Source organism: Nonomuraea sp. NPDC052634, assembly GCF_040678535.1.
GTDB classification, from domain to species: Bacteria; Actinomycetota; Actinomycetes; order Streptosporangiales; family Streptosporangiaceae; genus Nonomuraea; species Nonomuraea fastidiosa.
On record NZ_JBFATY010000001.1, the window covers coordinates 1848198 to 1905868 of the forward strand.

General features: G+C 71.9%; 54 protein-coding genes, 1 pseudogene and 1 riboswitch (2 of these 56 cut by a window edge). Of the genes and pseudogenes, 11 read left to right on the forward strand and 44 right to left on the reverse strand.

Annotated features, from left to right (window positions below; translation table 11 throughout):
• From nusB to AB0K67_RS08300, 6 genes are all read right to left on the reverse strand, one after another.
• Nucleotides 1–104 carry the 5' end (the start) of a transcription antitermination factor NusB gene (nusB, locus tag AB0K67_RS08275; protein ID WP_364054876.1) on the reverse strand. Its footprint begins 307 nt before the window's first position, so 104 of the gene's 411 nt are visible here — the first part of the coding sequence; the start codon lies at nt 102–104; the stop codon falls past the left edge of the window.
• A 1-nt stretch (nt 105) separates the two neighbouring features.
• Entirely contained in the window at nt 106–666 is a 561-nt protein-coding gene (gene efp / locus AB0K67_RS08280; protein WP_364054879.1) for an elongation factor P, read from the reverse strand.
• Between the two features lie 26 nt (nt 667–692).
• Nucleotides 693–1754, reverse strand: coding sequence for an aminopeptidase P family protein (locus tag AB0K67_RS08285; protein WP_364054882.1), 1062 nt, complete (start codon nt 1752–1754; stop codon nt 693–695).
• A gap of 349 nt (nt 1755–2103) precedes the next feature.
• Nucleotides 2104–3765 carry a serine/threonine-protein kinase gene (locus tag AB0K67_RS08290; RefSeq protein WP_364054884.1) on the reverse strand — a complete coding sequence of 554 codons (1662 nt, stop codon included), beginning with the start codon at nt 3763–3765 and terminating at the stop codon, nt 2104–2106.
• Between the two features lie 169 nt (nt 3766–3934).
• Nucleotides 3935–5215: a dicarboxylate/amino acid:cation symporter gene (locus AB0K67_RS08295; protein ID WP_364054886.1), complete on the reverse strand. Its 1281-nt coding sequence runs from the start codon at nt 5213–5215 to the stop codon at nt 3935–3937.
• A 216-nt stretch (nt 5216–5431) separates the two neighbouring features.
• Complete coding sequence (locus AB0K67_RS08300) at nt 5432–6472, reverse strand: LLM class F420-dependent oxidoreductase (protein ID WP_364054888.1); 1041 nt, start codon at nt 6470–6472, stop codon at nt 5432–5434.
• Between the two features lie 91 nt (nt 6473–6563).
• On the opposite strand from AB0K67_RS08300, the gene AB0K67_RS08305 reads away from it, so the two are divergent.
• The gene (locus AB0K67_RS08305; protein WP_364054891.1) at nt 6564–7451 is read left to right on the forward strand and encodes an endonuclease/exonuclease/phosphatase family protein; all 888 of its coding nucleotides are present in this window, start codon (nt 6564–6566) and stop codon (nt 7449–7451) included.
• Nucleotides 7452–7507: 56 nt separating this feature from the next.
• Here AB0K67_RS08305 and AB0K67_RS08310 read toward each other — a convergent pair whose 3' ends face one another.
• The 34 genes and pseudogenes from AB0K67_RS08310 to pyrR form a co-directional block, all read right to left on the reverse strand.
• The gene (locus AB0K67_RS08310; RefSeq protein WP_364057503.1) at nt 7508–8062 is read right to left on the reverse strand and encodes a nucleotidyltransferase family protein; all 555 of its coding nucleotides are present in this window, start codon (nt 8060–8062) and stop codon (nt 7508–7510) included.
• An 11-nt stretch (nt 8063–8073) separates the two neighbouring features.
• Nucleotides 8074–9177, reverse strand: a complete 1104-nt coding sequence (locus AB0K67_RS08315) for an XdhC/CoxI family protein (RefSeq protein ID WP_364054894.1) — start codon at nt 9175–9177, stop codon at nt 8074–8076.
• The gene (locus AB0K67_RS08320; protein ID WP_364054897.1) at nt 9170–10252 is read right to left on the reverse strand and encodes a VWA domain-containing protein; all 1083 of its coding nucleotides are present in this window, start codon (nt 10250–10252) and stop codon (nt 9170–9172) included. Before AB0K67_RS08320 ends, AB0K67_RS08315 begins: the two co-directional genes overlap by 8 nt.
• Nucleotides 10245–11165 carry a MoxR family ATPase gene (locus AB0K67_RS08325; protein WP_364054900.1) on the reverse strand — a complete coding sequence of 307 codons (921 nt, stop codon included), beginning with the start codon at nt 11163–11165 and terminating at the stop codon, nt 10245–10247. The genes AB0K67_RS08320 and AB0K67_RS08325 overlap by 8 nt, the downstream gene beginning before the upstream one ends.
• A gap of 134 nt (nt 11166–11299) precedes the next feature.
• Nucleotides 11300–11755, reverse strand: coding sequence for a PH domain-containing protein (locus AB0K67_RS08330; RefSeq protein WP_364054903.1), 456 nt, complete (start codon nt 11753–11755; stop codon nt 11300–11302).
• A 9-nt stretch (nt 11756–11764) separates the two neighbouring features.
• On the reverse strand, nt 11765–12253 hold the full coding sequence (gene ribH, locus AB0K67_RS08335) for a 6,7-dimethyl-8-ribityllumazine synthase (RefSeq protein ID WP_364054906.1): 489 nt from the start codon (nt 12251–12253) through the stop codon (nt 11765–11767).
• Entirely contained in the window at nt 12250–13467 is a 1218-nt protein-coding gene (locus tag AB0K67_RS08340; RefSeq protein WP_364054910.1) for a bifunctional 3,4-dihydroxy-2-butanone-4-phosphate synthase/GTP cyclohydrolase II, read from the reverse strand. The genes ribH and AB0K67_RS08340 overlap by 4 nt, the downstream gene beginning before the upstream one ends.
• Nucleotides 13464–14150 (reverse strand): nicotinamide mononucleotide transporter family protein, encoded by a 687-nt coding sequence (locus tag AB0K67_RS08345; protein WP_364054913.1) that lies wholly within the window; start codon nt 14148–14150, stop codon nt 13464–13466. Before AB0K67_RS08345 ends, AB0K67_RS08340 begins: the two co-directional genes overlap by 4 nt.
• The gene (locus AB0K67_RS08350) at nt 14147–14737 is read right to left on the reverse strand and encodes a riboflavin synthase (RefSeq protein WP_364054916.1); all 591 of its coding nucleotides are present in this window, start codon (nt 14735–14737) and stop codon (nt 14147–14149) included. The genes AB0K67_RS08345 and AB0K67_RS08350 overlap by 4 nt, the downstream gene beginning before the upstream one ends.
• Entirely contained in the window at nt 14738–15871 is a 1134-nt protein-coding gene (ribD, locus tag AB0K67_RS08355) for a bifunctional diaminohydroxyphosphoribosylaminopyrimidine deaminase/5-amino-6-(5-phosphoribosylamino)uracil reductase RibD (protein WP_364054919.1), read from the reverse strand. It abuts the gene before it with no gap.
• A 112-nt stretch (nt 15872–15983) separates the two neighbouring features.
• A riboswitch (FMN riboswitch) is annotated at nt 15984–16114 on the reverse strand.
• A gap of 333 nt (nt 16115–16447) precedes the next feature.
• Nucleotides 16448–17257, reverse strand: coding sequence for an oxygenase MpaB family protein (locus tag AB0K67_RS08360; RefSeq protein ID WP_364054922.1), 810 nt, complete (start codon nt 17255–17257; stop codon nt 16448–16450).
• 123 nt (nt 17258–17380) lie between these two features.
• Nucleotides 17381–18043 carry a ribulose-phosphate 3-epimerase gene (gene rpe, locus AB0K67_RS08365; RefSeq protein ID WP_364054925.1) on the reverse strand — a complete coding sequence of 221 codons (663 nt, stop codon included), beginning with the start codon at nt 18041–18043 and terminating at the stop codon, nt 17381–17383.
• A gap of 12 nt (nt 18044–18055) precedes the next feature.
• A complete protein-coding gene (locus AB0K67_RS08370) occupies nt 18056–19081 on the reverse strand; it encodes a phosphatase PAP2 family protein (protein ID WP_364054928.1) in 1026 nt (341 codons plus the stop codon).
• 408 nt (nt 19082–19489) lie between these two features.
• Nucleotides 19490–21202, reverse strand: coding sequence for a transcription antitermination factor NusB (locus tag AB0K67_RS08375; protein WP_364054931.1), 1713 nt, complete (start codon nt 21200–21202; stop codon nt 19490–19492).
• 169 nt (nt 21203–21371) lie between these two features.
• Complete coding sequence (gene fmt / locus AB0K67_RS08380; RefSeq protein ID WP_364054934.1) at nt 21372–22298, reverse strand: methionyl-tRNA formyltransferase; 927 nt, start codon at nt 22296–22298, stop codon at nt 21372–21374.
• 4 nt (nt 22299–22302) lie between these two features.
• On the reverse strand, nt 22303–22851 hold the full coding sequence (def, locus tag AB0K67_RS08385) for a peptide deformylase (protein ID WP_364054937.1): 549 nt from the start codon (nt 22849–22851) through the stop codon (nt 22303–22305).
• A 55-nt stretch (nt 22852–22906) separates the two neighbouring features.
• On the reverse strand, nt 22907–24250 hold the full coding sequence (locus AB0K67_RS08390) for a hypothetical protein (RefSeq protein ID WP_364054940.1): 1344 nt from the start codon (nt 24248–24250) through the stop codon (nt 22907–22909).
• Nucleotides 24251–24287: 37 nt separating this feature from the next.
• Nucleotides 24288–25775, reverse strand: coding sequence for a hypothetical protein (locus tag AB0K67_RS08395; protein ID WP_364054943.1), 1488 nt, complete (start codon nt 25773–25775; stop codon nt 24288–24290).
• Nucleotides 25776–25824: 49 nt separating this feature from the next.
• Entirely contained in the window at nt 25825–27909 is a 2085-nt protein-coding gene (locus tag AB0K67_RS08400; RefSeq protein WP_364054946.1) for a primosomal protein N', read from the reverse strand.
• A 326-nt stretch (nt 27910–28235) separates the two neighbouring features.
• Nucleotides 28236–29423, reverse strand: a complete 1188-nt coding sequence (gene metK / locus AB0K67_RS08405) for a methionine adenosyltransferase (RefSeq protein ID WP_364054949.1) — start codon at nt 29421–29423, stop codon at nt 28236–28238.
• A 128-nt stretch (nt 29424–29551) separates the two neighbouring features.
• Nucleotides 29552–29875 (reverse strand): hypothetical protein, encoded by a 324-nt coding sequence (locus AB0K67_RS08410; RefSeq protein ID WP_364054952.1) that lies wholly within the window; start codon nt 29873–29875, stop codon nt 29552–29554.
• A gap of 358 nt (nt 29876–30233) precedes the next feature.
• Nucleotides 30234–30473: a phosphopantothenoylcysteine decarboxylase gene (locus AB0K67_RS08415; protein WP_364057506.1), complete on the reverse strand. Its 240-nt coding sequence runs from the start codon at nt 30471–30473 to the stop codon at nt 30234–30236.
• Nucleotides 30474–30803: 330 nt separating this feature from the next.
• Nucleotides 30804–31730 (reverse strand): annotated as a pseudogene (gene coaBC, locus AB0K67_RS08420) (bifunctional phosphopantothenoylcysteine decarboxylase/phosphopantothenate--cysteine ligase CoaBC); the annotation flags it as partial.
• Nucleotides 31731–31738: 8 nt separating this feature from the next.
• The gene (gene rpoZ, locus AB0K67_RS08425; RefSeq protein ID WP_364054955.1) at nt 31739–32008 is read right to left on the reverse strand and encodes a DNA-directed RNA polymerase subunit omega; all 270 of its coding nucleotides are present in this window, start codon (nt 32006–32008) and stop codon (nt 31739–31741) included.
• Nucleotides 32009–32013: 5 nt separating this feature from the next.
• Nucleotides 32014–32601, reverse strand: coding sequence for a guanylate kinase (gene gmk / locus AB0K67_RS08430; protein ID WP_364054957.1), 588 nt, complete (start codon nt 32599–32601; stop codon nt 32014–32016).
• A gap of 121 nt (nt 32602–32722) precedes the next feature.
• Nucleotides 32723–33046, reverse strand: coding sequence for an integration host factor, actinobacterial type (gene mihF / locus AB0K67_RS08435; RefSeq protein WP_055503120.1), 324 nt, complete (start codon nt 33044–33046; stop codon nt 32723–32725).
• A 1213-nt stretch (nt 33047–34259) separates the two neighbouring features.
• On the reverse strand, nt 34260–34952 hold the full coding sequence (gene pyrF / locus AB0K67_RS08440) for an orotidine-5'-phosphate decarboxylase (RefSeq protein WP_364057509.1): 693 nt from the start codon (nt 34950–34952) through the stop codon (nt 34260–34262).
• A gap of 34 nt (nt 34953–34986) precedes the next feature.
• On the reverse strand, nt 34987–35964 hold the full coding sequence (locus AB0K67_RS08445; RefSeq protein WP_364054961.1) for a dihydroorotate dehydrogenase: 978 nt from the start codon (nt 35962–35964) through the stop codon (nt 34987–34989).
• On the reverse strand, nt 35954–36820 hold the full coding sequence (locus tag AB0K67_RS08450) for a dihydroorotate dehydrogenase electron transfer subunit (protein ID WP_364057512.1): 867 nt from the start codon (nt 36818–36820) through the stop codon (nt 35954–35956). Before AB0K67_RS08450 ends, AB0K67_RS08445 begins: the two co-directional genes overlap by 11 nt.
• 23 nt (nt 36821–36843) lie before the next feature.
• Entirely contained in the window at nt 36844–40143 is a 3300-nt protein-coding gene (gene carB / locus AB0K67_RS08455; RefSeq protein WP_364054964.1) for a carbamoyl-phosphate synthase large subunit, read from the reverse strand.
• Entirely contained in the window at nt 40130–41236 is a 1107-nt protein-coding gene (carA, locus tag AB0K67_RS08460; protein ID WP_364054967.1) for a glutamine-hydrolyzing carbamoyl-phosphate synthase small subunit, read from the reverse strand. The genes carB and carA overlap by 14 nt, the downstream gene beginning before the upstream one ends.
• On the reverse strand, nt 41233–42519 hold the full coding sequence (locus tag AB0K67_RS08465) for a dihydroorotase (RefSeq protein WP_364054970.1): 1287 nt from the start codon (nt 42517–42519) through the stop codon (nt 41233–41235). Before AB0K67_RS08465 ends, carA begins: the two co-directional genes overlap by 4 nt.
• Nucleotides 42516–43433 (reverse strand): aspartate carbamoyltransferase catalytic subunit, encoded by a 918-nt coding sequence (locus AB0K67_RS08470; RefSeq protein WP_364054973.1) that lies wholly within the window; start codon nt 43431–43433, stop codon nt 42516–42518. The genes AB0K67_RS08465 and AB0K67_RS08470 overlap by 4 nt, the downstream gene beginning before the upstream one ends.
• Nucleotides 43430–44011, reverse strand: a complete 582-nt coding sequence (gene pyrR / locus AB0K67_RS08475; RefSeq protein ID WP_364054976.1) for a bifunctional pyr operon transcriptional regulator/uracil phosphoribosyltransferase PyrR — start codon at nt 44009–44011, stop codon at nt 43430–43432. Before pyrR ends, AB0K67_RS08470 begins: the two co-directional genes overlap by 4 nt.
• A 237-nt stretch (nt 44012–44248) precedes the next feature.
• On the opposite strand from pyrR, the gene AB0K67_RS08480 reads away from it, so the two are divergent.
• From AB0K67_RS08480 to AB0K67_RS08505, 6 genes are all read left to right on the forward strand, one after another.
• Entirely contained in the window at nt 44249–45493 is a 1245-nt protein-coding gene (locus tag AB0K67_RS08480) for an arginine deiminase (protein WP_364054979.1), read from the forward strand.
• Nucleotides 45494–45517: 24 nt separating this feature from the next.
• Nucleotides 45518–46525: an ornithine carbamoyltransferase gene (argF, locus tag AB0K67_RS08485; RefSeq protein WP_364054982.1), complete on the forward strand. Its 1008-nt coding sequence runs from the start codon at nt 45518–45520 to the stop codon at nt 46523–46525.
• Nucleotide 46526: 1 nt separating this feature from the next.
• Complete coding sequence (locus tag AB0K67_RS08490; protein ID WP_364054985.1) at nt 46527–47462, forward strand: carbamate kinase; 936 nt, start codon at nt 46527–46529, stop codon at nt 47460–47462.
• 9 nt (nt 47463–47471) lie between these two features.
• Nucleotides 47472–48893, forward strand: a complete 1422-nt coding sequence (locus AB0K67_RS08495) for an amino acid permease (protein WP_364054988.1) — start codon at nt 47472–47474, stop codon at nt 48891–48893.
• Complete coding sequence (locus AB0K67_RS08500; RefSeq protein ID WP_364054991.1) at nt 48894–49760, forward strand: universal stress protein; 867 nt, start codon at nt 48894–48896, stop codon at nt 49758–49760.
• Nucleotides 49761–50062: 302 nt separating this feature from the next.
• A complete protein-coding gene (locus tag AB0K67_RS08505; protein WP_026214021.1) occupies nt 50063–50557 on the forward strand; it encodes a transcriptional regulator in 495 nt (164 codons plus the stop codon).
• A gap of 1291 nt (nt 50558–51848) precedes the next feature.
• Here the strand turns inward: AB0K67_RS08505 and AB0K67_RS08510 are convergent.
• The 3 genes from AB0K67_RS08510 to AB0K67_RS08520 all read right to left on the reverse strand — a co-directional run bounded on the left by AB0K67_RS08510 (nt 51849) and on the right by AB0K67_RS08520 (nt 54732).
• Nucleotides 51849–52295 carry an SAV_6107 family HEPN domain-containing protein gene (locus AB0K67_RS08510; RefSeq protein WP_364054994.1) on the reverse strand — a complete coding sequence of 149 codons (447 nt, stop codon included), beginning with the start codon at nt 52293–52295 and terminating at the stop codon, nt 51849–51851.
• Nucleotides 52296–53334: 1039 nt separating this feature from the next.
• Complete coding sequence (locus AB0K67_RS08515; RefSeq protein WP_364054997.1) at nt 53335–53526, reverse strand: ferredoxin; 192 nt, start codon at nt 53524–53526, stop codon at nt 53335–53337.
• Between the two features lie 6 nt (nt 53527–53532).
• On the reverse strand, nt 53533–54732 hold the full coding sequence (locus tag AB0K67_RS08520; protein WP_364055000.1) for a cytochrome P450: 1200 nt from the start codon (nt 54730–54732) through the stop codon (nt 53533–53535).
• A gap of 95 nt (nt 54733–54827) precedes the next feature.
• On the opposite strand from AB0K67_RS08520, the gene AB0K67_RS08525 reads away from it, so the two are divergent.
• Both AB0K67_RS08525 and AB0K67_RS08530 read left to right on the forward strand, forming a co-directional pair.
• Nucleotides 54828–55433: a TetR family transcriptional regulator gene (locus AB0K67_RS08525; protein WP_364055003.1), complete on the forward strand. Its 606-nt coding sequence runs from the start codon at nt 54828–54830 to the stop codon at nt 55431–55433.
• 60 nt (nt 55434–55493) lie between these two features.
• Nucleotides 55494–56111, forward strand: a complete 618-nt coding sequence (locus AB0K67_RS08530) for a hypothetical protein (RefSeq protein WP_364055006.1) — start codon at nt 55494–55496, stop codon at nt 56109–56111.
• Here AB0K67_RS08530 and AB0K67_RS08535 read toward each other — a convergent pair.
• On the reverse strand, nt 56108–56929 hold the full coding sequence (locus AB0K67_RS08535) for a L,D-transpeptidase family protein (protein ID WP_364055009.1): 822 nt from the start codon (nt 56927–56929) through the stop codon (nt 56108–56110). The genes AB0K67_RS08530 and AB0K67_RS08535 overlap by 4 nt on opposite strands.
• 99 nt (nt 56930–57028) lie before the next feature.
• Here AB0K67_RS08535 and AB0K67_RS08540 point away from each other — a divergent pair, with 99 nt between their 5' ends.
• Both AB0K67_RS08540 and AB0K67_RS08545 read left to right on the forward strand, forming a co-directional pair.
• Nucleotides 57029–57511: a YbaK/EbsC family protein gene (locus AB0K67_RS08540; RefSeq protein WP_364055012.1), complete on the forward strand. Its 483-nt coding sequence runs from the start codon at nt 57029–57031 to the stop codon at nt 57509–57511.
• Nucleotides 57512–57521: 10 nt separating this feature from the next.
• Nucleotides 57522–57671: the 5' end (the start) of a GNAT family N-acetyltransferase gene (locus AB0K67_RS08545; protein ID WP_364055015.1), read on the forward strand. It continues 423 nt past the right edge of the window; the window shows 150 of its 573 coding nt (coding positions 1–150); its start codon is at nt 57522–57524; its stop codon lies beyond the right edge, outside the window.

The following is a 57671-nucleotide window of genomic DNA, read 5'->3' on the forward strand; positions in this document are numbered from 1 at the left end:
CGTTCCACGCGCTCGGCGAGGATCTTCAGCGGATCCTCGCCGCGCAGCTCGGCCTCGAAGAGGATGTCGAGCGCTCTCCTGCGTGCTTTGCCGCGTGCCGACACCTCAGGCCCGGCCGAGGTACTCGCCGCTACGGGTGTCTACCTTGACCTTTTCGCCGGTGGTGATGAAGAGCGGCACCTTGATCTCGGCGCCGGTCTCCAGCGTGGCCGGCTTGGTGCCGCCGGTGGAGCGGTCGCCCTGCAGACCAGGCTCGGTGTTGGCGATGGTCAGCTCGACGGCGGCCGGCAGCTCGACGTAGAGCGCGGAGCCCTCGTTGAACGCGACCGTGGCCAGAGTGTTCTCCAGCATGTAGTTGGCGGCGGTGCCGACGGTGGCGGCCGGCACGTTGACCATGTCGTAGGTCTCGGTGTCCATGAACACGAACTCGTCGCCGTCCTTGTACGAGAACTGCATCTCGCGCTTGTCGACGTTGGCCACCTCGACCTTCACCCCGGCGTTGAAGGTCTTGTCGACGACTTTGCCGGAGAGGACGTTCTTGAGCTTCGTGCGCACGAACGCGCCGCCCTTGCCCGGCTTGACGTGCTGGAACTCGACAACGCTCCAGAGCTCACCGCCCTCGAGCTTCAGCACCATGCCGTTCTTGAGGTCGTTGGTCGTCGCCACTCGTTCTTCTCCCGCGTGTGGCCGCTCTAAAGGACGAGCAGCTCCTTGGTCGTCTTGGTGAAGAGTTCCGGCCCGCCCTCACGTGTCACGAGGGTGTCCTCGATGCGAACCCCGCCCCGGCCTGGGAGATAGACCCCTGGCTCGACGGTGATCGGAACTCGATCCTCTAGTTTACCGGTCCGCGAAGGGCCCAGGAACGGCTCCTCGTGGATCTCCAGGCCGACGCCGTGGCCGAGACCGTGCCTGAAGTGCTCGCCGTGGCCCGCGCGTTCGACGACGGACCGCGCGGCGGCGTCCACCTCCCGGGCTCCCGCGCCGGGGGCCAGGGCGTGGCGCCCGGCCCGCTGGGCGTCGGCCACCAAATCGTACAGCTCGCGCTGCCAGCCGGCGGGCGGGCCCAGGCTGACGGTACGCGTCATGTCGGCGTGATAGCCGTGGTAGCGGGCCCCGAAGTCCATCGTGACCAGGTCCCCGGCGCGCAGCTCCCGGTCGGTGGGGCTGTGGTGCGGGATCGCGCCGTTCTCCCCCGCCGCCACGATCGTGTCGAACGCGGGCTTGTCGGCGCCCAGCTCGGCCATCCGCCGCTCCAGCAGGCGGGCCAGCTCGCGCTCGGTCATGCCGGGGACGATCCTGGGCGTGACGTCGGCGAACGCCTGATCGGTGATCGCGCAGGCGGTGCGGATGAGGTCGAGCTCCTGCTCGTCCTTGACCGCGCGCAGGCGTTCCACGGCCTGTTCGAGCGGTACGAGGCCCTCGCCCAGCCGCAGGTACGTGGCCACGCTCATGGCCGCCGCCTCGATGCCCACCTTGTCACCTGGGCCGTCACCGGGGCCGGACGCGAGCAGCGCGGCCGCGACGTCGCCGGCCTCCACGACGGGCAGGTCCAGCTCGCGGGCCGCGCCGATGTAGCGGTTGTCGGTGGCCAGCCTCGCCGTGCCGTCGGCGTTCACCAGGACGGCGGCGTTGGAGCTGGCCAGGCCGGTCAGGTAGCGGACGTTGACGGGCGAGGTGACCAGCAGGGCGCGGACCCCGTGGCCGGGCAGCGACTCGGCCAGCCGCGCCCGCCGCGCCGCGTAGTCGAAGGTCATCCCGCCAATCTACGCGCTCCGGACAGAACGCGGGCACCGCCCGATGCCGCCCACGCCGGCGACCGTCCCGCGCGGATGCCTCCCGCGCCGGCCGGCGTCCCGCGCGCCTGCGCCGCCGCACGACCGCATCACCTCCGCCGCCCCGCGACCGCATCGCCCCCGCCGCCCCGCGACCGCATCGCCCCCGCCGCCCCGCGACCGCATCGCCCCCGCCGCCGTGCGACCGCATCGCCCTCCGACGTCCCGCGACCGTGTCGCCCTTGCCGCCGGCAGCCACCCGTGCCGCCGCGATGTCCTCGCGCGAAGCGGTCAGCGCAGGCGCACGCTCCGGTCTCCTCGCGCGAAGCGGTCAGCGCAGGCGCACGCTCCAGTCGCGCATGAAGTCGGATGCCGGGCCAGACTGCTCCATGCGGCCCTTCTCCTGGGCCCGCAGCAGGTCGCGGTAGACGCCCGCGACGTGGTTGAGCGTGGAGTCCAGGTGGCCCTCGCCGAGCTTCCTCGCGGCCTTCCTGAGCTTCTCGCGGGCCTTGCCGGCGACGTGCGGGTCGATCCCGCCCATCGCCTCCTGCGCCATCAGCGCCTGGTCGAACCGCTGCAACCAGGTCTCGTACCCGCCGGCCGGGACCGACCTGCCGAGGGTCGCCTTGGGCGTGGCGATCTCCCGCAGGGCGGTCATGTCCTCTTCGTCGATCGTGGTCACGACCTCCGGCGTGGAGTCGGCGGTGGGGGTGACGGGCGGCTCGGTGGGCTCCGTCTGCGTCGTGAGGGAAGGGCTCGGGGTCGGCGTGGCCTCGGCGAGCGGCTGCTCCTCACGCTGCCCCGCGATCATGACCATGGCCACGGTCACGGCCGCGATGACCGCGACGGCGATGCCGAGCTGCAGCACCAGCTTGCGGTTGACCGATCCCGACGGCGCTTCGGGCTCGAAATCGGCCGCCTGGTAGACGGCGGTGTCACCGGCCCGCGGCGGCGGCACGGGGTAGACCTCGGTGGCGCCGCCCGGCCCCTGCCCTGGCCCCTGCGAGAACCCGGCCCCGCGCAACGACGCCCCGGTCTGCGGCACAGCACCCCCAGGCACGGCGCCCCCAGGCACGGCGCCTCCAGAAACGGCGCCTCCAGGAACGGCGTTCCCGGGTGCGCCCACTCCCCCAGCAGCCCCGGCCCCACCGGCCCCTGCGGCCCCTGCGGCCCCTGGGGCGCCGAACGCGCCCGTCTGGTTCGGCGCGGCGGGCTTGGGTCGGGCGATCGCGGCCAGCGTACGCCTGATGTACTCGCCGCTGGCAGGCCGCTTGGCCGGGTCCTCGTCGAGCATGGCGAGCACCAGGCGGTCGAGCTCGGGCGGCACCTCGGCCCTGATGGTGCTGGGCGGCGCGGCCTGGCCCCTGGGCGCGCCGTCCTCGAAGGGAGGACGGCCGCACAGCAGCTCGTAGCAGACGCAGCCGAGCGCGTAGATGTCGCCCGGCGCCTCGGCGGGCTGCCCGGGAACGCGCTCAGGCGCGGCGTAACGGCCGCTCCCGCGTACGGGCTCACGCCCGTCCATCCCGAACCCGACGACCTTGAGCACGCCGCTGGCGGCCATCCTGAAGGCGTCGGGGTCGACCTGCCCGTGCACGACGCCGGCCCGGTGCGCGGCGTCGAGCCCGGCGGCGGCCTGCCCGATGAGGTCGCACACCTCGACGATGCTCAGGCCGCCGCGCGCCGCCAGTTCCTCGCCCAGGCTGAGCCCGGTCAGGTGCTCCATGACGAGGAACGGCGCCCCGTCGTGCTCGCCGACGTCCAGGACCATGGCCACGTTGGGGTGGATGACCTTGGCGACGGCCTGGGCGTGCTGCCTGAGCACCTCACGGGTGGCGGCGCCCGCCGCTCTCGCGCCGAGCACCTTGACGGCCACGACCCAGTCGGCCCGCGTGTCGTACCCTCGCCACACTTCGCCCATCGGCCCGCTGCCGATGCGTTCGTCGAGCCGGTAGCGGCCGGCGATCAAGGAGGGTTCGCGCTCCGCGTCGGACATATCCCCGCCAAATACTCGGATTCCGGAATTTTCAGGAGTTCCGACTTACCTTAGGCCCCCACGGCCCCGGCCGCTTCGCGTACACGCGGCCGGACGGCGTACGGGCGGCGGAAACGTACGGGCACAAAAAACAGGGGGCGGGTGTGCCCCGCCCCCTTCGCGAAGAACCTCAGGCCGTCGCCGGCTCCGCCACGCGGGCCGCGCGCGGCTGGTCGAGCGGCTGCGGCGGCGCGTCGAACACGGCCGTGTCGAGGCGGCCCTCCGACCGCGCCACCAGCACCGGGACGACCATCTGGCCGGTCACGTTGGTGGCGGTGCGGATCATGTCGAGGATCGGGTCGATGGCCAGCAGCAGGCCGACGCCCTCAAGCGGAAGCCCCAGCGTGCTGAGCGTGAGCGTCAGCATGACGGTCGCGCCGGTCAGGCCCGCCGTGGCGGCCGAGCCGACCACGGAGACGAACGCGATGAGCAGGTAGTCGCCCACCCCGAGCGGGATGCCGAACACCTGGGCCACGAAGATCGCGGCGAGCGCCGGGTAGACGGAGGCGCAGCCGTCCATCTTGGTGGTCGCGCCGAACGGCACGGCGAACGAGGCGTAGTCGGCGTCCACGCCGTTGCGCTCGACGGAGACCCGCTGCGTCAGCGGCAGCGTGCCGACCGAGGAGCGGGAGACGAACGCCAGCTCGATCGCCGGCCAGGCGTTGCGGTAGAAGCGCAGGGGGTTGACCTTGCCCCAGACGGCCAGCAGCGTCGGGTAGACGGCCAGCAGCACCAGGAAGCAGCCGGCGTAGACGCCGGCACTGAACTTGGCCAGCGGCGCGAGCAGGTCCCATCCGTACGTGGCGACGGCCTTGCCGATCAGGCCCGCGGTGCCGATGGGGGCCAGGCGGATGACCCACCACAGCGCCTTCTGCACCAGCTCAAGGACGGAACGCGCGAGGTTGAGGAACGGCTCTGCCTTCTCGCCGACGGCCAGGGCGGCCGCGCCGAGCACGACGCCCAGGAAGACGATCTGGAGGACCTCCACGTCGGTGAAGGCGGTGACGATGTTCGTGGGCAGGATGCCGGTGACGAAGTCGAGCCAGGTGCCGGTGTGCTCGGGCGCCTTGGCCGAGCCGGTGTCGAGCGTGACGCCCTGGCCCGGGTTGATGATCAGACCGAGCCCGATGGCCAGCGCCACCGAGATCGCCGCGGTGATCAGGAACCAGACCAGCGTCTTGGTGGCGAGCCTGGCGGCGCCGTTGACGTTGCGCAGGTTCGCGACGCTGACCAGCACGGCGGTGAAGACCAGCGGCGGTACGGCGAGCTTCAGGAGCTGGACGAAGATCGAGCCGACCTTGGTGAGCGTCTCGGCGAGCCAGGTGACGTCCCAGATCTTGGCGACGAAGCCCAGGGCTATGCCGACGACGAGACCGAGCAGCAGTTGGAGTGAGAAGGAGAATCTCTTCACGGGGGGATGCCTTCGCGTTGCGGGCATGCTTGTGGCATGCCGGGAGTGAGGATGTTGTTCGACAGTTGACGGGAAGGGGCGTCAGCTACAGAGCGATGCGTGCAGCCGGCACAGATCGATGTGCAGCCGCTCGATGAGCCACACGATCACCACGGAAAACCTCACAGCCCGGCACAACCAACGGAGAATGCCGGAAATTCCCCCACCTAGTGTGATCTACGCAACAATTTCCTTGATCTGCTCGATGAGGCGGACCCGCTCCTCGTGCGTGGACGCGATGGGCGCCACGTTGAGCGTCGTCACGCCCGACTCCTTCAGCGCCTGGACGCGGTCGCGCACGAAGCCCTCGCTGCCGATCAGCGAGGTCTTCTCCAGCAGCTCGGCCGGCACCAGTGCGGCGGCCTCGTCCTTCTTGCCCTCCAGGTAGAGGTCCTGGATCTGCTCGGCCTCCTTCTCGTAGCCGTAGCGCCTGGCCAGGTCGTTGTAGAAGTTGCGGCCCTTGGCGCCCATGCCGCCGATGTAGAGGGCGGCCATCGGGCGGCCGAACTCGCGCAGCCCGGCCACGTCGTCGCCGATCGCCAGCGTGGCGTGCGCGACGACGTCGAGCTCGCCCAGCTCGGGGTCGCGCTCGGCCTTGCCCGCGGCCAGCGCGGCGCCCCAGACGTCGGCGGCCTTCTCGGGCATGTAGAAGATCGGCTCCCAGCCCTCGGCCAGCTCGGCGGCCAGCTGGACGTTCTTGGGGCCGATGGCGGCCACCATGATGGGGATGCGGGACCGTACGGGGTGATTGATGATCTTCAGGGGCTTGCCCAGGCCGGTGCCCTGGCCGGGCGGGAGCGGCACGGTGTAGTGGCGGCCCTCGTACTGGACGCGCTCGCGCTTCCAGACCTGGCGGCAGATCTCGATGACCTCCCGCGTACGCCCGAGCGGCGCGGTGTACGGCACCCCGTGGAAGCCCTCGATCACCTGCGGCCCCGACGCGCCGAGGCCCAGCGTGAACCGCCCGTCGGAGACGTAGTCGAGCCCGGCGGCCGTCATGGCGAGCAGCGTCGGCGTGCGCGAGTAGATCGGCAGGATGCCCGAGGCGATCTGCAGCCGCTCGGTCTTGGCCGCGATGTAGCCCATCTGGCTGACGGCGTCGAACGAGTAGGCCTCGGCCACGAAGACGATGTCCAGCCCGGCCTTCTCGTAGTCGGCCAGCTCGGCCACCGACTCCTTGAAGCCGCCCGCGTAGTTGAGTGCCATACCGATGCGCATTCAGGGCTCCCACCGACCGAATGATGTTCTGTTGAGTCGGCACCATGGTATCGCGACGGTGCCTCTCGCAGGAGCCGCTAGCCTGGTTCGGGTGCTGAAGCGGGTCGTCATCGTCGTCTCCGTCGCGGTTTCCGCGACTTTGGCGGGTCACCGGCTGATCCCCGCGCTCGGAGGGTTCACGCCGATCCTGGAGAGCCTGCTGCCGTGGACGGGCCTGGCGGTGCCGCTGCTGCTTACGGCCGCCGCGCTGGCACGCTCCACCGGCGCCGTGCTGGCCGCGCTGCTGCCCGGGGCGGTCTGGGCCGCGATGTTCGGCTCCACCCTGCTGCAGACGCCTCCCGGCGGCCCCAGCGATCTGGCCGTCGGCACCGTCAACGTGGGGGTGCGCAACAACGCCTCCGGCGAGGCCGTACGCACCATCGCCAAGGACCTCGACCTGCTGGCCGCGCAGGAGCTGACCCGCGGCGGCCCGGCGGCCAAGCAGCTCAACAAGATGTTCAAGTACCACTACCCGGTCAGCACGGTCGGGCTGTGGAGCCGCTACCCGCTGAGCGAGACCAAGCCGCTCGACGTCGGCATGGGCTGGCCGCGCGCCCTGCGCGCCGTCGTCACCACGCCCAAGGGCAAGGTCACCGTGTACGTCATGCACCTCGCATCGGCCAGGCCGGGCCACACCACCTCGCGCGACGCCTCGCTGGCCAAGGCGCGCGAGCTGATCGACGCCGACCCGAGCAAGCGCATCATCCTGCTCGGCGACCTCAACACCGCCACCACCGACCGCGGCATGCGGGGCCTCACGCCGCCGCTGATCGACGCGCAGAGCGAGGCGGGCGACGGGTTCGGGTTCACCTGGCCGGCGAGCTTCCCGGTGACCAGGCCCGACCACATCCTCTATCGCGGCATGACGGCCACCAAGGCAGGCGTGGCGCCGGCCACCGGCAGCGACCACCGGGCCGCGATCGCCTGGCTGCGCTTCTGACGACCGCTCCTCTCGAGCTTCCGTCCCGCGCCTCTCAAGCACACCGGCCGCGCCCGTCAAGCGCGGGGCAGCAGCCGGTCGAGGTCGGCGGGGGTGTCGATGTCGGCGGGGTCGCCGTGCTCGTCGCACGGCACCTCGGTGACCAGCTCGGGATGCGCCTTCAAGTACGGCCGCGCCCCCACATCGCCGACGGCCAGCTCCGCCACCCCGGCGAAGTGCGCACGGCCGATGAGCACCGGGTTGCGGCGCCGCCCGCCGTACGTGGCGACCGCCAGCTCCGCCCCCGAGCCGATCAGCGCGCGCACCGCGCCCGGCCCGATCAGCGGCTGGTCCACCAGCGCGACCACCACCGCCTCCGCCTGCTCGGGCAGGGCGGCCAGCCCGGCGCGCAGCGACGAGCCCATGCCAGAAGACCAGTCGGGGTTGCGCACGGTCACCGCGCCGCGCACCTGCACCGTGGCCGCGCCCAGCACGACGACGACGGGATGGCAGCCGCCCTCGGCCAGCAGCCGCACGCCCCGATCCACCAGCCGCTCGCCGGCGTACTCGACCAGCGCCTTGGGCCGCCCCAGCCGCGCGCCCTCGCCCGCGGCCAGCAGCAGCCCGGCCACTCTCGCGTCCTTCACGGCGTCTCGTGCCGCATGTCGTGGTGGATGCGGCCGCCGGTGGTGGACAGCGGGCGGCCTGAGCCGCCCCAGCGCATCTGGATCAGCTCGGCGGCGATGGACACGGCGGTCTCCTCCGGGGTGCGCGCGCCGAGGTCGAGCCCGATGGGCGAGCGCAGCCTGGCCAGCTCGTCCTCGGTGAGCCCCGACTCGCGCAGCCGCGCCAAGCGGTCCTCGTGGGTGCGGCGCGAGCCCATGGCGCCGACGTACCCGGCGTCGGTGCGCAGCGCCACCTCCAGCAGCGGCACGTCGAACTTGGGGTCGTGGGTCAGCACGCAGATCACCGTGCGCTCGTCGACCTCCACCGACGACAGGTAGTCGTGCGGCCACTTGACGACGACCTCGTCGGCGTCGGGGAAGCGCTTGGAGGTGGCGAAGACCGGCCGCGCGTCGCACACCGTGACGTGGTAGCCGAGGAACTTGCCGATCCTGGCCACGGCGGCGGCGAAGTCGATGGCGCCGAACACCAGCATCCGCGGCGTCGGCGCGAACGACTGCACGAACACCGCGAGGTCGTCGAGCCGCCGCTCCCCCTGCCCGCCGTAGCGGCGCAGACCGGTCAGCCCTTGGGCGAGCATGCCGCGGGCGTCGTCGTCCACGGCCGCGTCGAGCCGTTCGAGGCCGAGGCTGCCGCTCGCGCGGTCGGGCCAGATGACCCGGCGGGCGCCCACTTCGCCGGGGCCGGAGACGACGGTGGCCACCGCGACCGGGCGGCGCTCCTCCACCGCCGCGGCGATCTCGCCCAGCTCGGGGAAGGTCTCCCGCGAGACCGGCTCGACGAGGATGTCGATGATGCCGCCGCAGGTCAGCCCGACGGAGAACGCGTCGTCGTCGCTGACGCCGTACCGCTGCAGCACCGGCTCCTCGGCCTCGGAGGCCAGCTCGAAGACCGCGCCCTCCACGCAGCCGCCGGAGACGCTGCCGACCACCTCGTCACCGCGCACCGCCATGGCCGCGCCCGGCGGTCTGGGGGCGCTGCTCCAGGTGCCCACCACGGTGGCCAGCCCGAACTTCTCCCCGGACCGCCACCACTTCATGATCTCCGGCAGCACGTCACGCATGCGCGAGCCTTTCGCTGAGTCGCTCGAACGCGGCCAGGCTGTGCCCGGCCACCAGGTCGTCGAGATGGGGCAGGGCGGCCCGCATGCCGCCGGTGAGCGGCTGGTAGTCGTCGTAACCCTTGTGCGGGTTGACCCAGATCACCCGGTACGCCTGCCGGGCGAGCCGCCCCATCTGGGTGCCCAGCAGCTCGGGATCGCCGCGCTCCCACCCGTCAGAGGCGATCACCGCGATCGCACCCCTGGCGCTGTAACGGCCGAGGAACTCCTTCAGCTCCTCGCCGAGCCTGGTGCCGCCGCTCCAGTCGGGGATGGCCTTGGACACCTCGGCGAGCGCCGTGCCGGGGTCGCGGTGTCGCAGCTCGGCGGTGATCGGGGTGAGCCGGGTGCCGACCGAGAAGACCCGCGTGGCCCTGGGCTCGCTCCTGACCAGCGCGTGGGCGAAGCGCAGCAGCGTCTCGGCGTACGGGGCCATGGAGCCGCTGACGTCCACGAACAGCACGACGGGGCGCGGCCTGGTGGTGTGCCTGCGGCGGCGCAGCCTGGCCACGTCGCCCTTCCTGAGCGCGTCGCGGATGGTGCGGCGCTGGTCGAGCCTGCCCTGGTGGGCGGGCTCGAACCGGCGGGAGCGGCGCCTGGCCCGGCCGCACCTGAGCATGGCGAGCATGCGGTGCACCTCGGCGCGTTCGGCCTCGGTCAGCCTGGCGACGTCGCGGTGCCGCAGCACCTCGATCCTGCTCGCCCCGGCCGGTGCCGGGGTCTCGTCGTCCCCTTCACCTTCGCCCTCGTCGCCGCCGTCGCGCTCGGCCAGGTGGCGGGTGACGGTCGTGATCGCCGTACGGGCCGGCGTCGCCCTGTGCCCGCCGAAGTACGCGGCGAAGCAGCGGTCGTAGCGGGGCAGGTCGTCGGGCCCCGCGCAGAGCGTCAGCCGCCCGGCCCAGTAGACGGCGGCCGCGTCGGTCACGTCGAGGTGGTCGAGTGCCCTGAGCAGGTTCTGGGTGCGTTCGTGGTCGGCCGCGACGCCCGCGGCGCGCAGCGTCCGCGCGAACCCCGTCATGAGGGCGGCGGGCTCACGCACGGCCGGACCGCCCGTTCGCCTTCAGCGCCTGGTCGAGCAGGCCGTTGCCGAGCACGGCCGCGACGTCCTCCCGGTACTTCAGCGCCGCGCCGAGCGTGGCGGCGGCCCGCCCGGGGTCGAGCTCTTCGGCGCCCAGCGTCAGCAGCGCCTCCGTCCAGTCGAGCGTCTCGGCCACGCCCGGCGGTTTGACCAGGTCGGCCTGGCGCAGCCGGCCGGCCGCCGCGGCGACCTGCTCGGCCAGCTTCTCGGTGCAGGAGGGCAGGCGGCGGCGCAGGATGGCGACCTCGCGCTCGAAGCTCGGGTGTTCGAGCCAGTGGTAGAGGCAGCGCCGCTTGAGCGCGTCGTGCACCTCGCGGGTGCGGTTGGAGGTCACCACGACCACCGGCGGCGTCCCGGCCTTCACCGTGCCCAGCTCGGGGATGGAGATCGTGAAGTCGGAGAGCACCTCGAGCAGGAACGCCTCGAACTCGTCGTCGGCGCGGTCGATCTCGTCGACCAGCAGCACGCTCGGCTGCGTCTCGATGGCCTTCAGCAGCGGCCTGGCGATGAGGAAGCGCCGGTCGTAGATCTCGCCCTCCAGCCTGCCGACGTCGGTGATCCCGGCGGCCTCCGCGGCCTTGAGGTGGAGCAGCTGGCGGGCGAAGTCCCAGTCGTAGAGCGCCTGTGCGGCGTCCAGGCCCTCGTAGCACTGCAGCCTGATCAGCGGCGCGTCCAGCAGGGCGGCCAGCGTCTTGGCCAGCTCGGTCTTGCCGACCCCCGCCTCGCCTTCGAGGAACAGCGGCCGCCCCATGCGCAGGGCCAGGAAGGCGGCCGTGGCCAGCCCCTCGTCGGCCAGGTAGGCGTGCCGGTCGAGAAGCTCGATCAGCTCGTCCGGCGACTTGATGTCCGTCGCCCTGATTGTCCGCCGCAGCACGCCTTCAGGCTACGTCGCGACCGCGCCGCAGGCGATGCCCTGCCGCCTGCGGCGCGTCTCAGCGCTCCTCGCGGCGCGTCCGGGCCGGCGGCCCTCAACGGCGTCCGGGCCGCTGTCAAGGCTCCGCCCGCGTCTCAGCGCTCCTCGTGCGCCTCGCCGCGCTCTTTGATCAGCGCCGCCAGCTCGGCCGTGGCGCGGCGGGCGCGGGCCTTCTCCGAGCCCTGGATGCCCATCGCGCCGATGGTGCGGCCGTCGGAGAAGTCGATGCGCGGCCACGGCTCGCCGACCAGCAGCGTCACGTCGATGACCTCGGGCCAGGTGTAGCGGTGGGTGCGCACGGCGTTGACGATCGTGATGCCCTCCTCGTCGGCCTCGACCCTGACCCGGCCGAGCAGGTGCAGCACGTACGCCACCGCGCACCCGAACACCACGATCGCCACCCGGTCGGCGATCTGGAACGGCGGCGCGATGAGCACTGCCATCACCACCGCCCCCACCACGATCAGCGCGGCGAAGCCGTAGGCGACGACGCGGGCCCGGCGCGGACGCCAGGTGACGGGCAGGGGCGGAGGGGACACGGGCTCTGACACGAGGGAAACCTACCGCAGCTGCGCCTCGGGAACGCGCAGCCGCCGCAGCAGCAAGGCGGTCTCGAGTGCGGCGACGGCCGACTCGTACCCCTTGTCCTCCTTGCTGCCCGGCAGGCCGGAACGGTCGAGTGCCTGCTCCACCGTCTCGCAGGTGAGCACGCCGTTGCCGACCGGTGTCTCCTCGTCGAGCGAGACCCTGGTCAGGCCGGAGGTCACCGAGTCGCAGACGTAGTCGAAGTGCGCGGTCTCGCCGCGGATCACCGCGCCCAGCGCCACCACCGCGTCGTGGCGGCGCGCCAGCGCCTGCGCGACCACCGGGATCTCCAGCGACCCCGGCACCCGCACCACGGTCGCGCTCGCGCCGCTGTCGTCGCAGGCCCGCAACGCCCGCGCCAGGAGCTGGTCGGTGATCTCGGCGTGCCAGCTCGCCGCCACCACGCCCACCGTCAGCCCCGCCGCGTCGGGCGCGCTCGCGACCGGCCGTCCTTCACCGCTCATGACGCCTCCGAGATGTCGTGGCCGAGCCGCTCCCGCTTGGCCCTGAGATAGCGCTCGTTGTAAGGGTTCATGGCCACCGGCATCGGCTCCCTGCCGATGACCTTGACGCCGTAGCCGTCCAGGCCCTTGAGCTTGGCCGGGTTGTTGGTCAGCAGCCGTACGGACTTGACCCCCAGGTCGGCCAGGATCTGCCCGGCGTCGGAGAACTCCCGCGCGTCGACCGGCAGCCCCAGCTCGACGTTGGCGTCGACGGTGTCGCTGCCGGCGTCCTGCAGGCTGTACGCCTTGAGCTTGGCCAGCAGCCCGATCCCCCTGCCTTCGTGCCCGCGCAGGTAGACGATCACACCCCGGCCCTCGCGGGCGATGGCCGCCATGGCGTTGTCGAGCTGCACGCCGCAGTCGCAGCGCAGCGAGCCGAGCACGTCGCCGGTCAGGCACTCGGAGTGGGCCCTGACCAGGACGTTCTCGCCGCCGTTCAGGTCACCGTAGACGAGCGCGACGTGCTCGCCGCCGTCGAGTGCGCCGGCGTAGCCGTACGCCCGCCACATCCCGTACGCGTTCGGCAGCCGCGTCTCGGCGACCCTGGTGACCATGCTCTCGACCCGCCGCCGGTGATCGACGAGCTGCTCGATCGAGACCAGCGCGAGGTCGTGCTCGTCGGCGAAGCGGCGCAGCTCGGGCAGCCTGGCCATGGTGCCGTCGTCGTTGACCACCTCGGCCAGCGCCCCGGCGGGACGCAGCCCGGCCAGCCTGGCGAGATCGACCGCCGCCTCGGTGTGGCCGCGCCTGGCCAGCACGCCGCCCTCGCGGTAGCGCAGCGGGAAGACGTGGCCGGGGCGTACGAGCTCGTCCGGCCCGGTGGCCGGGTCGGCGAGCGTGCGGATGGTGGTGGCGCGGTCGGCCGCCGAGATGCCGGTGGTGACGCCGTCGCGGGCGTCCACCGTGATCGTGTACGCCGTGCGCATGCGCTCGGTGTTGTGCACGACCATGAGCGGCAGGCCGAGCCGGTCGAGCTCCTTGCCCTCCATGGCCACGCAGATCATGCCGCTGGTGTGCCTGATGGTGAACGTGCACAGCTCCGGCGTGGCCTTGGAGGCGGCGAAGATGAGGTCGCCCTCGTTCTCGCGGTTCTCGTCGTCCACCACGATGACCGGCTTGCCGTTGCGGATGTCCTCGATCGCGCGCTCGATCGGGTCGAGCGTGATGTCGCTCATCGGGCCACTCCCTCGGCCGCCACTTCCCCGGCCACCGGCGCACCCGGCGCGGCGGCGCGGTACTCACGCAGCCACTTGACGAACCCGATGAGCACCAGGACGAAGAAGATCCCGTAGACGGCGCCCGAGACCACCAGCCCCGAGCTGAACGCCAGCGGCACCCCGACCAGGTCCACCGCCACCCACACGATCCAGAAGTCCACCAGCGCCCGGCCCTGCGCCCAGGTCGCCATCGCACTGCCGACGAAGATGTAGGCGTCGGCGAGCACCAGGAACACACCGGCGGGCGGCGGCACGTGCGCGCCCCACGACAGGCCCGTGACCCAGAACAGCAGCCCGATCACGACGGTGCCCACCAGCATGCCGCCGATCAGCAGCACACGCTCCCACCATTGCGCCGGCCGGACCGCCAGGTCCCTGCCGTTCTGGGTGCCGCGCCGCCAGGCCCACCAGCCGTAGATCGCCAGACCGGCGAACAGCGCCTGCTTGAGCGCGTTGCCGGTGATGTGGGCGCTGATCGAGGCGATGAGCAGCAGCACCGCGCCGGTGAACTGCACCGGCCACGTCCACATCGACTTGCGTATCGCCAGCAGGACCGTGGCCAGGGCGGCGATGTTGCCCACCAGGTCGGTCCACATCACGTGCGCGCCGAATATCTCGAATCCGGCCTCGGCCCAGCTCACTTCCTGCCCACCAGCCTCTCCACATACTTGGCGATCACGTCGACCTCGATGTTCACCACGTCACCCACCTGGCGTTCGCCCATGGTCGTCAGCTTGAGCGTGGTGGGGATGAGGCTCACGCCGAAGCTTTCGTCGTCAACCGTGGTGACCGTCAGGCTGATTCCGTCGATCGCGATCGAGCCCTTCTCGGCGACGTACGGGCTGAGCGCCGGAGGCAGCGAGAAGCGCAGGTCGTCCCAGCTCTCGCCGGGCTGCCTGGACAGCAGCACGGCGGTGCCGTCCACGTGGCCCTGCACGATGTGGCCGCCGAGGCGCTGGTCGGCGCGTACGGCGCGTTCGAGGTTGACCGCCGAGCCCTCGGTGAGGCCGCCCAGGGAGCTGCGGTCGAGCGACTCCTTGATCACGTCGACGGTGAACACGTCGCCGTCGACCTCGACGACGGTCAGGCAGACGCCGTTGACCGCGATCGAGTCGCCGTGCCCCGCGTCGGAGGTGACGAGCGGGCCGCGTACCGACAGCAGGGCGCCGCCGCCCGCGCGCTCGATGGCGGTGACTTCGCCCTTTTCCTCAATGATTCCGGTGAACATTCACTGCTCCCTGCCTGGTTGCGGGCCTGCCGGCCGGGTTTCTCGCGGGGTCGAGGGGTGGACGGGTCGTGCGATGAGCCGTACGTCCGGTCCGATCACCGTGACGTCGTCGAATCTGAGGCGGTGGAGCTCGCCGATCGTGCCCACACCGGCCGCACCCAGCGCCGCCTTGCCGGAGCCGAGCAGCGCGGGCGCCACGTACGCCACCACGCGATCGACCAGCCCTTCCTTGACGAACGACCCGGCCAGCGCCGGGCCGCCCTCCAGGAACACGCTCACGAGCTGCCGGGCGGCCAGCTCCGCCAGCAGGGCGCGCAGGTCGAGCCCGGCGTCGTGGCGGGGCAGCCGCAGCAGGTCGGCCTTGAGGCCGGTGTCCACGTCGTCGGCCACCGCGATCAGCGTGGGCGCCTCGTCGTCGAGGACGCGCGCCGTCGCGGGCGTCCTCGCGTCGGGGTCCACGACCACGCGTACGGGCGCCCGCGCCGGCTTCTCACCTCCGGGGCGGGCGGTGAGGCGGGGGTCGTCGACCAGCACCGTGCCGATGCCGGCCACGATGGCGTCGGAGGCGGCCCGCATGCGGTGCACGTCGGCGCGCGCCTCGGGCGAGGTGATCCACTTGCTGGTGCCGTCCTCGGCGGCGGATCTGCCGTCGAGGGTGGCGGCGAACTTCCAGGTGACGTGGGAGCGGCCGAGGCGCATGAAGGTCAGCCACTCCTCGTTGACCCGCTCGGCGGCCTCGGTCAGCACTCCTGTGGTGACGGACACGCCGTGGGCGCGCAGCCGCGCCGCGCCTCCCGCGGCCGTGGGGTTGGGGTCGGACACCGCGATCACGACGCGGGCCACGCCCGCGTCCAGCAGCGCCCGGCTGCACGGGCCTGTGCGTCCGGTGTGGTCGCAGGGTTCGAGCGTCACGTACGCGGTGCCGCCCCGCGCCCGCTCCCCCGCCTGTGCCAGGGCGACGACCTCGGCGTGCGGCCCGCCCGCGTACGCGTGATAGCCCTCGCCCGCGACCTGCCCTGCGGCATCGAGCACGACGCAGCCGACGACGGGGTTGGGGGTGGTGCTGCCGTGTCCACGACCGGCCAGTTCGACGGCGCGCGCCATGTGCGCGACGTCCTGCTCGGGTATCTCCACCCGGGTCTCCTACTCGCCAGTAGCTCCAAGCCACGGCGGGCCCCGGGGGATCTTTTCGCCGGGACGCATGCCATACGTCCTCGGCAGGCGGCCGGTGGGGACACCGGACGCCTCGCGCGCTTCCTCCCATCCGGACTTTAACCGTCGGTCCCGGAGTTCCACCGGGTCAACCGGCCGATGGCATCGGCCGGGTCGCGGACTTTCACCGCCGGTTCGGACTTTCACCGACCCCGGAGCACGCTAGCTCTCTTTCGCTACCAGTCTGCCACGTCCTTCGCAAAGCACGCGACCACCCCTCCACTTTTGACCAAGCGCTCGTTTGTGAAGGGCGAACGAGCTGGTCAGGGCGGTGGGAGCGGAGCGCGATGCAGCGGCCATCGGACGACACGCGCGAGCCTGCGCACGCGCACCGCCGGATCCGGCAAGCCCGCATGCGCTCGCGCACCGCCGGATCAGACGAGCCCGCATGCGGTCGTGTACCGCCGGATCGGACGGCGGCGTCCGGCTCGGGCGGCCATGGGGGGTTCGGCTCGGGCAGCCATGAGGGGTTCGGCTCAGGGGCCATGGGGGTTCGGCTCAGGCGGCCATGAGCCGGCGGGCGCGGCGTGCCGCCGGGCTGTGCAGGACGTGCCCGGGGACCAGCCCGATCCCGGTGTGCAGGGTGCGCAGCGTCGCCGTGGCCCACAGGTCGCCGACCGGCGTGGCGGGCAGGCCGTACAGGCGTCTGGCCCAGCGCGGCAGCGTGGCGAAGGCGAGCAGGGTCAGCGCGGGCATCACCGGCTTGAGCGGCGTCAGCAGCAGCGGGAGCGGGGCGTTCAGCGACATGCGCAGCGGATGGGACGCCTCGGGCACGAACCGCAGATGCGGACGCTCGGCCTCGATGTAGTCGCGCAGCTCCGCCACCGACCCGGGCACCTCGTCGGCCGACAGGCCCACCACCTCGGCGGCCCGCCGCCACTCCGCGACGAACGCGTCCGCCTCGGCATCCGTCAGCCGCACCCCGGCCCTGCGGGCGACCGACAGGTACGAATCGACCTCGCCCACGTGCACCCAGCGCAGCGCGGCGGGCTCGTCGAGCCGGTACGTCTCGCCGGTGTCCGGGTCATAGGCGGTCAGGCCGGCGTGGATCTTGCGCACCCGGCGGCCGGCCCGCTCGACCTCCTCATGGGTGCCGTACGTACGCACGCGGACGAACTCGGTCGTCCGTACGAACCGGGACCATGCCTCGTGCGGGTCCATGAGCGCGGAGTTCTGCAGCACCCCGCGCATCGCCCTGGGGTGCAGCCCCTGCATGAGCAGCGCACGGAAGCCGCCGACGAGCAGGATCGGCTCCCCCATCACCCGCCATGTCACCGAGCGGGGCCCGAAGATCCCATAGTCGGTCATAAGTGAATAGTTACCCTGATGACGGATATTTCATGTCACCCGCAACTCCGGAGACCGCACGACGCTGCGGAACCCCACGTACCCGGAGGAGGACCGGAAGAGCCAGTGGCAGGCGCAACCGGATCACGAGATGGCTCGGTCGGCGGCGGCGCGGAGCTTGTCGATCGCCTCCACCGGGTCGGAGGCGCCGTAGACGGCACTGCCCGCCACGAACACGTCGGCCCCCGCCTCGGCGCACCGGCCGATCGTGTCCTCGTCGATTCCCCCGTCGACCTGCAGCCACACCCGGCCGCCGTGCCGCGAGACCATCTCGCGCGCCCTGCGCACCTTCGGCAGCACCATCTCGAGGAACTTCTGCCCGCCGAACCCCGGCTCGACGGTCATCAGCAGGAGCATGTCGACCTCCTCGAGGAGGTCTTCGTACGGCTCGACGGGCGTCGCGGGGTTGAGCGCCAGCCCGGCGCGGGCGCCCAGGGCCCGGATCTCCCGCAGCGTACGGATGGGCGCCTTGGCCGCCTCCGCGTGGATGGTCACGCTGCCCGCCCCGGCCTCCGCGTACCGCGGCGCCCAGCGGTCGGGGTCGGCGATCATCAGGTGGCAGTCGAGCGGCTTGTCGGTCGCCTTGCGCAGCGCCTCGACCACGGGCAGCCCGAGCGTCAGGTTGGGCACGAAGTGGTAGTCCATGACGTCGACGTGCAGCCAGTCGGCGTTGGGCACCGCGGCGGCCTCATCGGCGAGCCTGGCGAAGTCGGCGGCGAGGATGCTGGGCGAGATCTGTACGGCCATGATGCGCCAAGTCTAATGACCCCGCCCGTGCTCTCCGCCCGCGCCGCCCCGTGCCTCCACGGTCTCCGCGCCGCGTGCCCTGCCCGCGGGCTCCATCAGTCTCAGCCGGATGAACAGCACCGGCGCCCCCAGTTGCACCCACAACGCCAGCACCGCGTACGCCAGGTAGGTGGACACCTCGGCCTCGGGCAGCACTTCGCGCTCGGCGTACCAGATGAGCACCGCCACCCCCGTGCCGAGCACCCACCGCCCGATCCGCAGCCTGAGCGGGCCGCCCGGGTCGAACCACCCGATCCGGTACATTACCGACGTCCCCGCCAGCGTGCCGAACAGCACTCCGGACATCAGGACGACGGTGTCCATGCTCTCGGGATCGATCTCCCCGGCCGCGCTCCAGGCGGGCGGCACGACCCAGTCCCCGTACGGCAGCGCGGCCAGCACCGCCGCCACCGGCAGTACCCCGGACACCGCCAAGGAGAGGCCGAGCTGCGCCCACAGCGCCTGCCGCCGCCACCACGCCGTCGCCGGGCGTTCCAGCCGTACGACGAGCACCAGGACGGCGGCCCCGAGCGCCACGCCCGCCACCACGTCGGAGATGAAGTGCACGCCGAGATAGACCCGGCTCAGGCACACCAGCGCGACCCCGGCCCCCGCCGCCCACCACGCCCACGGCCGCGCCGCCGCCACCGCCAGCCGCCCCAGAGCGGCGGTGCCGGTCTGCGCGTGCCCCGACGGCAGCCCGAAGCTCCGCTCGGCCGCGAACGCGTGGATCTGCGGGTCGGTCCAGTACGGCCTCGGCTGGTGGAAGGCGAGCTTGCCGACCGCGTTCGTCCCGGCGGCCGCCAGCACGGTGAGCCCGAGGCGCAGCGCGAGCGCCGGGTTGACGCACCAGTACAGGATGGGGAGGACGAGCAGGAAGAACGCGTTCGTGCCGAAGAACGAGATGAGCTCCATGATCGGCCTGACGGCGTCGGGCCAGCTCTGAAGCCAGGCGATAGGCGCGAGTTCCGCCAGGTGAAGATCATCGAGGAAGTCCACGCCGCCGATCGGAGCACACCTCCGCCCCCACATGCCACCCCACTCACCACCCGGCCGCATCGCCCGACCCCCTGCCCCGCGCCGCCCCGGAAACACGCCCCGATCAGAACGGCCTCCGCGAAGAACCCCTGCCACGCACAGCGAGCCAGGGCGGCCTTCGACCCCGGACGCGTCCGCAGACGCCGAGCCTTCGGGGGCGGCCCGCCAGAACCCCGAGCATCGCCCGGCCCTGAGGAACCAGGCGCTTGCGCCCGTGAACGTGACCCCGCGGACGCACGTGCCCGAACGACCCCTCGAACAAGCAGACGCACGGACCCGGCAGGCTGGGCGCACGGATCCGGCCGAATGGCAGGCTGAGGGCACGGATCCGGCCGGGAGGTGGGCGCATCCGGCGGGCCGGCAGGTGGGTCAGGCGGGCTGGGCGGGCTTCTTGCGGAGCAGGGCCAGGAACATGGCGTCGGTGCCGTGCCGATGCGGCCAGAACTGGACGTGCGGGCCGTCGCCGAGCCCTTCGACTTCGGGCAGGTAGTCGCGGGCGTCGAGCTGCTCGACGTCATCGCGCTGTGCCAGGAGGTCGCCGACCACGACCCGGGTCTCGGCGAGGTGCGGCGAGCACGTCACATATGCGACCACGCCCCCTGGCCGCACCGCGTCGAGCGCGGTGGCGAGCAGCCGCCGCTGTAGCTTGCCCAGCTCGGCGATGCCGGCGGGGTCGCGCCGCCACCGCGCCTCGGGCCGCCGCCGCAGCGCCCCGAGCCCGGTGCAGGGGGCGTCGAGCATCACGCGGTCGAACACGCCGGGCCGCCACGCGGGCTCGGTGCCGTCGGCGGTGATCACCGAGGCGTCCTTGGTCGTCTCGCGGACGAGCCTGGCCCGATGCTGCTGCACGTCGGCGGCCAGCAACCGAGCCCCACCGGGAAAGGCCACTCCCCCGGACCGGCCCCGCGCCGCGCCAGGCGCGCCACCGGCCGCCACATCCCGCGCCCCGGACGGCTCCTCACCCGTCACAGCGCCTGAGACCGCACCAGGCGTCCCGCCAGGCGCGCCACCAGCCGCCGCGTCCCTCGCCCCGGACGGCTCCCCACCCGTCACAGCGCCCGGGACCGAGCCACGTGCCACATCAGGCTCCCCGACCGACGCGCCACCCGACGACGCGGCAGGCTTGCCGGCCGACGTCCCGGCACGAACCCGTGCCTCTTCGGCCAGACCGGCGAGGTCGCCGTGGGTGGCGATGGCGTCGAGGAGACCCGCCTTGCCGCCGGGCCCGGCGCACATGTCGAGCCACAGCTCCTCGCCGTCGCCCTCCACGGGCACCCGGGTCAGGGCGAGCGCGACGAGCTGGCTGGCCTCGTCCTGGACGGCGGCGCGCGTCTCGGCGACCGCGTCGATGCCGCCGGGGTCGCCTTCGCGCAGGTACGCCGCGTACGGCGAGTATCGCCCCGGCAGGGCGCCCGCGGCCTCCAGCTCCTCCACCGACGACCGCCCGGGACGGGCGACCAGGGTCACCAGCGGGCGGGCGTTGTCGGCCTCAAGCAGATCGGGCATCTCGCCTGGCGCGCCGAGCGCGTCGCGGAAAGCCGAGACGATCCACCGGGGATGGCCGTAGGCGATGGCGAGGTGGCCGACCGGGTCGTCGGCCGGGTCGGGGGCGACGATGGGCAGCCACTCGTCGAGCGTCCTCGAGCCGATCTTGCGCAGCACCGCGTTGACGAACTTCGCGGCTCCCGCGCCGATGCGCAGCCGTACGAGATCGACGGTGGTGCCGACGGCCGCGTGCGGCGGCACGCGCATGCGCAGGAGTTGGTGCGCGCCGATGCGCAGCGCGTCGCGCACGTCGGGGTCGGGCGCGCGGTCGCTGCACATCTCGATGATCGCGTCGTACGTGCCGAGCCCGCGCAGCGTGCCGTAGGCCAGCTCGGTGGCGAGCGCCGCGTCACGACCCTTGATGCCGCGCTCGCGCAGCAGGCGCGGCAGCAGCAGGTTGGCGTACGCGTCGCGCTCGTCGACGGCTCGTACGACGTCGTAGGCGGCGTTGCGGGCCGGATCGCGCGCCGGCCTGCGCGGCTTGCGCGTACGGTTGCCGCCGCCCGAGCCGGTCCCTTGGTGCCCCCTGGTCTTCATGCCCACGAACCCTCACTAGCGCCAGGCACGCCGGCCCGGCGAGCGCTCCACGCGCCACTCCGGTCAGTGCCCCGCGCGTCACTCCGGCGAGCGTCCCACGCGCCGTTTCGGCAGGCACCCGGCACGTCACCCGGGCGGCCCGGCCACCGCGCGGACCGCCGGCCCCGTGTCACTGAAAGGTCTCCTTGCCCTCGAGGCGCACCCCGCGGGCCCACTCCCCCGCCGTCATCAGCCGCTTGCCCTGCGGCTGCACCTCGCCCAGCTCGACCGCGTCGGTGGCGGTGCCGACGAGCACGCGGGCCTTGGTGGCGGCCAGCTCGCCGGGGGCGAGCCGTTCGCCGGGCGCCGGGCGCACCGGCCCGATCTTGATGCGCAGGCCGCGGAACTCGGTCCACGCGCCGGGGTTGGGCGTGCAGGCGCGGATCAGCCGGTCGACGTGCATGGCGGGCTTGGTCCAGTCGATGCGTGCGTCGGCCACCGTGATCTTGGGTGCGATGGTGACGCCGTCGGCGGGCTGGGGGCGCGGCTCGAGCGTGCCGTCCTCGATGCCGTCGAGGGTGGCGGCGAGCAGCCCGGCCCCGGAGACCGCGAGCCGATCGAGCAGCGCGCCGCTGGTGTCGGTGGGGCGGATCTCCTCGGTGACGACGCCGTAGACGGGCCCGGCGTCGAGCTCCTTGACGATCTGGAACGTGCTGGCCCCGCCGATCTCGTCGCCGTGGAGGATGGCGTGCTGGACGGGGGCCGCGCCGCGCCAGGCGGGCAGGATCGAAAAGTGCAGGTTGACCCAGCCGTGCCTGGGGATGTCGAGCGCGCTCTGCGGGAGCAGCGCGCCGTAGGCGACGACGGGGCAGCAGTCGGGCTCCAGCGCGCGCAGCCGGTCGAGGAACTCCGGGTCGCCGGCCTTCTGCGGGCGCAGCACCTCGATGCCCGCCTCCTCCGCGAGCTCCGCGACCGGGGAGGGGTGGACCTTGCGCCCCCGGCCCGACTGCGCGTCGGGGCGGGTGACGACCGCGACGACGTCGTGCCGGGGCGAGTCGATCAGGGTGCGCAGCGACGGGAGTGCCGTCTCGGGTGTGCCCGCGAAGACCAGACGCATGCTGTCAGAGTGCCTTTCCGCGGGTGGCGTGGGGCGAGAACTTGACCACGGGCGCGGCAAGGCCGCTCCACTCGGCCTCGCGCACGGCCTTCATGGCGAGCTTGCGCTGCTTGGGGTCCATGCGGTCGATGAACAGGATGCCGTCGAGGTGGTCGGTCTCGTGCTGGAAGCAGCGCGCCATCATGTCGGTGCCCTCGAGCACGACGGGCTCGCCGTACATGTTGAAGCCCTTGGCCACGGCGCGCACCGCCCGCGGGGTGGGGAACGACAGGCCGGGGAAGGACAGGCAGCCCTCCTCGCCCTCCTCGTCGATCTCGGACGACAGGTCGAGGTCGGGGTTGACGAGGTGGCCGAGCTGCTCGTCGACGTAGTAGGTGAACACCCGCAGCCCCACGCCGATCTGAGGGGCGGCCAGGCCCGCGCCCGGGGCGTCCATCATCGTGTCGGTCAGGTCTTTGACCAGCTTGCGCAGCTCCTTGTCGAAGTCGACGACCGGGGCCGCCGGGGTGCGCAGCACCGGATCTCCGAACAGCCTGATGGGCTGGATCGCCAAGGGGGTCACTCCGTTCTCATGCGTGGATCAGCCCAGTTTAGTGCAGCCGCCGGTGTCACCGGTGGCCGTGCTTCCTGGCGTGCTCCAGCGTGCGGGCCTTCAGCGCGGCCTTGCGCGCCGCCTTGACCACGGCCGGGTCGTCGTGGGCGGAGGCGAGCATGTCGAGCACGGCGACGGTGTCGGGGTGTCCGACACCGGGCATGTCGCCGATGAGCTTGATCAGGTCTTCGCCGGGCTCGGGCGGGTCGATGCGGCCCGCGGCAGGCCCCGACAGGTGCATGAGGGCGGCCAGGGAGTCGACGGCGAGCCAGGTGTGGTCCTCGGGGCTGAGCGCGGGGGCGGGCAGGTCGCGGATGTGCAGCCAGGAGGCGGCGTAGCGGCGCGTGAGCGGGTGTTGCAGCGCCTCCCTGACGGGCGCCTCGGCCTCGGGGCCCAGCTCCTCCAGGATGGCTCCGACGGCGCCGCGCTGGCCGGCCGTGCCGGTGGCGGCGATCTCGACGAGGTCGCGGGCGGCGGACTCGGGCGAGCGGCGCTCCAGCCACCCGGCCACCGCGCTCTGCGTGGCGCTGCCCTTGACCAGCGCCTCGACGAGCTCGGCCGCCGACAGGTCGGCGAACACCTCCACCTCCGCGGTGGTGGGCGCGTCGTGGCCCTCGCGCAGCAGGTCGCGGCGGATGGCCCATACGCCGAGCGGGGTCAGCGCGGTGCGGCCGGCGGGTGTCTGCTCGACGAGCCCGCAGTACGCCAGCAGCGACAACGCCTCCAGCAGCTCGCCGGGCAGGGAGGCGGCGATCTTGCGCATCTCCATGGGGCCGGGCGCGCAGGCGACCTCGTGCGACTGCAGGATGCCGCGGGCCAGGTTGGCGGTGGCGACGCCCGAGCGTACGGAGTAGATGGTGGCGAGCATTTCGGCGAGGTGGCCGTCGACCACGGCGGAGCCGGTCAGGCCGTCGTCGGCGCGGTCGAGCACGTCCATGACCACGCCGTCCCAGAACTCCAGCGTGGCCTCGACCGAGAGCTGCATCGACAGCGGGCCCCGGCTGGCCTTGCCGCCGAGGATGCGCAGCAGGCCGGTGTTGACGGCGACGACCCAGATCAGGGGTACGCGGGAGACGGGAACGCCGAGGTGGGCCGCGGCGGCTTCGGCGTCGGCCGGGCTCAGGTGGCCGTCGGGGCCGACCTCGCGGGTGCCCGTCCAGTTGGTGAGCCGGATGGCGTCGGCCACGAGCGGCACCGTCGGCACCGCGGCGGCCAGCTCGGCGTCCGGCGCCGTCGCGACCGGCGGGAACGTCAGGGCCTCGCGCTCCTCCGGTGTCTCCTCAGGGGGCCGTGGAGGCACGGCGGCCTGCTCATCGATCAGCTTGCGCAGCTCGGCGAGGTCGAAGACGTTGTTTGCCACCCACGAAACTTACTGCACACCGGTCACATGAGCGTACTCAACGGATCGCTCGCGACCGGGCCTTGAACGCGGCCTTGCGGGCCGCCTTGGCGACCGCGCCGTCGGGGATGGAACGTCCGAGGAGCTCGAGCACCTCGACCACGTCGGGGTGATCGACCCGCCACATCTCCTCGATGAGGTGGGCGGGCGGGCCCGATGCGGCCATGTTCTCGGCGAAGATCTCGGGGTCTTCCTCGGCGGCGGGCATGGCCAGCGCCAGCATGTCGACGCTGACCCACAGCAGCTCGTCCTGCGTCAGGGGCGGCGCGGACAGCTTCCTCGCGGCCAGCCAGTGGATGGCGTGCGGGCGCAGCTCGGGGTCGTCGAGATAGCCGCGTACGGCGGATTCGGCCTCGGGGCCGAGCCGGTCGACGATGGTGATGGCGATGCCGCGCGCCACGGCGGGCGCGCCGGAGGCGGCGGCGAGCAGCTCGGCGGCGGCCTCCGCGGGCTCGCGGCCGGCCAGCCAGCGGTCGATGTCGGCCTCGGCCACCTCCGTGGGCACGCCGTCGAGCAGCCCTTCGATGAGGCCGTGCGCGTCGGCCTCGGCGAGGTCGGGCGCCTCGGGGGCCTCGACGCCCATGGACAGGTAGTGCTCGCGCAGCGCCCAGACGCCGGCGGGGGTCAGCTCGGCGGTGTCGCCGGTGACGCGCAGCAGGCCCGTCCACTCCAGCCGGTCGAGCACGGCCCGCAGGTCGATCTCGCCGTCGGCGTCGATCTCGTCGATGTGGTCGCCGATCACCGTGACGGGCACGCGCGTCTGGAGCCGGTAGAGCATGTCGAACAGGTCGTAGAGGCTCTCGTCGAGCTCGGCGTGGCCGGTGACGGCGCCGCCGGTGTCGTGGTCGAGCAGGTCGGCGACGCGCCTCGCCCACGCCTGCAGCGGGTCGTCGCCGCCCGGCAGCGGCTGCTCGGCCAGCATGGGGATGCTCTCCAGCGCCGTACGCAGCTCGCCGGGCCCGGCCAGGCGTACGGCGGGCAGCGGCGTGCACGCCGGGCAGTCGCAGGGCGCCTCGCCCAGGTCTCCCAGGTCGGGCATGTCTGGCAGCTCGCCCGCGGGGATGGCGATCGACTGCTCGAGCGATTCGGGGCCGATGGAGCTGAACAGGCTCTTGGCCATGCCGAAGTTCGCCGGGTCGGCGAGCGCCTCGGGCATGCGAGGCTCGATGTCGTCGAGCCGGGCGCGCATGGCGTCCGCGGTCTCCGCGCTCACGTGGCCGGTCTCGCTGAGGTAGTCGACGAGCGTGCGGGCGGCGGCGATGGTCTCGGGTGCGCTCTCCGGCGGTGCGATGACCTTGCGCGGATAGATGGACAGCAGCAGCTCGTCGAAGGTCTCGGGAGTGAAGTCGCGAAGTTCGTTGACGTTGAGGTAGTCGCTGGCGTAGTCGCAGAGCAGGCGGACCTCGTCCGCGTCCACTTCGACGTCCCGCGCGCGCCCCCAAGCGCGCAGGTCGTCGATGGCCTGGTTCACCCATTCGATCGACACAGGGGCACGCTAACGGCTGGCCAACGGATGAGCGAATCGGGGAAACGGGCTAAATCAGGTCGAGGGGGTCGACACACACCCTCACGACATCCGGTGTCTTGCGTGCCGCGCGTACTCCGCCGGCGGCTTTGAGCGCGGCCGACAGTGCGGCGCCTTCCGGTCTGGGCACTCTGATCATGGCGCGCTCCTGGCCGTCGCCGGCCACCGGGACGGGGCCGAGCACCTGCGCGTCGGACGGCAGGCGGGTCTCGTCGAGCATCTGCCTGACCGCATGGGCCGGGCCCGTGAGCGTGGCCATCCGTACCGCGGGCGGGAAGCCCAGCTCGGCCCGGTCGGCCAGCTCGCGCTCGGCGAAGGTGATGGGGTCCCAGCGCAGCAGCGCCTGTACGGCCGGCAGCGCCGCGTCCGCGAGCACCACCAGCTCGGCACCGGGGCGCAGCAGCGCGGCGGCGTTCATCCAGCGGCGCACGGTCTCCTCGCCGGCTCGCAGGTCGGCCCGGCCGAGCAGGGCCCAGCCGTCGAGCAGCACCGCGGCGGCGTATCCGTCCTCGGCCACCGGCTCTGCTCCCGGGGTGGCGACGACGAGCGCGCGGGCGGCGGGCACCGTGGCCAGCACGCCGTCGCGGCCGGACGTGCGCACCGGCACGGAAGGGAACGCCCTGCCCAGTTCCTCGGCCGTACGCCTGGCGCCGGTGACCACCGCGCGCAGCCTGGGGCTGCCGCAGGACGGGCAGCGCCAGGAGGCGTCCACGCGGCCGCACCAGCGGCAGTACGGCGCCGCGTGCCCGCTTCGCAGCGCGAGCGGCCCGTGGCACAGCGGGCCCTCGCCGGTCTCCATCGTGAGGGTGTCGCCGGGTGCTTTCCTGGTGGGCGGCAGGACGCAGCGGGCCGGGGTGCGGCAGTGGCGGCAGGCCAGCGCGGGCAGGTAGCCGCGCCTGGGCACCTGCACGAGCACCGGGCCGCTGTCGAGGCCGTGGCGCAGGGCCCGCCAGGCGATGCTGGGCAGGCGGGCCTGCCTGGCGGCCTGGTCCTTGGCCAGCTCGGCGTCATCCCCCGCCGGGCGCACGCGCGGGGCGAGGCTTCTGATCGTCGTACGCGCGGCCACGATCGGCCTGGCCCAGCCGCTCGCGACGAGCTGGGTGGCCTCGGCCGTACGCGCGTAGCCGCCGATGAGCATGCCCGCGCCGGCCCTGTGGGCGCGCAGCCCGAGCACCTCGCGGGCGTGCGGGTAGGGGGCGAAGCGTTCGGCGTGCAGGTCGTCGCCGTCGTCCCAGATCGCCACCAGGCCGAGATCGGCGACCGGCGCGAACATCGCCGCCCTGGTGCCGACGACCGCCTTGACCTCGCCTCTGAGCAGCCGCAGCCACCTGCGGTAGCGCTCGGCGGGGCCCAGGTCGGCGGTGAGCGCCACGTGGGCGCCGGGGCCGAGCACCCGCAGGAACGCGGTGTCGGCCAGCGCCACGTCCTTGCCGTCGGGGACGACGACGACCGCTCCCCTGCCGCCGTCCAGCGTCGCGCGGACGGCCTCGGCGAGGGGGCCGGCCCAGCCCTTGGCGCCGGGCAGCGCCTGCCAGACGGCCCGGGGCGCGCGCCCGTCGCGGAGTGCGGCGAGGAAGGAGGGGCCTGCCGGGTAGGCGTCCCAGGCGCTCGGTGACGGCGCCGGCGGGCGCTCCTGCGGCGGGACGGGCTTGGGCGTCTCGGCTTCGGCCCTGGCGTGCCGGGGCGGGACCGCGAGGCGCAGCACGTCGGTCAGGGTGCCGGCGTACCGGTCGGCCACGGCCCTGGCCAGGCCGGCGATCTCGGGGGTGAGCACGCGTTCCGGGGACACGACGCGTTCGAGCGGGGTGAGCTTGCCCTCGTGGTCGCTCTCCTGGACGCGTTCGAGGAGGAAGCCGTCCACGAGCTTGCCCGCGAACCGCACCCGCACCCGCACGCCCGGCTCGGCCGTCTCGTGCAGCCGGTCGGGGACGAGGTAGTCGAAGGGGCGGTCGAGGTGCGGCAGCGGGCTGTCGACGACCACTTTGGCCACGGGGTTTTCCGGGGCCGGGAGCACCGCCCCCTTGGTGTCCTTCTCGGACGCCGGGGGCCGCACGGCTTCGAGCGGCAGGAGGGCGTCGTCGGAGGAGTCGGTCACGAACAACGTCTACCAGACCCCCGCCTCCGCCATCGCCCATGGCGATCCCACCGGAACACCATCACGCCACCCGCAGCACGTACGACACCGAACAGCCCCACCCGGCCCCGGACGGACGCCATCGCGCGCACAACGCCGGAGACGGGCCTCGACTCACCCACGCCACGCCAGAGCAGCCGAGGGGCGGCGTGCGGGCGATCCCGCCATCACCCCCCGGCTGTGCGTGCACAAGACACCGATCGGTGCCGCCCGCCCCGCGAAAAGGGCGGACGGCACCGATCGGGTTGGTGCTGAGCGCAACGGCCGTCAGGCGGCCGTCACGTCGTTCAGAAACCGGCGGCGGTCCTCAGGGCCTCGGCGCGGTCGGTGGACTCCCAGGAGAAGCCCTCGCGACCGAAGTGCCCGTAGGCGGCGGTCTCGGAGTAGATCGGACGCAGCAGGTCGAGGTCGCGGATGATGGCGGCGGGACGCAGGTCGAAGACCTGGAGCACCGCCTCCTGAATCTTCTCGACCGGCAGCTTCTCGGTGCCGAAGCACTCGACGAACAGGCCGACCGGCTTGGCCTTGCCGATCGCGTAGGCCACCTGGACCTCGCACCGGTCGGCCAGCCCGGCGGCCACGACGTTCTTGGCCACCCAGCGCATGGCGTAGGCGGCGGAACGGTCGACCTTGGACGGGTCCTTGCCGGAGAACGCGCCGCCACCGTGGCGGGCCATGCCACCGTAGGTGTCGATGATGATCTTGCGGCCGGTGAGCCCCGCGTCGCCCATCGGACCGCCGATCTCGAAGCGGCCCGTCGGGTTGACCAGCAGGCGGTAGCCCTCGGTCTCGATGTCGAGGCCGGCGAGCACGTGGTCGACCACGTGCTCCTTGATGTCGGGGGTCAGCATCTCCTGCAGGTCGATCTCGGCGGCGTGCTGCGTGGAGACGACCACGGTGTCGAGGCGGACCGGCGTGTCGCCGTCGTACTCGATGGTGACCTGCGTCTTGCCGTCGGGGCGCAGGTAGGGCACGGTGCCCGTCTTGCGCACCTCGGCGAGGCGCTGTGCGAGCCGGTGGGCGAGCGTGATCGGCAGCGGCATCAGCTCGGGGGTCTCACGGCAGGCGTAGCCGAACATGAGGCCCTGGTCGCCGGCGCCCTGGCGGTCGAGCTCGTCACCGTCACCGGTCACCCGGTGCTCGTAGGCGTCGTCGACGCCCTGCGCGATGTCGGGCGACTGCGCGCCGATCGACACCGACACACCGCACGAGGCGCCGTCGAAACCCTTGTGGGAGGCGTCGTAACCGATCTCCAGGATCTTCTCCCGGATGACGCCGGGAATGTCGACGTAGGTCTCCGTCGTCACCTCGCCTGCGACGTGGACCTGGCCGGTAGTGATCAGCGTCTCGACCGCGACCCGGCTCTTGGGGTCGTCTTTGAGCATGGCGTCGAGAATCGCGTCACTGATTTGGTCGGCGATCTTGTCCGGGTGGCCTTCGGTGACCGACTCGGAGGTGAACAGGCGACGTGACAACTCAGTGGCTCCTCATGCAGCGGCTGCTGACGGATGTAAGGCCCGGAGCCGAAGGGCATGGCCGGGCCTCGCCGAAGTCTAGCCCTACCATGCGCCCCGCGGCGAAACCGTCCACCATTTGTCTCCCATCAGAGTTCGGGCAAAGGGTCGGGCGGCAGCAGCTCGGGCGCGAAAATCTCGGCGTCCGCGGCCGACACCACCGCCGCGTACTCCTCATCGAACTCGAAGACCATCGAGCCCAGCTCGAGCGCATTGCCCGGGAGAATCGGACCCAGCCGGGTGCGCCGCGGGAACTCCGCGAACACCGACACCGGCCGATCGGTCCGCAGCGTCCTCGTCGCCAGCACGGAAATGGCCGTGCGCGTGACCACGATCAGGAAATGCCCTGTTCCCGCCGGCCCCGAGGATAAGGCGGGGAAGAGGTAGTGAATCTCCTCTTGGTCACCGAGCAACGTTCTACAACGGTCTCTTACAGCAGAACCCACCGGCATTCCATCCCCCTTTGCCCCAAGTATCCGCAGGCGTGCGGGGGTGTTGCAACAGGTGATCGAGTAGTGGGATTTGCACGCTTTGTACGATCGACGCCCCGGCATCCCATTACCTCTTTGGAACGCCCCACAGATGCGGCCGTACAGCGCGGAACACCGAGTCCGTCAACGGCGACCGCCCGGGTTCAGATCCATGACCGCTCGGCGATGAACCGGCCGGGTTCAAGCGAGATCGTCGACAAGGAGGGCGCACGCGACCTGCAGCGTGCATAAGGCCAAGGCCCGCCTTATCGCGGGCTTGGGAAGACCGGATGGCCCGGGCTCAGGAGAGGCGGGCGGCGACCAGGTCCCAGACGGTGTCGGCCAGGTCCTCCTTGGGCCCGAACGGCACCTCGACCGGCTCCCCGCCGGCCACCAGAATCGTCGCGGCGTTGTCGGCCGTACCGAAGGCGAGGCCCTCGCCGACCTGGTTGACGACCAGCAGATCGCAACCCTTGCGGGCGAGCTTGGCCTGCCCGTTGGCGATCACGTCGTTCGTCTCGGCGGCGAACCCGACGATCACGCGCGGCCCGGCGCCGGCGAATTTCTCCTCGGCAAGACGCCCGGGCGTGTCGCTCCCGACCGGCTCGGCCGGCTCGGAGGGCGTGCCGCCCGGGGCGGGAGCGCACTCCGTGGCAGCGTCACCCGAGGCAGGCGGGCCCGGAACGTGCGCACGGGCGGAAACCGCCGCCTCCGCCGCAACGGCCGGCCCGACCCCGGCGGACGGTGCGGACCCGGCGGACGGTGCGGACCCAGCGGACGGTGCAGACCCGGCGGGCGATGCAGACCCGACGGGCGATGCGGAATCGGCCGGCGATGCGGACCCAGCGGGTGCCCCTGCCCGCGCCCGCCGACGTTCACCCAACTCAGCGAGAATGTCGGGATTCTTGACCAGGTGGATGGCCTCGGGCTCGCCGTCCGTCTTCTTGATCTTGGTGTCGTGCCGCTCCGCAGGCCGGAAGTCGGCCACCGCCGCGGCCATCACGACCACATCGGCGTCGGCGGAGGCGGCGAGCACGGCGTCGCGCAGCTCGGACGCCGACTCCACGCGCACGACGGTGGCCCCCGCCGGGTCGGGCAGCGTCACGTTGGCCGCCACGACCGTCACCTCGGCCCCGCGGGCGACCGCCGTACGGGCCAAGGCGTAACCCTGGCGCCCGGACGAGCGGTTGCCGATGAAGCGGACGGGGTCGATGGCCTCGCGGGTGCCGCCGGCGGAGACCACGACCTTGCGCCCGGCCAGGTCGAGCGGCCGCCCTCTGGCGACGCGCAGACAGACCTGGAAGATCTCGGCGGGGTCGGGCAGCCGTCCCGGGCCCGTGTCGGCGCCGGTGAGCCGGCCGACGGCCGGGTCGATCACGACCGCGCCCCGCGAACGCAACGTCGCGACGTTGGCGCGCGTGGCCGGGTGCTGCCACATCTCGGTGTGCATCGCGGGCGCGAACACGACCGGACAGGTGGCCGTCAGCAGCGTGTTGGTCAGCAGATCGCCGGCCAGCCCATGGGCGGCCTTCGCCAGCACGTCGGCGGTGGCGGGTGCGACCACGACGAGATCGGCGCTCTTGCCGATGCGCACGTGGGGCACCTCGTGAACGTCGTCCCACACCTCGGCCGAGACGGGGTTGCCCGACAGGGCGGCCCAGGTGGGCGCGCCCACGAACTTGAGCGCCTCGCGGGTCGGGACGACCCGTACCTCGTGCCCGGACTCGGTGAACAGGCGCAGCAGCTCACACGCCTTGTACGCGGCGATGCCGCCGCTGACGCCCAGGACGACCTTCATCGAAGGGGTCAGACCGCGCCTTCGATGGGCTCGGCGTTGAGCAGGCCCTCGGAGACCTCTCGCAGCGCGATGGACAGCGGCTTCTCCTGGGCGTGCGTCTCGACCAGCGGGCCGACGTACTCCAGCAGGCCCTCGCCGAGCTGGGAGTAGTAGGCGTTGATCTGGCGAGCGCGCTTGGCGCCCATGATCACCAGGGAGTATTTGCTGTCGACGATGTCGAGCAGCGTGTCGATCGGCGGGTTGGTGATGCCCTCCGCGGCCGGGGTGGTGCCTGCCACGATTGTCAGACCTCTCGGTTGGTGGTTGTCGTGACCCCCTGAGGGTCGGTCATCAAGGCTATCAGCCGATGGCACACGTCTTGGACGTTCGTGTTGACAAGTGAGAGGTCGAACTCGTGCTCCGCGGCCATCTCGTTGCGCCCGGCCTCCAGCCGGCGGGCGATGACCTCCTCCGGCTCGGTGCCGCGCCCGCGCAGCCGCTTCTCCAGCTCCTCCCATGAGGGCGGGGCCAGGAAGACCAGCAGCGCCTCCGGCATGCTCCTGCGCACCTGCCTGGCGCCTTCGAGGTCGATCTCGAGCAGGGTGGGCACGCCCTCGGCGAGCTTCTTCAGCACCGGCTCGCGAGGGGTGCCGTAGCGGTTGCCCGCGAACTCCGCCCACTCCAGCAGCTCACCGGACTCGATGAGCCGGTCGAACTCCTCGTTGTCGACGAAGAAGTAGTGGACCCCGTGCACCTCGCCGGGACGGGGTCGCCGGGTTGTCACCGAGACCGACAGCCACACCTCGGGGTGTGCCCGCCGGAGCTCGGCGACGACCGTGGATTTACCGACGCCCGACGGCCCCGAAAGGACCGTCAGCCGCCGTTCGCTCATGGGCAGGAATCCGACCTCCGTTCCAGGCCCGACCGCCTCGTGGGCACTGACATCGCCGGACCAGGACCTCTCGGTCACTTCCTACCCCCCGTTGAACCCGCGTTTTCGTGTGGAACAGAGATTAGCTCTCGTTGCCACCGAACTCGCGCTCGAGGGCAGCCCTCTGGTTCGCACCGAGGCCCCGCACGCGACGGGACTCGGCGATGGCAAGCCGCTCCATGAGCTGCTTGGCACGGACCTTGCCGACACCGGGGAGCGATTCCAACAAAGCCGACACCTTCATCTTGCCGATGACGTCGTCGGTCTGCCCATCCTTGAGCACCTCAGCCAGAGAAACCGCGCCATGCTTGAGCCGGTTCTTGACCTCGGCACGCTCTTTACGGGCCTTGGCAGCCTTCTCCAGGGCTGCGGCGCGCTGCTCAGGGGTCAGGGGAGGAAGAGCCACGCCGGGTCACCTCGAATTTCTGTCGATGTACTCGGACGGGAAGGGAAACTAGCTGGTCATCGCCCCCTAAGCAACGTCAAGAGCCGTTTCTCTCGCGACAAAATCCACTTCATCACTCTCCGTAAGGGTAAAGTCACCCTACGCTGATCAAATCGCCCTCACATCCGCCTACGCGCGTCGGCTCGCGCCGCTGTCGCGAAACGCAACGAAGATCGATTTCGAGACACCCTTCGATGTCCGAAACCCCCGCCGCACCTGGGCCGAAACCCTTTTTCGCGATCTTGCGCACGGCCCTGACGGATGCCTTATGATCTTGTTAGCGCGGCCCTTCCGGGCCCTCGGTGCGCCGTCCTCACACCCCGGCCGTTCCACCCCCGTGCGACCGTTGCGGTGAGGAGCCGCTCCGGGGTTCGTACGGGTGCCGTCGGCTTCCGTTCCATGCGGCGGCCGAAGGCGGCCGGGCCGGCCTCGCGAACGCCATCGGCACCATGTGCACAGCGCGGCGCCGTTAGGCGAACGCGGGCGACGCCTACGTTCGGTCCCTTGGGGTGCTCGCAAGGCACGCGCAGTACTCGCCCACGCGCAGTGCCCGGCGCGGCCGAGTAGACGCACGGCCGCCGAGTGGACGCACGGCCGAGTAGGCGCAGTGCGAACGCGCCGCACGGAGGGCGGACCCGCCGCAGATGCGGCACTCGCGCATCGCGCGCGACAAGGACGTCGCAGCACGCCGGCCACGCCACGGAGCAGGCGACACCTGCGCCAGGCGCGGCGGCACCAAGCACACGACGTCCGCGCCCCACGAGCGAGCCTGCGCCGCCGCCCAAGGACAGTGCCCGTGCCAGGCAGGCGGCCGATGATGCCCATGCCGCACGGACGCAGCCAATGCCCTCCCAGACCAACGCCTCCGTCACGCCGGGCCGGCCGCCCACGCGACAGCGACACCCGAGGTGGCACCCGTACGTCAAAGGCCCCGAGGCGTGCGTGGCACTGGCGTCGTGCGGACGGGCGCTCACGCACGCATGGAGGCAGCGCCGCACGGAAGCACGCCGCGCGGGGACGGCACCCACACCGCACGCACCCACGGCGCACCGGAGGCCGGCAACCTACGCCGCACGCACACCCGCGACGCCCGCGGTCGCCGCCCAGGCCGCGCGCCACACGCCCGCAGCACCCGGACGAGACGGCACCCCCGTACGGCGGCCCAGACCCCGCGTCAGGATGCCCGGCGCAGTGAGGCGGCGATCGCCGCGGCGGCGGCCCCCGGGTCGGGTGAGGCGGTGATGGGGCGGCCGATCACAAGCAGGTCGGCCCCGTCGGCGAGCGCCCGTTCGGGCGTGGCGACCCGCTTCTGGTCCTGGGTGTCGGCGCCGGCGGGCCGGACGCCGGGGGTGATGAGCGTGATGCCGCCGCCGACCTCGGCGCGTACGGCGGCGACCTCGTGCGGCGAGCACACCAGCGCGGTGGCGCCGGCCTCGACCGACAGCGATGCCAGGCGGCGTACGGCGTCGTCGGCGGGCCCGGCGAGCCCGATGCGCTCCAGGTCGGCCTCGGTGAGCGAGGTGAGCACGGTGACGGCGGCGATCTGGGTGTGCGGCGCGGACTCGACGGCCGCCTTGATCATGGCGGTCCCTCCGGCGGCGTGCACGGTGAGGATCGCGGGACGCAGCCGGGCCACGGCCCTGGCGGCCCCGGCGACGGTGTTGGGGATGTCGTGCAGCTTGAGGTCGAGGAAGACGTTCACGCCGCTCGCGCCCTGCACGGAGGCGATCACGTCGGGCCCGTAGCGCAGGTAGAGCTCCAGGCCGACCTTGACGGTGCTGACGTGCGGGGTGACCAGGGCGGCCCAGCGCGCGGCGGTCTCCAGGTCGGGTGCGTCGAGAGCGACGGCGATGGGTGCGGGGGTCAAGGGCGTCAAGGCGTGCTCTCCAGGCGCTCGGGAGTCAAGGCGTGCTCTCCTCGATGTCTACCAACAGGTGCCGGGGTGCGCTCCCCGGCGGGCGGTGGGCGAGGCCGACGGCGTCGGCCAGCCGCTGGAAGCCGCGGGCCCGCAGCAGGTCCTCGAGCTCGCGTTCGATGCGCAGGCAGGCGTACGGGTCGTGGAACAGCGCCGTGCCCACCCCTACCACGCAGGCGCCTGCCAGCACGAGCTGGAAGGCGTCCCTGCCGGTCATCACGCCGCCCATGCCGATCAGCGGCACGCCGGGAAGGGCCGCGTGGACCTGCCAGACGCAGCGTACGGCCAGCGGCAGGATGGCCGGCCCCGACAGCCCGCCGGTGACGGCGGCGAGCGAGGGGCGCAGCGCCTCGGTGTCGATGGCCATGCCCAGCGGGTTGTTGATCATGGAGAGCGCGTCGGCGCCGGCGTCCACGCAGGCGCGGGCGACGGCGACGATGTCGGCCACGTCGGGCGCGAGCTTGGCGACGACGGGCACGTCGTAGCGCATGATCGAGCGTACGGAGGCGATGACCTCGGCGGCGGCGCTGCCCTCGCGGGCGAAGACGCGTCCGCGGTCCTCGATGTTGGGGCAGGAGAGGTTGACCTCCAGCGCGGTCACGCCGGGCGCGTCGGCGAGCCTGCGGGCCAGCTCGGAGTATTCGGCGACGGTGCCGCCGCCGATGGAGACGATGGTCTTGATGCCGCGCTGGGCCAGCCAGGGCAGCTCGCGTTCGAGGAACGCGTCGATGCCGGGCCCTTGGAGCCCGACGGCGTTGAGCATGCCGGAGGGCGTCTCGGCCATGCGCGGCGTGGGACGGCCCGCGCGCGGCGCCATGGTGATGGACCGCGTGGTCAGGGCGCCGAGCCGGTGCAGGTCGAAGAACTGCGCCAGCTCGCGGCCCGACGAGGCGCATCCGGCGGCCGTGGTGATGGGGTTCGACAGCTCCACGTGCGCCAGAAAAGTCCGCATATCAACTGACATGTCGTGCACCGCCCCCTGGGGCGCCCAGCGCGTCGAACGGGATCGTTCCCACGTCCTCGAAGCGCACCCGCTCCCCCCGGAACACCGGCCCCTCGGCGCACGCCCTGACCATCCTGGTCGAGCCGTCGTCGCCGATGACGGGCAACACGCACGTCATGCACACCCCGATGCCGCAGGCCATCGACTCCTCGACGGCCACCTGCACCGGGATGTCGAACTCCATCGCCACCGCCGTCACCGCCCGCAGCGTCTCCATGGGCGCGCAGGCGTAGACGACGTCGGCCATGGTGTCGGTGATCACCGACGGCAGCGCGTCGGTGACCTTGCCGCGCAGGCCGAGCGACCCGTCCTCGGTGGTCAGCGTGGTCGTCTCGGCCATCCTGCGGGCCCGCATCGCGCCGAACACCCGCTCGGCGCCCGCGCCGCCCAGCACGAAGTCGACCCGGCAGCCGCGCGCCAGCAGCGCGTCGGCCAGCGGGAACAGCACGGCAGAGCCGTACTCGGCGCCCACCAGCACGCAGTTGACCGGGTCGCGCGGCAGCGGGAACGGCCGCCCGAGCGGCCCGACGAGGTCGAGCGTGTCCCGGGCGCGCCGCTCCGCCAGCCAGGCGGTGCCGGGGCCGCGCGTGGTGAAGACCAGCTCGACCGTCCCGCCGTAGTCGGACTTCACGTCATGGATGGACAGCGCGCGGCGCGTCACCATCGACGTGTACGCCCCGCCGACCGCCACGGAGACGAAGTGGCCGGGACGGTAACGCTCGGCGATGCCGGGCGCCACCACCGTCAGCGCATGGTAGGCGTCGACCCGGCGCGTCGTGAGCACCGTGCCCGTCACCTGCACCGGTGTGCCGGCCAGTCGTCTTCACCTCCCGTGCGGGGTCATCCCCTGATTGCCTGTGCGTGCTCCTGAAGGGACCGTACGCCCACATCGCCGCGTACGATCGCCTGGATGCCCGCCGCCGCGGCGGCCAGCCCCGACACCGTGGTGATGCACGGGATGCCGCGCAGCACGGCGGCCGTGCGGATCTCGTAGCCGTCGAGGCGCGGCCCCGACTGCCCCGGGCTGCCGAACGGCGTGTTGACGATCAGGTCGACCTCGCCGTCGAGAATGGCCTGCACGCTTGTGGGCTCACCTCCGGGACCCGCTCCCTCGCTGTGCTTTCGCACGATCTTGGCATGGACGCCGTTGCGGCGCAGCACCTCGGCGGTCCCCTCGGTGGCCAGGATCTCGAACCCGAGATCCGCCAGCGCCTTCACAGGGAAGATCATCGCACGCTTGTCCCTGTTGGCCACGGATACGAAGGCGCGTCCCTTGGTCGGAAGTTCGCCGTAGGCCGCGGCCTGCGACTTGGCGAAGGCGATCCCGAAGAACTCGTCGATGCCCATGACCTCGCCGGTGGAGCGCATCTCCGGCCCAAGGACGGTGTCGACGCCCCGGAACCGGTTGAACGGCAGCACCGCCTCCTTGACCGCGATCGACGACTCCAGCGGCAGCGTGCCGCCGTCGCCGGTGGCGGGCAGCATGCCCTCGGCGCGCAGCTCGGCGATCGACGCGCCGAGCATCACCCGGGCCGCCGCCTTGGCCAGCGGCGTGGCCGTGGCCTTGGACACGAACGGCACGGTACGGCTGGCGCGCGGGTTGGCCTCCAGGACGTACAGGACGCCGGCCGACATGGCGTACTGGACGTTGAGCAGCCCGCGCACGCCGACGCCCTGGGCGATGGCCCTGGTGGCCTCCCTGATGGCGGTGATGTCGGCGCTGCCCAGCGTGATGGGCGGCAGCGCGCACGCCGAGTCGCCGGAGTGGATGCCGGCCTCCTCGATGTGCTCCATGACGCCGCCGAGGAACAGCTCCTCGCCGTCGTAGAGCGCGTCGACGTCGATCTCGATGGCCTCGTCGAGGAACTTGTCGATGAGCACCGGGTGACCGGCCCCGTCGGGCTGCTCCTGGGCCGCCATGTACGCGGTGAGCGTCTCCTCGTCGTACACGATGGCCATGCCGGCCCCGCCGAGCACGTAGGAGGGCCGCACGAGCACCGGGTAGCCGATCTCGGAGGCGATCTCCCGTGCCTCGGCGACGGTCAGCGCGGTGCCGTGCCTGGGCGCGGGCAGCCCGGCCTCGGCCAGCACCCGCCCGAACGCGCCGCGCTCCTCGGCCAGGTGGATCGACTCGGGCGAGGTGCCGACGACGGGCACGCCCGCGTCCTTGAGCGCCTGCGCGAGCCCGAGCGGCGTCTGCCCGCCGAGCTGCACGATGACGCCCGCGACCGGGCCTGTCTGCTGCTCGGCGTGCACGACCTCCAGGACGTCCTCCAGGGTGAGCGGCTCGAAGTAGAGCCGGTCGGAGGTGTCGTAGTCGGTCGAGACGGTCTCGGGGTTGCAGTTGACCATGACGGTCTCGAACCCGGCCCTGGACAGCTCGAACGAGGCGTGCACGCACGCGTAGTCGAACTCGATGCCCTGGCCGATGCGGTTGGGCCCGGAGCCGAGGATGATCACCTTCTGCCGCTCGCCGTACGGGACCTCGCTCTCCTCGTCGTAGGTCGAGTAGAGATAGGGGGTCTTGGCGGCGAACTCGGCGGCGCAGGTGTCGACCGTGTTGTAGACCGGCCGCAGCCCGAGCGCATGGCGCAGGTCGCGCACGCGGGCCTCGTCGATGCCGCGGATCTCGCCGATCTGCACGTCGCTGAACCCGTGGCGCTTGGCCCGCTCCAGCACCTCGGCGGTCAGCTCGGGCGCGGCGGCGACGGCCTCGGCCTCCTCGTGCAGCAGGAAGAGCTGGTCGATGAACCACGGGTCGATGCTGGTCGCCTCGTGCAGCTCCTCGGGCGTGGCGCCCGCCCTGATGGCCTGCTGCATCGTGCGCAGCCGCCCGTCGTGCGGCGTGCGGCAGGCGGCCAGCAGCTCGTCCTTGGGCCGCACCTCGCCCGCCCAGGTGAAGGAGGAGTCCTTCTTCTCCAGCGAGCGCAGCGCCTTCTGCAGCGCCTCGGGGAAAGAGCGGCCGATGGCCATGGCCTCGCCGACCGACTTCATATGAGTGGTGAGCGTCGGGTCGGCGCCGCGGAACTTCTCGAACGCGAAGCGCGGCACCTTCACCACGATGTAGTCGAGCGTCGGCTCGAAGGAGGCCGGGGTCTCCTTGGTGATGTCGTTGGGGATCTCGTCGAGCGTGTAGCCGATGGCCAGCTTGGCGGCGATCTTGGCGATCGGGAAACCGGTGGCCTTGGAGGCGAGCGCCGACGAGCGCGACACGCGCGGGTTCATCTCGATGACGATCATGCGGCCGGTGCGCGGATCGACCGCGAACTGGATGTTGCAGCCGCCGGTGTCCACGCCGACCTCGCGGATGACCGCGATGGCGACGTCGCGCATGTTCTGGTATTCGCGGTCGGTCAGGGTCAGCGCGGGCGCGACCGTGACGCTGTCGCCGGTGTGGACGCCCATCGGGTCGATGTTCTCGATGGAGCAGACGATGACGACGTTGTCGGCCTTGTCGCGCATGACCTCCAGCTCGTACTCCTTCCAGCCGAGGATGGACTCCTCCAGGAGCACCTCGGTGGTCGGAGACGCGTCGAGCCCGGCGCCTGCGATGCGGCGCAGGTCGGCCTCGTCGTAGGCGAAGCCGGAGCCGGCGCCGCCCATCGTGAACGAGGGCCGCACGACCAGCGGGTAGCCCAGCTCGGCGGCCGCGGCCAGGCACTCGTCCATGCTGTGGCAGATGGCCGACCTGGCCGACTCGGCGTTGAGCCCGTGCTCGCGGGCGACCTTGGCGACGATCTCCTTGAACCGCTCGCGGTTCTCGCCGGCCTGGATCGCCTCGAAGTCGGCGCCGATCAGCTCGACGCCGTACTTCTCCAGCACGCCCGACTCGTGCAGGGCCACGGCCGTGTTGAGCGCGGTCTGGCCGCCCAGCGTGGGCAGCAGCGCGTCGGGCCGCTCCTTGGCGATGATCTTCTCGACGTACTCGGGGGTGATCGGCTCGACGTACGTGGCGTCGGCGAACTCCGGGTCCGTCATGATCGTCGCGGGGTTGCTGTTGACCAGGATGACGCGGAACCCCTCGGCCCGCAGCACCCGGCACGCCTGGGTGCCGGAGTAGTCGAACTCGCACGCCTGGCCGATCACGATCGGCCCAGAGCCGATCACCAGGACCGACCTGATGTCCTCACGCTTGGGCACGGCTCATGACCTCGCAGAACTCGTCGAAAAGATAGGCAGCGTCGTGCGGGCCCGCGGCGGCCTCGGGGTGGTACTGGACGCTGAAGGCGCGTCCGTCGAGCAGGCGCAGCCCCTCCACGCAGCGGTCGTTGAGGTTGATGTGGCTGACCTCGGCCGGCCCGAACGGGGTCTCGAACGGCCCGTCGAGCGGCGCGTCGACCGCGAACCCGTGGTTGTGGGCGGAGATCTCGACCTTGCCGGTGCGCACGTCCTGGACCGGCTGGTTGACGCCGCGGTGGCCGTAGCGCAGCTTGTACGTCGACAGCCCGAGCGCCCTGCCGAAGAGCTGGTTGCCGAAGCAGATGCCGAAGAACGGCACCTTGGCCTGCAGCACCTGGCGCAGCGCGGTGACGTCGGCCGTGGCGGGGTCGCCCGGCCCGTTGGAGAAGAACACGCCGTCGGGGCGCACCGCCATGATCTGCTCGAAGGTGGCGTCGGCCGGCAGCACGTGCACCTCGCAGCCGCGCTCGGCCATGCGCCGCGGGGTCATGCCCTTGATGCCGAGGTCGACGGCCGCGACCGTGAAGCGCCTGGTCCCGATGGCCGGCACGACGTACGGCTCCTTCGTGGCGACCTCGCGCGCCAGGTCGGCGCCCTCCATGCCGGGCGAGCGCCTGACCCGCTCGACGAGCTCCTCGACCGGCGCGTCGGGGGCGCTGAAGATGCCGGCCCGCATGGCGCCGCGCTCGCGCAGGTGGCGGGTGAGCGCACGGGTGCCGGAGATGGCGATCCCGACCACGCCGTACTCCTTGAGGTAGTCGTCGAGCGAGCGGTTGGCCCGCCAGCTCGAGACGATCCTGGACGGCTCGCGCACGACGTAGCCGGCCACCCAGACGCGGCCCGACTCGGGGTCCTCGTCGTTGACGCCGGTGTTGCCGATGTGAGGGGCCGTCATGGCGACGATCTGCCGGTGGTAGGACGGGTCGGTCAAGGTCTCCTGGTAGCCGGTCATACCGGTGTTGAAGACCATCTCGCCGAACGTCTCGCCTTCGGCGCCGTACGGAGATCCGTGGAAGACGCGGCCGTCTTCCAGGACGAGCACCGCTGTGTTCAAACCAGCTTCCCTTCGAGTACGGTCGGCCTGCCGCGCAGGAACGTGGCCACCACGCGTCCGGGCAGCGTCATCCCCTCGTAGGGGGTGTTGCGGCTCTTGGACGCGAAGGCGGACGGGTCGACCTCCGTGCGCACGGACGGGTCGTACAGCGTGATGTTGGCCGGCTCGCCCACGGCGAGCGGCCGTCCCTGACCGGCCAGGCGGCCGATGCGGGCGGGCGCGATCGACATGCGCTCGGCCACACCCGCCCAGTCGAGCAGGCCCGTGTCGACCATGGCGGCCTGCACGACGCTGAGCGCGGTCTCCAGGCCGACCATGCCCATGGCCGCCGCGCTCCACTCGGTCTCCTTGTCCTCGACCGGGTGGGGCGCGTGGTCGGTGGCCACGATGTCGATGGTGCCGTCGGCCAGCGCGGCGCGCAGCGCCTCGACGTCGGCGCGGGTGCGCAGCGGCGGGTTGACCTTGTAGATGGGGTTGTAGGCGCCGACCGGCGAGTCCTCCACGAGGTCGTCGGTGAGCAGCAGGTGGTGGGGGGTCACCTCGGCGGTGACGTTCCAGCCCTTGGACTTGGCCCAGCGCAGGATCTCGACCGAGCCCGCGGTGGAGACGTGGCAGACGTGCAGCCGGGAGCCGACGTGGGCGGCCAGCAGGCAGTCGCGGGCGATGATCGCCTCTTCGGCGACGGCGGGCCAGCCGGTCAGGCCGAGCCTGCCGGAGACCTCGCCCTCGTTCATCTGCGCGCCGGCGGTGAGCCTGGGCTCCTGGGCGTGCTGGGCGACGACGCCGTCGAACGCCTTGACGTACTCCAGGGCGCGGCGCATGAGCACCGCGTCGTCGACGCAGTGGCCGTCGTCGGAGAAGACGCGGACGCGGGCCGCGGAGTCGGCCATCGCGCCCAGCTCGGCGAGCTGCTTGCCCTCCAGGCCGACGGTGACGGCGCCGACCGGGTGCACGTCGCAGTGGCCGAACTCGCGGCCGAGCCGCCAGACCTGCTCGACCACGCCGGCGGTGTCGGCGACGGGCGAGGTGTTGGCCATGGCGTGCACGGCGGTGTAGCCGCCCCTGGCGGCCGCCTGGGTGCCGGTCTGCACGGTCTCGGCGTCCTCGCGGCCGGGCTCGCGCAGGTGGGTGTGCAGGTCGACGAGGCCGGGCAGCGCGATGGCGCCGCCGCCGTCGACGACCTCGCCGTCCTTGAGACCGGTGCCGATCTCCGCGATCACGCCGTCGGCGATGCGGATGTCGGCGGGCTCGCCGCCCAGGATCCTGACGTTTCGAATGATCATGCGGTCTCTCCCCCGAGCAGCAGGTACAGGACGGCCATGCGGATGGTCACGCCGTTGGCGACCTGTTCGACGATCGTCGAGCGGGCCGAGTCGGCCACCTCGGCGGCGATCTCCATGCCCCGGTTCATCGGGCCGGGGTGCATGACGATCGCGTCGTCGGGCATCTTGGCGAAGCGGTCGCGGTCGAGGCCGTAGCGGCGGGAGTACTCGCGCTCGCTCGGGAAGTACGCGGCGTTCATCCGCTCCTTCTGCACCCGCAGCATCATCACCGCGTCGGACTTGGGCAGCACGGCGTCGAGGTCGTAGGAGACCTCGCACGGCCAGCTGCCGACCGAGACGGGCAGCAGCGTGGGCGGGGCGACGAGGGTGACCTCGGCGCCGAGGGTGTGCAGCAGCAGCACGTTGGAGCGGGCGACCCGGCTGTGCAGCACGTCGCCGACGATGGTGACCTTGCGGCCCTCGAGCCCGCCGAGGCGGCGGCGCATGGAGAAGGCGTCGAGCAGCGCCTGGGTGGGGTGCTCGTGGGTGCCGTCGCCGGCGTTGACGACGCTGCCGCGCACCCAGCCGGCCAGGCGGTGCGGCGCGCCCGATGCGCTGTGGCGGATGACGACCGCGTCGGCGCCCATGGCCTCCAGGGTCAGCGCGGTGTCCTTGAGCGACTCGCCCTTGGACACGCTGGAGCCCTTGGCCGAGAAGTTGATGACGTCGGCCGACAGCCGTTTGGCCGCCGCCTCGAAGGAGATGCGGGTGCGGGTGGAGTCCTCGAAGAAGAGGTTGACGACCGTGCGCCCGCGCAGCGTCGGCAGCTTCTTGATGGAACGTTCCGAGACTCTCGCCAGCTCCTCGGCGGTGTCGAGGATGAGGAGGGCGTCGTCCTTGGTCAGGTCTCCCGCGGAGATGAGGTGCCGCTTCACCGGGAACCCCCCTTCACGAGCAGCACGGCGTCCCGGCCGTCGGTCTCCTCGAGGTAGACCTTGACCTTCTCGCTCTTGGCGGTGGGGAGGTTCTTGCCGACGTAGTCGGCGCGGATGGGCAGCTCGCGGTGGCCGCGGTCGACCAGCGTGGCGAGCTGCACGGCCGTGGGGCGGCCGATGTCGTTGAGCGCGTCGAGCGCGGCGCGCACGGTGCGGCCGGAGTAGAGCACGTCGTCGACCAGCACGACGACCTTGCCGTCGATGCCGTCGGCGGGGACCTCGGTGTGCCCCAGCGGGCGCACGGGGCCGCGCCGCAGGTCGTCGCGGTGCATGGTGATGTCGATCGAGCCGACGGGGATCTTCAGGCCCTCGAAACGCTCGATGCGCTCGCCGAGCCTGCGGGCCAGCGTGACGCCGCGCGTGGGGATGCCGAGCAGGACGACGCCGTCGCCGCCCTTGGTGCGTTCGAGGATCTCGTGCGCGATCCGGGTCAGCGCCCGGTGGATGTCGGGGGCTTCGAGAACCGCCCGGGAGTCTCCCTTATGGCCGGGCTCCCTGGTATCGGGTTCTGCGGACATGGCGAAGCTCACCACCTTTCCCGCCTCACGGGACGGGTCTTAAAAGGGTGTTGGTCGGACACACAGTATCAGGGGCTACCAGCTACAACGTGCGCACCCTCCCGGGCGGCGCGATCTCCCTGATCAGGTAATTTCCCGGCCTCGCCGGTGTCGGAGCGGTCCGCGCGGGGCACAGGACCCGCGCGCGGCGGCGGGCGTACGGGCGTGAGGCCGGCCGCCGGAGGGGATGGATCGAAGATGACCTTTCATGTTGACAGCGAGGTCGGGCGCCTGCGGCAGGTCCTGCTGCACAAGCCCGACCTGGCGCTCAAACGGCTGACCCCCACCACCAAGGACGCCTTCCTCTTCGACGACGTGCTGTGGGTGCAGCGGGCCGTCGAGGAGCACGAGGAGTTCCAGCAGGTGCTCACCAGCCGCGGCATCCGCGTCCACCTGCTGTCGGACCTGCTCAGGGAGACCGTCGAGATTCCCGAGGCGCGCAAGCACATCCTCGACGCCGTGGTGGACGAGCGCTGGCTCGGCCCGGTCGCGATCGACGACGTGCGCAACACCCTCGACGGCATGGACCCGGCCACCCTGCAGGTCTATCTGACGGGCGGCATCACCAAGCGGGAGCTGGTCGAGCTGGGCTGCAACCCCAAGGCGCTGACCTTCCACACGCTGGCCGACGACGACTTCGTGCTGCCGCCGCTGCCCAATCACCTGTTCACCCGCGACACCTCCTGCTGGATCTACGACGGCGTGTCCATCAACGCGATGAAGAAGAAGGCGAGGATGCGGGAGACGGTCAACATGGAGGCCGTCTACATGTACCACCCGACGTTCGCCGACGGCTTCAACCGGCCCGAGCAGGGCGGCTACCACTGCTGGATGCCCGGCAGGGCGGTGGCGCCGGCCACCATCGAGGGCGGCGACGTGCTGGTCATCGGGCGGGGCGCGGTGCTGATCGGGATGAGCGAGCGCACCCAGCCGCAGGCGGTGGAGATGCTGGCGCAGCGGCTGTTCAGGGCCGGCTCGGCGAGCCGCATCGTGGCGCTCGACATGCCGAAGGCGCGGGCGTTCATGCATCTCGACACCGTGATGACGATGCTGGACGTGGGGGTGTTCACCAAGTACGCGGGCCTCGGCATGCTGCCGGCGTACACGATCGAGCCCGGGGAGACGTCCAAGGAGCTCAAGGTCACCGACCATCCCCCTGAGGACATGCACAAGGCGATCGCGCACGCGCTGGACCTGCCGGACATCACGGTCCTGACGGCCACCCAGGACGTCTACGCCGCCGAGCGGGAGCAGTGGGACGACGGCTGCAACGGGCTGGCGATCGAGCCCGGCGTGGTCGTGGCCTACGAGCGCAACGCCACCACCAACAACTACCTGCGCGACAACGGCATCGAGGTGATCACGATCAGGGGCAGCGAGCTCGGCAGGGGGCGCGGGGGGCCGCGGTGCATGAGCTGCCCGCTCGAGCGTGACGCCGTCTAGGGGAATCCGGGGGGACACCGACCGATGGCATTCGACCTGCGCAACCGCAGCTTCATCAAAGAGCTCGACTTCACACCGGGCGAGCTCGGCCACCTGGTGGAGCTGGCGGCCGAGCTGAAGGCCGAGCGACGCGCCGGCACCGAGCGGCCGCGGCTCACCGGCCGCGCCGTGGCGCTGGTCTTCGGCAAGACCTCGACGCGTACGCGCTGCGCCTTCGAGGTGGCGGCGTACGAGCAGGGCGCGCACACCACCTACCTGGGCCCCGGCGACTCGCAGCTCGGGCACAAGGAGTCGGTCGCCGACACCGCGCGGGTGCTGGGCCGGATGTACGACGGCATCGAGTATCGCGGCGGCGACCACGCCGACGTCGAGGAGCTGGCGGCGCTGGCCGGAGTGCCGGTGTGGAACGGGCTGAGCGACTCCTGGCATCCGACGCAGACGCTGGCCGACGTGCTGACCATGAAGGAGCACGCCGGCCGGCCGCTGCGCGAGGTGTCGTTCGCCTACCTGGGCGACGGGCGCAACAACATGGGGCACTCGCTGCTGGTGACGGGCGCGATGTTCGGCATGGACGTGCGGGTGGTCGCCCCCAAGGCGCTGTGGCCCGACGCCGGGCTCGCCGTGGGCCCGGCCGAGGAGCTGGCCGCGGCGACGGGCGCGCGGATCACGGTCACCGACGACGTGATCGAGGGCGTCAAGGGCGTGGACTTCCTCTACACCGACGTGTGGGTGTCGCTGGGCGAGCCCGCCGAGGTGTGGGACGAGCGGATCAAGCTGCTGCTGCCGTACCAGGTGAACGACGCCGTGGTGCGGGCGACGGGCAACCCGTCGGTGCGGTTCATGCACTGCCTGCCGGCCTTCCACGACCGGCGCACCAGGATCGGCAGGGAGATCTTCGACAGGACCGGACTCGACGCGCTGGAGGTGACCGGCGCCGTCTTCGACTCGCCCCGCTCGATCGTCTTCGACCAGGCCGAGAACCGGCTGCACGCGGTCAAGGCCGTCATGGTCGCGACGCTGGGGAGCCGCTGAGATGCGGGTCATCGTGGCGCTCGGCGGCAACGCGGTGCTGCGGCGCGACGAGCGTCCCGACGCCTCCACGCAGCTCGCCAACGTCCGCACCGCGGTCAGGACGCTGGCCGGGCTGGCCGGGCGGCACGAGCTGGTCATCACCCACGGCAACGGGCCGCAGGTGGGGATGCTGGCCGTGCAGAGCGCCTCCGACCCAGGGCTGAGCCGTCCTTATCCGTTCGACGCGCTGGGGGCGCAGACGCAGGGCCTGCTCGGCTACTGGATCCAGCAGGCGCTGCAGAACGCGCTGCCCGGCCGCCAGGTGCTCGCCATGGTGACGCAGACCCTGGTGTCGGCCGTCGATCCGGCGTTCGCGGCGCCCTCCAAGTTCGTCGGGCGGGCCTACGACCGCGAGGAGGCCGAGAAGCTGGCCGCCGAGCACGGCTGGACCGTCAAGCAGGACGGCGGGCAGTGGCGGCGCGTCGTGCCCTCACCCGCCCCGCAGCGCGTGGTGGAGACGCGGCTGATCCGGCGGATGATGGGCGAAGGCGTGATCGTGGTGTGCGCGGGCGGCGGCGGCATCCCCGTCGTGCGCGACGAGCGCGGCCGGCTGACCGGCGTCGAGGCGGTCGTCGACAAGGACCTGACGACCGCGCTGCTGGCCGAGGCGCTCGACTGCGACGCCTTTCTCGCGCTGACCGACGTGCCGCACGTCCTGCGCGGCTTCGGCACGCCGGCCGAGAGCCCGATCCGCCACACCACGCCCCACGAGCTGCGCGCGCTCGACTTCCCCGCCGGGTCCATGGGGCCGAAGGTCGAGGCGGTCTGCCGCTTCGTCGAGACGACCGGCGACATGGCCGCGATCGGCAGACTTGACCAGGCACAACGCATACTCGACGGCACGGCGGGAACGATCGTGACGCCCAACGGCAGGTGGCCGCTGACGAGCACGCTGTAGGGGGCGCGCGTGACACTGGCCCGACGGCTTCTGCGTACGAAGCCGACAGGTCGCATCGTGGCCGAGGGCGGTCACGGCGAGGGCGGCGAGCTGCGCCGCACGATGTCGCTGTGGCAGCTCACGCTGTTCAGCGTGGGCGCCACACTCGGCACGGGGATCTTCGTGATCCTCGGGCAGGCGGTGCCCAAGGCGGGGCCCGCGGTGGTGCTGTCGTTCGTGCTCGCGGCGGTCACGGCGCTGTTCTCCGCGCTGTCGTACGCCGAGCTGGCCGGGACGATCCCGGTGGCCGGCTCGTCCTACTCGTACGCGTACGCGACGCTGGGCGAGCTGGTGGCCTGGATCTGCGGCTGGTGCCTGATGCTGGAGTACGCGGTCTCCGTGGCGGCCGTGGCGGTCGGCTGGGGCGAGTACCTCAACGCGTTCCTGGACTCGGCGTTCGGGTTCGCGCTGCCCGACGCGATCACCCGCTCCCCCGGCCAGGACGGCGGTGTGGTGAACGTCACCGCCATCGTCATCGTGCTGCTGGCCACCTGGCTGCTGCTGTACGGCGCGTCCGAGAGCGCCACCGCCAACGCCGTCTTCGTGCTCATCAAGGTCGCGGTGCTGGCGTTCTTCTGCGCGGTGGCGTTCACCGCTTTCGACTCGGGCAACCTCGCGCCGTTCGCGCCCATGGGGCTGGCCGGCATCACGGCCGCGGCCTCGCAGGTGTTCTTCTCCTACATCGGCTTCGACGCCGCGTCCACCGCAGGTGAGGAGGCCAAGAACCCCAAGCGCGACCTGCCGCTCGCGATCCTGCTGTCACTGCTCATCGTGACCATCGTGTACGTGGCGGTGGCCCTGGCCGCGATCGGGGCGATGCCGTGGCAGGACTTCGACCCCGAGGGCACCGAGGCGAGCCTGTCGCACATCGCCGATCTGGCGTTGGGCGCCACCTGGCCGGGGCTGATCGTCTCGTTCGGCGCGGTCATCGCGATCGCCAGCGTCGTGCTGACCGTCATCTACGGCCAGACCCGCATCCTGTTCGCGATGTCGCGCGACGGCCTGATCCCGCGCGTCTTCCAGCGGGTGAACCCGCGCCGCCAGGTGCCGGTGCTCAACACGCTCATCGTGGCCGCGTTCATCTCCCTGCTGGCCGGGCTGGTGCCGCTCGGGCAGCTCGCCGAGGCGACCAGCATCGGCACGCTGTTCGCCTTCGCCATCGTCAACGTCGGCGTGCTCGTGCTCCGCTACCGCAGCCCCGAGCTGCCGCGCAGCTTCAAGACGCCGCTGTTCCCCGCCACGCCGGTGATCGGCGCGATCCTGTGCGTCGTCGTCATGGCGGGGCTGGCGGGCGTGACGTGGCTGGCCTTCGCGCTGTGGATGCTCGTCGGCCTGATCTGTTACTTCCTGTACGGCTATGGCCATTCGCGGCTGAATGCCGAGGTGTCCTGAATGAAGCTCGACGACGTGCTGGCCGGATACATGCCGGGTCCCCGCGGGAACGACGGGCTCGCGCTGGCCGTGCTGCTCAAGCGGCAGGCGCACGCCAGGCTGTCGGTCGCGTACGTGCGGCCGCCCGCGGTGACCACGCCGGGGCCCGCGCGGGCCGAGGAGAGCGCGTGGCTGGCGTACCTGCGCGAACAGGCCGACACCGCGCTCGCCCAGGCCCGCGAGCTGGCCGGCGAGGACGCCGACTACGTGGTGACCGCCCATCGCGGCAGCGGGCGCGGCCTGGTGGAGCTGGCGCGCAGGCGCGGCGCCGACGTCGTGGTGATCGGCCCGGCCCCGGGCGGCGGCAAGGGCCGCATCAGCCTGGGCAGCACCGCCGACCAGTTGCTGCACTCCTCCTCCGTCCCCGTCATGCTCGCGCCGCGCGGCTTCGCCGACGCGCCCCCTGCCGCCTTCGACCGGGTGACGCTCGCCTACCGGCGCGGCCCCGGCTGCGACCAGGCGGTCAAGGTCGCGGCCAGGACGGCGGCCACGCTGGACGTGCCGCTGCGCCTGGTCACGCTCGTGCTCAGCAGCGGCAGGCGGGCGAGGATCGAGGAAGAGATGCTCGTACGCCTGCGCGACCAGGCCGCGGCCGACCTGCGCGCGGCGGCGCGCGGCCAGCGGCGACGCTCCCCCGTGGAGGTCGAGGTGCTGGAGGGCCGCAACGTGGCGCAGGCGCTGGGCGCGGCCTCGTGGCTGCCCGGCGAGATGATCATATGCGCTTCCAGCGACACCGGGCCACTCAGAAGGGTCTTTCTCGGCGACACCTCAATCAAGATCCTCAAGGCCGCCACCCGTCCCGTCATGATCTTGACCAGGCAACCCTGACCTGGTGTCGATTCCTCGTCAAACTCTGACGAAGTACTGTTACCAGCGCGACATGAGGGGCGATTGTGGCGATCCCTACCGGACCGGATTCGGCATCTTTTTTCCAATCAGCTTGACCTCAGGCGCCCACCCCTTTACCGTCACTGTGCGTAACCACACCGCGCGGCGTTCTGGGGTAAACCCAGGGCCATGGCTACCGATGGTGCCGAGCCCGGCACCAGACCCCCCGGTGGCCCGGGCATACGCCGCAAGGGAGCACAATCTACTGAGAGCGATACATACGAGAGCCGGGGGGCCACACCATGCCGTCTGAGTACGCAAAGTCGCTGGGTGCACGACTCCGCGCCATCCGCACCCAGCAGGGCCTGTCCCTGCATGGAGTCGAAGAGAAGTCTCGTGGCCGGTGGAAAGCCGTCGTCGTGGGGTCGTACGAGCGTGGCGACCGCGCTGTGACCGTGCAGAAGCTTGCCGAGCTTGCCGACTTCTACGGGGTGCCCGTCTCCGAGCTGCTGCCGGGCGGTGCCGCCCCCAGCCCGCTCGGGCCGACGCCCAAGCTTGTGATCGACCTGGAGCGCCTCGCCACGCTGCCGAAGGAGAAGGCCGGCGCGCTCGCCCGCTACGCCGCCACCATCCAGAGCCAGCGCGGTGACTACAACGGCAAGGTGCTGTCGATCCGCCAGGAGGACCTGCGCTCCCTGGCGGTGATCTACGACAAGTCGCCGAGCGAGCTGACCGAGGAGCTCATCAGCTGGGGCGTTCTCGACGCCGAGGCCCGCAGGGCCGTCGAGTCGTTCTGAGCCCTCCGCGGTCCCCGGACCGGCGCCGGGGCCCGTACGGCTTCCGAGGCTGTCTCCCTCGGGCCTGACGGTCCCCGGTCTTATCGGCCGGGCATCGCGGGGGCACCGCTTGCGAGGTCACCCGCTCACTGAAGGCTCGCCGTCCCGCGGCGGGCCTTCAGCACGATCTGACGCGCCCAGAACGCCGCAGGGCTCGCGCACCCCAGGGATGGCGTTGAAGGGCTGGGCCGGCCGTGAACGCCCGCCAGCGCCCACGGAGGCCCGCGAAGGGCCGGTGTGACCGGTCACCGCCCACGCACCCGGCAAGACCCACAAGGAAAAACCGGCACCGGCGGACGAAGAGCCGGCGACCGCTCTTCGAGTGGACCGCCACCCCCTGACCGCCTGCACGACCAGGCCCAACTCGCGACGAACCCCGGCCGCCACCGCCCGCACCCGCCGGGCGACCGCCCGCCGCGCACAACGGCGACGTGCCGAGGTCACATGAAGAGGCGGGCGGGCTTCGCGGGGTGGAGAGCCGCAAACAGAGCGAGCCATGGCGGCCGAGCCGGCCTGGCAGCCGACCGTACAAGCCGAGCAAGCTCCTCCCCATGCGCCTCGCCTGCGGCGAAAAGGATCCGTCTCCGGCGTGGAAGGCGGAAGAAGACACCGCAACGGCAAGAACGTCCCTACGGCGCGCCATCCGATCCGGTCGCCGCGACGGCAGGAACTCGCTCTACGCCGCGCCGTCCGCCCAAGTCGCCGCAGGACAGACGCGCATCGTCGTCGGCGAGGTGACGTCGGCTTCCCCGTGACAGAAGCCCGTAGCCCGTCCGCCGTAGCAGGGCCGGCCGGGGCTGCCGCAGTGCAACCAGCCCGAAGATCCGGGCGGAAATCCCCGCTCGGAGGAACCATCATCGGCGCGAGGCGCCGTCAGATGCCCTAGACGGCGAAACCCGCCGCAATACTCCTCCGGACAGGCCGCCCGCACCACAGAAGAGCACGTCGTTGGCGGTGGAGCAACGTCGAGGCTCCTGCGACGGAATCCCATGCCCGCATTGAGGCCGGCGGGGCTGCCGCAGCGCAACTGAACTGGAACTGCCGTAGCGCGACCGAACCCGGGCCACCGTGGCTACAGTAACTTGTCCGGCGACCCGTTCGCCTTCGCGGGAGTGCGCCGGGGCTGCCGCTGCGCCGACGGACCAGGTACGCCGTGGGCGGGGGAAGTTCGTCTCCCGTGGCGCGGTTAGGTCGGCCGCCGTGGCGGGATGACATCAGTCCGGCCCGGGTGGGAGGGGCCGGTGAGGAGGGGTCAGCCCGCCAGTGGGACGTCCACTGGCAATTGGGGCTGGCCCGGTACGCCGAGCAGGTCTTCGACCGTGCAGACGAAGGTCTCGGCCTCGGCGAGGATCTCGTCGGCGTCGGCCTGGCTGACCCGCCGCACCATGCCCGCCTCGGCGGCGGCGCGCTTGGCGGCGGTCGTCGTGAAGTAGGCGGCCCACTCGGCCAGCTCGGGCTCGACCTCGGGAAGCTGCTCCCACGCGCTGCGCAGGCGCCGCCTGCGGCCCTCCATGGGCCGGGGATGGGCGGCCAGGATCGCCGCCGCCGCGCGCAGCGCCGCCAGGTGGGCGGCGACGTAGCGCGATGCCGGGGTGCGAGCGGCGCTCGCCTCCGCCAGGCAGGAACGGGAATCGGTCAGGTGTGCCCGAACCGCAGGCGACAGCCGGGGCCCGGGCGTTTCTCTAGGCCGTGGTGCCATCTTGCGCGCCTCCTTTGGAGTCGTGGGCGGCGCCGGCGTCTCCGCCGGTGGTGACAACAATCGCAGACGCCACCGACATTTCCGCCGGGCCGGCCGGACGAGGAGCTTCCCCTCTCCCCGTCCGGCCAGGACACGCCCACTCGCCTCCGCCGACGACGAGGACGTGCCCTTCGCCCAGGGAGCCTGGCCGCGGGGGGCTCGCTGGGGTAGCGACGTCCGCGACCAGGCCCGTGTGACGTTGAGCCGCGAGCCTCACCGTCACTAGGTCGAACATAATTTCGATCACGCCACGTTGTCAACCGGTTCGCGAACAAAGGTTCGATGACCTTGAAGTGACGGATGCGTACCCGCACGAAGACGTGGAGGGCGCGTACCCGCTCGAAAACGCGCGTCCGCAGGAAAAAGCCGCCGCCGTGGTGACGGCGGCGGTGTGGTGGTGTCGACGTGACGGCGATGACGGCGTCACGGCCGCGGCGCGCGGCGCCCGAGGCTGTGAGGACCCCGGAGCGGTCAAGTTCCCTGTGGCACGCGCTCCGAGGAGCAGCACCCGTGCGACACGCGCGCCAGGCGACTGGCCACCCCGGCGACACCCGAGCCAAGAACAAGCCTCATCCCCGCCCGGCGCGCACTCTCCGGACCAGCCCCGCACGTCACGCACGCCAAGCGACCGGCCGCGTCCAGCGCGGCGCACATGCGAACGTGGCGCCGCAGCCGGTCGGGCCGTCAGGGCGGAGCGGGAAGGTCCGTGCAACGGCAGGCCCGTGAAGCGGCGCTGCGCCAGCGTCCACGCCCGCGTAGCGGCGCCCGCGCCCGCTCACACGGCGTCCAACCGACCCACGGCCCGCTCACACGGCATCCAACCGACCCACGGCCCCCTCCCGCGGCGTCCAACCGATCCACGGCCCCCTCCCGCGGCGTCCAATCGATCCGCGTCCGCCCAGCGGTGCCCGACCGATGATCCGCGCCCACGAGAGCGGCAACCGAGATCCGCGCCTTCGCATAGCGGCGCCGAGCCGACATCCGGGGCCCGCCCGGGGCCTCACTCGATCGAGATGGCTCCCGATGGGCACAGGGTCACCGCGCGCCGCACGGCGTCCTCCAGATCCGCAGGCGGCACATCCTGCAACAGCACGACCGTGCCTTCGTCCTCGCTCTGGTCGAAGATCTTGGGCACCGTCAGCGCGCACATGCCCGCCCCGATGCACACCGATTCGTCTGCCTTGATTTTCATGGTGACCTACCAAGTGACAGGGAGGCGGTGCACTCCATAGATCGACATGTTCGAGCGCATCGGCACCTCCTCGGGTGTTACCGCCAAGCGTAGGCCAGGCAGCCGCCGCAGCAGCGCAGGGTAGGCGATGCGCATCTCCGTACGGGCGAGCTGCTGACCGAGGCACTGGTGGATGCCGTGGCCGAAGGTCAGGTGGCCGCCGGCGGGCCGGGTGAGGTCGAGGTGCTCGCCGTCGGGGAAGCGCGCGGGGTCGCGGTTGGCGGCGGGCAGGTGGAGGGTGACGGCCTCGCCCGCCTTGATCGTGACGCCCTCGATCTCGACGTCCTGGGTCGCCGCGCGGACCGGGCCGAGGTGGATGATCGTCAGGTAGCGCAGCAGTTCCTCGACGGCGTTCTCGGCCAGCGAGGGGTCGTCGCGCAGGAGGGCGAGCTGTTCGGGGTTGGTGAGCAGCGCGTACGTGCCCAGCCCGAGCATGTTGGCGGTCGTCTCGTGCCCGGCGACGAGCAGCAGCACGCCGACCCCGGTGAGCTCCTCGTCGTTCAGCTCCCCGCTTTGGACCAGCCCGCTGAGCAGGTCGTCGGCCGGCTGCTCGCGCTTGCGCTGGATGAGCTCCATCAGGTACGCCCAGATCCGCCCCAGCGCCGCCACCGCGTCGTCGGCCCCGGCGTCGAGGTCGAAGAGCGTCCTGGACTCCCTCTGGAACGTCTCCCTGTCCTCGTACGGCACCCCGAGCAGCTCGCAGATCACCAGTGACGGGATCGGCAGCGCGAACTCCTCCACCAGGTCCACCGGCCCGCCCTTGGCCTCCATGGCGTCGATGCAGTCGTTGGTGATCTCGGTGATGCGCGGTTCGAGCATCTTCATCCGCCGCACGGTGAACTGCCCGGTCAGCAGCTTGCGGTAGCGGGTGTGCTCGGGTGCGTCCGTGCGCAGGAAGAACCCCGGCGGCAGCTTGAAGTCGCGTTGAGCGAGTTCCAGCCGGGTGGAGGCGATCGGCGGGTGTTGCGTCTCCGGGCGGTTGCTGAAGTGCGGGTGGGCGAGCACGGCGCGGGCGGCGGCGTAGCCGGTGACGAGCCAGCCCAGGTGGCCGTCGGCGTACTTCATGCGGTGGATCGCCCCGTGCCGGCGCAGGCCGGCGACCTCGTCCGGTGGGTCGAGCGGACGCTGGCGGGTCATGGACAAGGTCAGCGCGGACGTCTCGGTCATGGTCGGCTCCTTTCCTTCGCTCCCCTCCAGAAAACCTCAACGAGTGCAAAAATGCAACGAGTGAAAAGAATAATCCGGTGCACTATAGTTCGGCCATGGTCGAAGGTCTGCGCGAGCGCAAGAAGCAGCGCACCCGCCAGGCGCTGATCCAGGCGGCGCTGCGGTTGTTCGAAGAGAAGGGGTACGAGGAGACGACGCTTGCGGAGATCGCCGCGGAGGCCGAGGTGTCCACGCGCACGTTCTTCAGCTACTTCGCCAGTAAGGAGGACGTGCTCTTCTTCGACTCCCAGCAGCGGCTCGACAGGGCGATGACGCGGCTGGCGGCCAAAACGCCCGACCAGACGGTGGCCGACCTGCTGCGGCAGTTCCTCGAGGACAGCATCGAGCAGGTCATCACCGGCACCGGCACGTACGACGCCGCGGCGCTGCGGGCGCGGCTGGTGCTGACCGTGCCGTCGCTGCAGGCGCGGGCGCTGCACCTGCTGCTCGACAGCCAGCTCACCCTGGCCAAGGCGCTGCACGAGGCGTTCCCCGACCGGCTGAGCCTGCAGGACGCGGGCACCGCCGTCGGCGCGCTGATCGGCGCGATCATGGTGACGGTGATGACGAGCGTCGACGAGGGCAAGCCGATCGACGAGATCATCGCGGCCGTACGCAGGGCAGGGGATGTCACGATCGCCGGGCTGGGCTCGCTCGGCTAGCGCGATCCGGTGAGAAGCTGTCTCCCGGAGGCCCGGACCGACGAGCGGGAAGGAGAGCGCATGGCGGGCAGGGGACGACCGGCCGGTCTCGTGCTGCTGGCCCTGGGTCCCGTGCTGGCGGCGGCGTACGCGGGCGCCGGCTACCTGGGCGTCCGCGCGGCGGTGCGAGCGCAGATCGCCGACCCCGAGTGGGAGGGCGGCAGGATCGACGCCTCGGGCATGACGACGATGGGCGCCGACGCGTGGCGGATCATCTTGCTGACGGCGCTCTTCGCCGGTCTGGTGGCGCTCGCCTATCTGGTCATCGGCCTGCTGTTACGCCGCCCGGGACGGGGCCGCACGGCGCTGCTGGTGGTCTCGGGCCTGTTGATCCTGCCGTACACGCTGGCGTTCGCCATCGCGCTGCTCAACCCGGCGAGGGCGCTCGCCGCGCTGACCGACCAGTCCGGCTTCGTGTCGGGGCTGCCCGATTGGCAGTCGTACGCGGCGTATTTGATCCTCATCGGCGGCGTGGCGCAGGCCGTCGGGATGGTCATGGCCGCCACCGACGGCAGGCGCGCGGCGGCGGCGCACAAGGCCCGTGAGGCTCAGCAGGCCCCGGAGAGCTCGCCGAGTCCCCCGGGTCCGGAGAGCCCGCCGAGCCTGCGGCAGCCCGGCGGGCCCGGCATGGGCTCCTAGCGGCGGAACTTGCCCCTGACGTGCACCGGCACGCCTTTGCCGAGCAGGCCGGGCAGCTCCTCCGCGACGTTCATGGGCATGCGCACGCACCCGTGCGAGGCCGGATAGAGCGGTACCGACAGCGCGCCGTGGAAGGCGATGCCGCCGTTGAAGAAGATCGGGTTGTACAGCTGGCCCAGGTACGACCTGTGCCACCCGCCGACCCGCCACGTCGTGCGGTAGTCACCGGTGGGAGTGGCCGCCGAGCCGCAGAAGCGCTGCTTCCTGCCCTGCCAGGTGGCGGTCTCGCAGTAGGGGATGCCGCTGCCCGACGAGATGTGGCTGATCAGCTTGAGCCGGCCGCGCACGTACAGGGTCATCACCTGCCTGGTCAGGTCGACCTCGGCGCGGGTCGGCCGGCCGTTCGGCACCAGCACGCGCGGCGCTCTCGGCCTCTCCAGCGCCTCCCAGGTGCGGCGGGCGATGGTGCTGGTCGGCTTGATCCCGTTGACCTTCTGGAACGCCCATACGGCGGCCAGCGTCGTGGTGCCGTACTGGCCGTCCACCTTGCCGGGCCGGTAGCCGAGCTCGATCAGCCGCTTCTGCAGCCACTTGACCGCCGATCCCTTGGCGCCCAGCCGCAGCGTCTTGCGCGGCGCCACCACCGCGGGCTCGGCCGCGGGCGCGTTCTTCCCCGCCGCGGGCGGCGCGACGGAGGCCGCGAGGCTGCTCGGGGGCGGGGCGGCCGTACGTAATGCGCTCTGCGTTCCGCAACCCGAGACGGCGACCGCGCCGGCCGTCAGGAGGGCAGCCACCCCGGGCAGCCGTGGAAACCCCACAGGTACCACCTCTCACAATCCGTACAGAACAGATCACGGGACCATACACCAGTCACCATGAATCGGTAATCGGGCGGCCATTCTGTTTAGAGTGTCCCCATGTCTGAGAAGTTGCCGTTGCCGTCGAACGCCGTCATCGTCGAGTCAGCGCTACGCGAGCTGGGCGCGACCGGCGAGATCGTGGTCCTGCCGGAGAAGGCCCCCACGGCCGCCACTGCCGCGGCCCAGCTGGGCTGCGAGGTGGGCGCCATCGCCAACAGCCTGATCTTCGACGCCGACGGCACTCCCCTGCTCGTCCTGACCAGCGGCGCACACCGGGTCGACACCGAGCTGATCGCCCGTACGGCGGGCGTCCAGCGGGTGCGCAGGGCCACGCCGGAGTTCGTCAGGGCGGCGACCGGCCAGCCGATCGGCGGCGTGGCTCCGGTGGGGCATCCGTCTCCGGTGCGCACGCTGGTGGACAACTGGCTGAGCAAGCACGAGGTGGTGTGGGCGGCCGCGGGGCATCCGCACACGGTGTTCCCGACGACGTTCGACGAGCTGGTGCGGATCACCGAGGGCACACCGGTGGACGTCGAGTAGTGTGCGACGGGTGATCGAGTTTCGCGGAGCCGGTCCCGCCCAGTTCACCGAGCGGCTGGACACGGTGATCGACATCTACACGGCGGCCATGAACCCGCCTCTCGACCAGATCACCGGGCGCCAGACCATCATGCGCAATCACGCGACATATCCCTACTTC

Bases quoted from the DNA above. Each gene is read 5' to 3' on its own strand.
- AB0K67_RS08360 (WP_364054922.1), bottom strand. From the start codon at position 17,257: ATGACCGACTATGGGATCTTCGGGCCCCGCTCGGTGACATGGCGGGTG.
- fmt (WP_364054934.1), bottom strand. From the start codon at position 22,298: ATGCGTCTGGTCTTCGCGGGCACACCCGAGACGGCACTCCCGTCGCTG.
- AB0K67_RS08340 (WP_364054910.1), bottom strand. From the start codon at position 13,467: ATGAGCGACATCACGCTCGACCCGATCGAGCGCGCGATCGAGGACATC.
- AB0K67_RS08500 (WP_364054991.1), top strand. From the start codon at position 48,894: ATGAAGCTCGACGACGTGCTGGCCGGATACATGCCGGGTCCCCGCGGG.
- AB0K67_RS08290 (WP_364054884.1), bottom strand. From the start codon at position 3,765: ATGTCCGACGCGGAGCGCGAACCCTCCTTGATCGCCGGCCGCTACCGG.
- AB0K67_RS08540 (WP_364055012.1), top strand. From the start codon at position 57,029: ATGTCTGAGAAGTTGCCGTTGCCGTCGAACGCCGTCATCGTCGAGTCA.
- AB0K67_RS08525 (WP_364055003.1), top strand. From the start codon at position 54,828: ATGGTCGAAGGTCTGCGCGAGCGCAAGAAGCAGCGCACCCGCCAGGCG.
- AB0K67_RS08285 (WP_364054882.1), bottom strand. From the start codon at position 1,754: ATGACCTTCGACTACGCGGCGCGGCGGGCGCGGCTGGCCGAGTCGCTG.
- rpe (WP_364054925.1), bottom strand. From the start codon at position 18,043: ATGGCCGTACAGATCTCGCCCAGCATCCTCGCCGCCGACTTCGCCAGG.
- AB0K67_RS08465 (WP_364054970.1), bottom strand. From the start codon at position 42,519: ATGATCATTCGAAACGTCAGGATCCTGGGCGGCGAGCCCGCCGACATC.
- AB0K67_RS08490 (WP_364054985.1), top strand. From the start codon at position 46,527: ATGCGGGTCATCGTGGCGCTCGGCGGCAACGCGGTGCTGCGGCGCGAC.
- gmk (WP_364054957.1), bottom strand. From the start codon at position 32,601: ATGAGCGAACGGCGGCTGACGGTCCTTTCGGGGCCGTCGGGCGTCGGT.
- AB0K67_RS08505 (WP_026214021.1), top strand. From the start codon at position 50,063: ATGCCGTCTGAGTACGCAAAGTCGCTGGGTGCACGACTCCGCGCCATC.
- AB0K67_RS08350 (WP_364054916.1), bottom strand. From the start codon at position 14,737: ATGTTCACCGGAATCATTGAGGAAAAGGGCGAAGTCACCGCCATCGAG.
- argF (WP_364054982.1), top strand. From the start codon at position 45,518: ATGGCATTCGACCTGCGCAACCGCAGCTTCATCAAAGAGCTCGACTTC.
- AB0K67_RS08445 (WP_364054961.1), bottom strand. From the start codon at position 35,964: ATGTCAGTTGATATGCGGACTTTTCTGGCGCACGTGGAGCTGTCGAAC.
- AB0K67_RS08300 (WP_364054888.1), bottom strand. From the start codon at position 6,472: ATGCGCATCGGTATGGCACTCAACTACGCGGGCGGCTTCAAGGAGTCG.
- ribH (WP_364054906.1), bottom strand. From the start codon at position 12,253: ATGAGCGGTGAAGGACGGCCGGTCGCGAGCGCGCCCGACGCGGCGGGG.
- AB0K67_RS08510 (WP_364054994.1), bottom strand. From the start codon at position 52,295: ATGGCACCACGGCCTAGAGAAACGCCCGGGCCCCGGCTGTCGCCTGCG.
- AB0K67_RS08530 (WP_364055006.1), top strand. From the start codon at position 55,494: ATGGCGGGCAGGGGACGACCGGCCGGTCTCGTGCTGCTGGCCCTGGGT.
- AB0K67_RS08480 (WP_364054979.1), top strand. From the start codon at position 44,249: ATGACCTTTCATGTTGACAGCGAGGTCGGGCGCCTGCGGCAGGTCCTG.
- AB0K67_RS08315 (WP_364054894.1), bottom strand. From the start codon at position 9,177: ATGCGTGACGTGCTGCCGGAGATCATGAAGTGGTGGCGGTCCGGGGAG.
- AB0K67_RS08520 (WP_364055000.1), bottom strand. From the start codon at position 54,732: ATGACCGAGACGTCCGCGCTGACCTTGTCCATGACCCGCCAGCGTCCG.
- AB0K67_RS08515 (WP_364054997.1), bottom strand. From the start codon at position 53,526: ATGAAAATCAAGGCAGACGAATCGGTGTGCATCGGGGCGGGCATGTGC.
- pyrR (WP_364054976.1), bottom strand. From the start codon at position 44,011: ATGTCCGCAGAACCCGATACCAGGGAGCCCGGCCATAAGGGAGACTCC.
- AB0K67_RS08375 (WP_364054931.1), bottom strand. From the start codon at position 21,202: ATGAAGACCAGGGGGCACCAAGGGACCGGCTCGGGCGGCGGCAACCGT.